The following is a 56,824-nucleotide window of genomic DNA, read 5'->3' as shown; positions in this document are numbered from 1 at the left end:
GGGGCAGTATTTTGACGACGAGACGGGGCTGCACTACAACACGTTTCGGTATTACGATCCGGAGGTGGGGCGGTTTGTTACGCAGGATCCGATTGGACTGAATGGAGGGGACAACCTCTATCAATATGGTAGTAATCCGTTAGGTTGGATAGATCCATTAGGATTAGCATGTACATCACTCCACGAGCGGGTAGTTCATGATGCAAACAAGGTTGCCTCTACGGGAGGTGAAATAACAGCCAAACAGGCGCAGATATTGAAAGGGAATTTACCTGTCGTTCAACGACGCACAGTGTTTCAGAATCAGATGGCGAGAAAAGAATTTGTAGGGAGCCAGAATTACTTGATGAAGCAATGGGAGGCAAATACCGGTAGAGTTTGGCCATCGGGTGCAACACCTCATCACATCATTCCTTTGGAAAGTGGTGGAGCGAACAAGTGGTGGAACCTGATGCCGACACACGGTGCGCTACCTAATCATTCCTTGCCAGGAATCCCGGGGCCGCACGCGGCTGGCGGCGTTCTTCGGAGTACAATTCAACAAGGAAGAAAGGCTCTGCCGCCCGGAACTCTAACTGATATGAGATTTTAATATGATTGATATTGATGAAGAACTCATAAAAATTGAAAGATGTGGTTTTTTCTCGAATATGGGAGCGGGCGGGTTAAAGGATGGTGCGTTAATATATATAGGAGATGTTCGAAAGGTTTTCGTGGAACCGTCAGTTTCTGAGTTCGAGGGCTACTATGATGATGTCGAATGGCTGCCTACGCATCCAGCCCAGCCGGATCCTTTTTATAATTTATCAAAGCCACCTTCCGATCTTGTCGCTATGCGAATGAAGGTAAATAAGGCGGTAATGACAGCGACAAAAAATATTGATAAAAGTAAATTCACGTGTGCCCCGCATGATTTTAGCCTTGCGGCAAGAAATGGTGCGTGTTTCGCCTTTAGGCAATATGTGTCTGAAGAGTATTATGGCTTAGGCGAAAGGTGGGCAAAGATAGTTGACGTGTATTATAAAGGCCATTGGCCGGTTGGCTTTTGTAAAAATAAGTTGGTCGTTATTTAAGTTTTGAGAGTATAGGCTTTGATATTTTTCAGCAGTAAATATTTTTTGGTTTTATAGCGGTGTCTAATGTGTTCTTTAATAGTATGAGCAATTAAAGCGCAACGCCCTCGGTCAGGTGCTGACGCACACCGACGCCAAAGGCCAGCGCATCCGCTACGAATACGACCAGACCATTCGCCTGACCGCGCTGGTCAACGAAAACAACGCGGCCTACCAGTTTGCCTACGACGCGTCCGATCGCCTGTTCGAAGAAAAACGCATCGACAACCTGACCCGCCAGTTCAGCTACAACCTGGGCGGGCACCTGACGCGGGTTGACGAAACCGGCTACGGCGAACGCGCCGAACGACCACAACGTCAGACCGAATTTGAACGCGATTCAATCGGCTGCCAGCCATGGTGCAGGACAGATCAAGACGGGGTCTGGAAATGTCTTTACCAATAGTAAAGCTGCCGCTAGAGCTCACGTAGATACTGCCGTGTGTGACCAGCATGGCCCCGCTCCTCAAATTCCGGCGCAGGGTAGCGACTCTGTTTATATCAATGGCCAGCCTGCTGCGCGCGTTGGAGATAAAACCGTCTGTGACGGCAAGATCAGTGCAGGCTCTGGGACGTTTTTATTGGCGGGGGGACTGAGACTACGGATGCAATTGATCCAGAAGTTCCTGAGTGGTTAGAACGAGCAGTTCTTATCGTCGGTTTGGCCAGTGCTTTTGTGTTGGCAAGCCCGGTAATCGTAATCGCAGGCCTTGCCGGTGGGATTGCGGGTGGGTTGGCGGGGAACTGGGCTGGTGGTGAACTTTTTGGTCAAGGTTCAGATGGCCAGAAGCTTATGGCGTTTGGCGGGGCGTTATTGGGGGGTGGGCTTGGGGCTAAGGGTGGCAAAGCGTTTGATGCGCGGTATGAGTTTAAAGTGCAGGGAGTTGGGTCGAATTTTGGGAATGTAAAGCTTGTTCCCAAGCAGCCTAAAGCTACCTTCGGGTAAGCAACAACAGATGATTACAAAGCTACCTTCTTCGAAGCCAATCCAAGTCAAAAAGGCAAAGTCGTCGTTCATCATGCAGTAGAACAACAGGCCATGAAGCGATATCCTAACTTGGTTAATAAAGAAGAAATGCATTCGTTGGAAAATTTACGCGGAATTCCTAAAGAAAAAACTCTGATCTGCACCTAAGTTATATTCGTAAAGAGTGGAATCGATTCTATCGGGAAACTCCTTTTCCTACTAAACAACAGTTACTGGACAAGGCCTCTCAAATTGATGGTATTATAGGCAGCCAATTCAATCCGCCGATTAGAGATTAATGGAGTTTTGATGTGTTATTATATTGAGCCGGAAGTTGCAGGCGGATTAGGTGATGATACGATAATTGATGCTTCAGTTCACCCGCCAATAGTAACTAAGCTGGAGTATCAGTTCGAGGGTTGGTTGGGGGATGAGGTGTTAGAAACATTTCCGTGCTTTATTGTCACAGATGCTGTGGCCAGAGAAATTACCAGCTTAGAGCTTACTGGGTTTTCATTAGACTCTGTAAAGGTGTCCAAGTCCTCGAGCTTCGAGGAAATGGAACCCTCAATGCTGTTGCCGAATTTCTTTTGGTTGAAGGTTGAAGGTGAAGCGGGCATGTCTGATTTTGGTATTGCAAACGATTATAGGTTGGTTGTTTCTGATAGGGCAAAAGGTGCTTTAGGTAAATATCAAATCCAAAATGCTGATTTTGAAGAGTATGTTGGATAATTTACATTTTAAATTAAAAGAATTAATGCCTCATCGGCAACCGCTATACCTGATCGCCGTCACCGATGCCCTGAACCAGACCACCACTCTGGAACGCAAACCCAACGGCGAGGTGCTGCGCATCCAGCACCCGGACGGCAGCGCCGAATCCTTTACCTACAACACCCTCGGCCAAGTGCTGACGCACACCGACGGCAAAGGCCAGACCACGCGCCTGCTGCGCACCGCCCGCGGCCTGCCGAGCAGCCGCCAGGACGCCAAAGGCCAGCGCATTCGCTACGAATACGACCAGGCCATTCGCCTGACCGCGCTGGTCAACGAAAACAACGCGGCCTACCAGTTTGCCTACGACGCGTCCGATCGCCTGATCGAAGGAAAACGCATCGACAACCTGACCCGCCAGTTCAGCTACAACCTGGGCGGGCACCTGACGCTGGTTGACGAAACCGGCTACGGCGAACGCGCCGAACGACCACAACGTCAGACCGAATTTGAACGCGATTCAATCGGCTGCCAGCCATGGTGCAGGACAGATCAAGACGGGGTCTGGAAATGTCTTTACCAATAGTAAAGCTGCCGCTAGAGCTCACGTAGATACTGCCGTGTGTGACCAGCATGGCCCCGCTCCTCAAATTCTGGCGCAGGGTAGCGACTCTGTTTATATCAATGGCCAGCCTGCTGCGCGCGTTGGAGATAAAACCGTCTGTGACGGCAAGATCAGTGCAGGCTCTGGGACGTTTTTATTGGCGGGGGGACTGAGACTACGGATGCAATTGATCCAGAAGTTCCTGAGTGGTTAGAGCGAGCAGTTCTTATCGTCGGTTTGGCCAGTGCTTTTGTGTTGGCAAGCCCGGTAATCGGTTGGTGGTGAATTGTTTGGTGAGGGTGGAGATGGCCAAAAAATCTCAGCTTTCGTTGGTGGTTTTATCGGTGGCGGACTCGGTGCTAAACGAGGAATTGCTTTCGATAGAAAATATAAGATAACAAGTCAAGGTTTTGGGTCAAATCTCGGGAATATAAAAGTCACACCCAAAACCGCGAGCGACAAACCTTCGGCTTGGTCAAATACAAAATATAACCGAGGGAAGTTTCGGAAAAACGTCCGACGCACTGTTTGGGAAGATGCTCAAACCAAAAGCCATGATGGTGTGGTTAGGGATCCACTGGTGCAGAAGCCGATGAAATTCGATGAGCCATGGGATATGGGGCACAAGCCCGGATTTGAGCATTGGAAACATGTACGCAGTGCAGAGGCGAGAGGTATTAGTAGAAAACAATTTTTGGATGAGTATAATGACGTTAAGCACTACCGTCCGGAGTTGCCATCCTCTAATAGAGGCCACAAAGGCGAACTTGAAACTGATGATTATTTTGGATATTAAATGAAAATTCCACCTAGTCCACACCGCAAGGCGGTAGCAAATCACACTTTAAAAATGTTTCAAGGCGCGCCGGTTGTTCATGCTTATTATGATGAGGCAAAGGTTCGTTCGTTTTCAATACTGACAACGAATGACTCAGTTGAAGACGGCATTAAGTCAATTGGGACGATAGGCCTCTCGGAAGTGCCGTTAGCAGGTGATGATGGTCAAGAATTTATTACTCGTATTGAACTTTGTTCGGCGGCGCCTATAAGTGTTGATTTGTGGGATAACATTGTTGTGTCAGCGGCCTTTTATATTGAGCAAAGACGTAGGGCTGTAATTCCTGGCGATATTTTGGAAAACATTGTTGGTGATTATTATCCAGATACAAAAATGCCTAATTTATATTTTTCCATTCCATTTCTATGGAATGACGGGCACTTTGAAGAGCTCTTGGTTTCTAGTTTGAGAGTAAATTGGTTGCAATGTTTTGCTATTCACGAATCGGAAAAAGAATTCGTTAAAATGCATGGGTATGAAGCATTTGAAGACCTTATGTCTGACCAGGAAATCGACATTTTTGATAGCGAGCGAGCGGCGGCTATATTCAACTAGAATAATTTTTTATTTATTTATAATGGTGGTGGGCCTAAGGCCGGTATGACAAGTCCTGCGCACCCAGGGCCAGCTCACCAGTTGTTTCGGCTACGACGCCATGGGCCGCAAGGCCTGGCAATTCGCCTCGACCCTGCCGGCGGAAAAACTCTCGCAACTCCACAACCCTGGCATCCAGCCCGAGTTGCTGGTGGAACACGCGTACAACCCGATCCACCGCCGCCACCAGTACGACCCGGCCGGCGAACTGACCCGCACCCTCGACAAGTTGCGCGGCGAGATCAAGTACGACTACGACTACGAAGCCAACGGCCAACTGCACAGCCTTGACACCGGCAAGTTGGTGGACAGTGAGGAGTTCAGGTACGACGCGGCGGCGAACCGGCTGAACTTCAACACCAGTCAGTTTGATCACGTTAAGGACAACCGGCTCAAACAGTGGCGGGATCAGGAATATGCCTACGATGCGTGGGGCAACCTGATTGAAAAGCGCAGCGGGATGAGCAGGCTGCAGACGTTCAGTTATGACGGTGAGAATCGCCTGGTTAAGGCTGAGACGTTGGTGAATGGCAAGCTGGAAAGTAGCGGCGCTTATCGTTACGACAGCCTGGGACGTCGTGTGGCCAAGGTGTCAGCGGTCAACGGTGTCAACGAACAGAAGAACTTTCTGTGGCAAGGCTTGCGTATGTTGCGCGAGGAAACACCGGGGCAGAGCAGCCTCTACATCTACGAGCCGGGTAGTTATGCGCCGTTGGCGCGGGTGGATCAGGCGGAAGGAGGGGAGCAGAAGCTCTACTATTTCCACACTGATCAGATTGGTACGCCGCTGGAGATGACTGACCGGGAAGGGCAGATCGTCTGGCAGGCGACACACAAGGCTAACCATCTGGGTATTCACGTTGAGCTCCTGAGTCCCGCACTCAAGGAGTGGGAAGCGGACCACCGAATTTTCTCGATCGATCACGATGGCTGCAGTTCTTTTCCAGTTTACGCGTTCCCATCGCAAGGCGGCGCCAGCCCGATTCCCGGCCTTAGAGATGTATTATCTGTTCTCTGTCCCATGAAAGATGGTTGGGGAGTTTCATTCTGGTTTATCTCTCCCAATGGATGGCTTGGAGGCAAGCGCCCACAAGACCTCCTTTCCACCGAGCCAAGCCGCGGGTTTCGGCTGCACACGAAGAAGCTAGCGGTGTCATGCATGGCTAGGTCCGCGAGGGCCTCGCCATAGGAAGTCACGTAGCCCAGCGGTATCCAGTCGCCGGAAGCCCAAGAACTAAATTTCTATGACGGTAAACTCTTCGCAGTGCTATCTGGATCGCACGGTGAAAACGTGGGAACTGAAATTCAGAAACGGTAACGTCGATCCCAGTTTTGAATTTTACATGCTGAAAATTTCGAGAATTAGTTCGGTGCACTGCTGCGGATTGGCTCAGGACCGAAGCGAAGTAATTTTCCGAAATGGGGAATAAATTCCCCGTTTCGCATAATCAGTTCCTCGGATTTCGGAGCATTACTTCTGAGTACTGTCAACTAGAGTACCCTGAAGTAAAAGTTCGAAAGACTGTGTGCTACTCGTCGGGCAAGGTAATGTTGATAATGTGATTTCTATAGATGCTCGGCAGCTTTTCGAGTACGAGTTCTTTTCCAAGCATATCAGCGTCTCGAATTGCGTCCGCGAGCAGTTCGATCGTGACTAATTGCAGAGCAGGCATGGATAGTGGGGCATAGCTGAGATGCCACGGTTCTGGATACATTCCTCCCTTGAAATATTTGTATGGCCGGAAAAAACCAAATGCCGCAATGTTTGCATCGAGCCAGTGATGCAAATCAGAGAATATACCTCCCGGAGCAGTCTCCTCGGGCAAGAGCTTTGGCACGTAGTCGGGAGGCATTGCCAAGCCGTCAACCACATCGATTTCAGTGCCCCATTGATGCCGGCTTCCTCCAGGCAACGCGGACCAATTTAGGATGCAGCTGATGATCTCGGAGGGTGAAAGCGAGCTGTAGTCGCGCGCGTGACCTTCCAAATCGTAAAGCGGTTTCCCTCCACTAAACTTTCCATTCCAAATCCGCAGCTGCGTTCTGAAATCACGAAAGCTGCTGTAAGGCAGGAGATCAATACCTGAGCGCCGGGCATCTGCTCGCATGTCCAAGAATGCCGTAGCTGCTTCTTGTTGAGCTGCGAATCTGGGTTCGGAAAGCTGGACGATGTGCGTCCGTGCACGCCCCGTCAGTTCCAATTCATTGAGCATGATCTTCAACGCCTTCAATGGAAGCCCTGATCCTCGGTTGAGGCTTGGGAACTATGGAGTCTATATCACCGGATCAAAGTGAGCCTATGTGCAGCAGGGATTAAGGCATCACCGTCGAAAATCCGATTGAGATCAGGCCCACTTGCCCACGTGCCAGGTTGTTGTCTCGATTAGCAGCTCCAAGCTCTCGAAGCACTAAAGGGTAATGCTGACGTAAAACGTGAAATCGAATTCGAATCGAAACTGCGTGACTTGCTTTCCAAGTACGGTTTCAGCTTGAAAGACGTGGTCAACTTGCTTGACCCACAAGCTGGTCGTCGCGCACTGTCAGTTCCTGGCTGACCAAGTGAGTTTGGTTTGAGTACAAAAGGGCCCTTCGAGGGCCCTTTTTGTTCGCGAAGACTGGCGGACATAGTCATCAATCTAGGCTTCAGTCAAAGCCTCTGATGCCTAAGGGGATGGAATCAACGATTCACATCAACCACAACGCGTCCACGTACCTCGCCGGCGAGCAGGTGATTTGCCGTCTGTACAACCTCGCCCAAACCAATTTCTCGCGTTATCTCTTTCAAGATGGAGAGATCCAGATCTCGTGCAAGACGATCCCAGGCAGCGATTCGATCTCTACGAGGACGCATCACGCTGTCAATTCCGATCAGCGTCACACCACGCAGAATGAAGGGCGCGACGCTAGAAGGAAAGTCCATCCCTTGTGCAAGTCCGCAGGCGGCAACGGTGCCTCCATAACGGGTACTGGCACAGACGTTGGCCAGGGTATGGCTACCCACTGAGTCGATGGCGCCTGCCCAATGCTCTTTAGCAAGTGGGCGACCTGGCCCGCTCAACACTGAGCGGTCAATGATCTCTGAGGCGCCGAGCCTCTTCAGGTAGTCCGCTTCCTCGAGGCGACCGGTTGAAGCCACCACGGTGTAGCCCAAGCCGGCGAGGAGGGCGATCGCGAAACTGCCAACGCCGCCATTGGCCCCTGTCACCAAGACTTCGCCCTTGTCCGGCGTTACGCCATTGCGCTCCAGAGCGAGTACCGAAAGCATTGCTGTATAGCCTGCGGTACCAATCGCCATGGCTTGCTGGGCGGTGAATCCTTTGGGCAGTGGAATCAGCCAATCGCCGTTTAGCCGCGCCTTTTGAGCTAGACCACCCCAATGTGCTTCACCCACTCCCCAACCATTGAGTAGCACACTGTCACCAACTTTGAAGTCGGGGTTGCTGCTTTCCTCAACCGTACCCACCAGATCGACCCCGGGCACCATTGGAAACTTGCGAACAACTGGGCCTTTCCCAGTGATGGCCAGTGCATCTTTGTAATTGAGCGTGCTGTAGGCAATACGTACGGTAACGTCGCCGGCTGGCAGTTGCGATTCGTCTAAGTCGGTGATTTTAGCGAGATGAATGCCGTCGGTGTTATCAATCAAAATTCCGCTGAACATGAGATTTCCTCTATTAGACCGAACGTCTTTAAATTGGCCAAAAAATTTTAGCGGGGTAGCCCTGCCATAAATCCGTTGATGAAAGTGCTTAAGGGGGCTGCACTTTTTACCAGGCGTGCTCTGAGGACTGCGCCTTCCCAGCCGATCCAGAAATACGCCGCGAGTTCTGTGCAGTCAGCATCTTTGGCGAGTTCCCCGGAGTCCTGGGCTAACGCCAAACAATCGGCTAATCGTTGCTGCCAACTGAGAAGGGTTGAGTCCAAATGTTCGCGAAAGCCGTCTGGAAGAATGGTGACTTCTTGGCCCAGGTTGCCCACAAGGCAACCGCGTTTGAAATGGTATTTTTCCATGCCTGCTTTCGCGTCTTCAACGAAGGCAAGCACGCGTTGCAAAGGTGTCAGCGATTCATCCAGAAACCAGCGCTTAAGCTTTTTATCAAAGTAGGCTGCATAGTTATCCATCACCGCCCGGCCAAAATCCTCTTTGCTAGCGAAGTAGTGGTAGAAGGAGCCTTTGGGAACGCCGACCTTCTTCAACACACCGTCGATGCCGGTGGCCATGAAGCCCTGTTCGGTAAGAATTTCTGTGCCACAACGGATGAGCGCGTCTCGGGTATCCAGATTATCTCTAGGAACCTTCGGCGGGCGGCCACGGCGAGGAATTAGCTTCAAGTCGGTCATAGCGGCCGATATTAGACTGATCGTCTATAAAGTCAATCCAGATAACGCGACTGTAGACTGCTCCAAGGCATCTTTGCCGTCATGGTCGACCTCTCTGCTGATTCTGCTTATCGCTGCGGCGATGGTAGCGAGGGCTGGAAATAGGCTCATGCATCTCACTAGGGCTCTGCTAGGGCGCCGTCATCCGCTCTATGCGAAGTGAACACCGGCCCATCAAAACGAAGGAGACCTGGATCCCTAATTACGTGGATGCCTTAAGCTTTACCAAGGTCAACGGATTCGACATCACTACCCCGGCTAGCGAGGACGAGTAACAAGCCTGCTGCCGCCAGAACGGCACCCGCAACGGGCACTGCGGCATAACCAAGACCACCGGAAATTACCGCTCCTCCAGCTGCTGCACCTACGGCGTTGCCTAGGTTGAAGGCGCCCACATTGACCGAAGCTGCCAAGCCAGGCGCATCGTGTGCGGCCTGCATGACACGAATCTGCACAGGGGGAACGATAGCGAAGGTGACAATACCCCAGACCAACAGGCCGATGGCGGCAGCGATGTGGTTAGTCAGCATCAATGGCAAAACCAACATGACAGCCGCGAGCAGAGCCAGGAACAGTTTGATACTGCCTTCCAAAGACCAGTCGGCCAGACGTCCGCCTATCGCATTGCCAATGGTGAATCCCAAGCCAATCAACACCAATCCCAAAGTAATGAATGTGGAAGATGCGCCGGTGAGGTTCACGAGGACAGGTGCGACGTAGGTGTAAAGTGTGAACATAGCTCCTGCCCCCATGACCGTTGCTGCCATAGCCATCAACACTGCGGGGCGAGTAAGGACTTTCAGTTCTGCGCGTACATTCGGCATTGGATTGGCCTGACCTTTGGGCAAGGTAATCGCCAATGCTCCGATTGCGACAACGCCTAGTCCTGCGGTAATCGCGAACGCCATACGCCATCCAAGTTGCTGGCCAATCCATGTAGCAGCAGGTACGCCCCCAATGTTTGCGATGGTGAGCCCTAGAAACATGGAGGCTACAGCACTGGCCTGCTTTTCTTTCGGAACCAAGCTTGCTGCGAGTACCGATCCGAGTCCAAAGAAAGCTCCGTGATTGAGGCTGGTGATCAGTCGCGAAATCAAAAGCGTCCAATACCCTGGCGCTAAAACAGACAGAAGGTTGCCGAGCACGAAAATGCTCATTAACAAAATCAGTGCTTTCTTGGTAGGGAATCGTCCCAAAGCGAGTGTCATGATCGGTGCGCCGATCATGACGCCCAAGGCGTAAGCCGTAATTAACATTCCTGCAGTAGGGATAGAAACATTAATGCCGTTCGCAATTACGGGTAGCAGCCCCATAGGGGTGAACTCCGTAGTGCCAATAGCGAATGCTCCGACCGCCAGCGCAACGAGTGCCCAGGTTGATTTCATGGATGCGATCCTGCCTTGAGAAATTTAAGCGATAGTAGTGCCGAGTCGCGTTGACTTAAACGCAGCTTAAGTACATACATAATTGTCTTTTAGGCAAGAATCCCTAAAGAGTTAACACTCGAGATGAGTGATAACTCGTTAGGTCCCAGATTCCGTTACAAGCCGGCAGCTGCTTTCTCGATAACTTTCGCAACGCGTATTGGTTGGCTTAGAAATACGCCGTGACTGGCTTTGACTTCTGTAATTTTGTCGTTACCGCGCGCGTACATATAGCGCTGCAGCTTCGGATCTATGAGTTGATCTTCGGTTGCCAGCACAGCGTATGACGGTTTGTCATGCCATGCGGCCACTGTCGTTTTTGCGCTAGCCGCAGCTACAGCTAGTGGCATCTGCCCAGCAGCGAGAAAGTCTGCTTGGGCCTTAGGTATGTCAGCGGCGAAATCAGCATGAAAGACTTTAGGATCCAGTGAGAGAAAACCATGAGCATCAGGTACTAGGTGCGTTGAGATCGGTGGAATCTTGTTCGATAAATCGACCAAGCTTTCGCCAACATCGGGCTGCATTGCGGCCACGTAAACCAGAGACTTCACATTCGGATGATCGCCTGCTTGAGTAATGATTGATCCGCCATAACTCGCCCCGACTAGAACCGCAGGGCCGTCCTGCTGATCAAGCACCCGCTTGGTGGCTGCAACATCTTCTGCAAGCGATGTTTGTGTATGAGCAACAATGCTGACCTTAAAACCGTCTTTTGTCAGTTGATCATAAACACCTTTCCAGCTAGACCCATCGACCAATGCGCTGTGCACCAACACGATGTTATGAACTTTAGTCTTCGGAAGCGAAGAGGCCGCCACTGGAAGAGCTGCGGCCACTATGAGTGCGCCTACTATTTTTTTGGGTAGCTTGAACATGTGGGACTCCGGGACGAAGGAAATAAAAAGCAACCAACGCGCACCTACCCTAGAGGATGAGATGAACCGTCGAGTCCCATGACTGAAAAAGGCTCGTGGGTACGATCTGGTTGCCAGTCTCAATCCCCACATTTGTCTTAGTAGGAGGCTGAATGGATAGCGTCAAAACCTGTGTGCAGGTGCGATGGTGATATCCTATGGATTGCAGATATGGCAATAAACAACGAAAAAAGAACATCACCTGTGAGTTTTTATCATCAATGAATCATGAGCATCTGCGCGTTCTGGTTGAGATAGCGCGACTTGGCAGCTTTTCCCAAGTGGCTAAGCAACGTGACCTTGACCCCTCAGCCGTATCACGCATTGTCCAGTCAGTAGAGCGTGATCTGGGCGTTAGGCTTTTCCAGCGCTCGACACGACAGGTGTCATTGACGGAAGCAGGGGGTACCTATTTAGCCAGGATTGCACATCTGCTGGAGGAGCTCGATGCGGCAAGCGACGAAGTAAAGTCCGCGGAGCAACGGCCCAGCGGGATACTCAAGGTCACGGCCTCAGTCGCTTTTGGCCAAGCTTGCCTGGTGCCGCTGGTGCCTGAATTCATCGAGATGTACCCCGACATACAGTTAGAGTTACTGCTGACAGATACCAATGTGGATTTGATTGCTGAACGTGTGGATTTGGCGTTACGGGTGAGCCCGCACGTGGCTCAGGACATGGTTCGCTTGAAGTGGTTTGATGCTGCCTACACCGTTTGTGCGGCGCCCAGTTATATTCGTAACCACCCAACTGTCTCGGTGGTCGAGGACTTGGCAAATCACCGGCATGTGCTTTTTGGCTATCCACAGACGCAGTCGCTCTGGATAGTTACTGATGAGGGTGGCGTTGAGCACCGAATATCAGCCCAAGCAGCCGTTGTTTCCTCCAGCGGTCTAGCCCAGCGGGAATTGGCAATTTCAGGGGTAGGCCCCGCGCTCATGCCAATTTGGCTAGCAGCTCCCGCGTTAAAATCAGGTGCCTTGGTCGAACTGTTGCCACATTGCTCAATCACGCCGAGCAATTTTTCAGGTGCAGCCTGGTTGCTGTATCCAAATCGAAAATTTCTACCCTCTAAAACACGCGCCATGCTGGATTTTCTTTTGAAGCACACGATGCAACATTGGTAGGCAATCCCCCCGCAATTCAGCATCAGAGTCCTGTTCACTATCATCCCCGTATTGGCAGTTTCCAATTGGGTCGAATGAAGTGACAGGTATATCCATTGGGAAATTGTTCGAGGTAGTCCTGGTGTTCTGGTTCTGCTTCCCAGAAGGGGCCTGCAGGCGTGATTTCTGTGACGACCTTGTCAGGCCACAGGCCGGATGCGTTCGCGTCGGCCACAGTGTCTTCGGCCACGTACTTCTGCTCATTGTCGAGATAGAAGATCGCCGAGCGGTAGCTCATGCCAATATCGTTACCTTGGCGATTGGTCGTTGTTGGGTCGTGTATCTGGAAGAAAAACTCAAGGATCTGGCGATAGCTGATCTGCTTCGGGTCGAATACGATCTCGATTGCTTCTGCGTGTGTGCCGTGATTGCGGTAGGTAGCGTTCGGCACATCACCGCCCGTGTAGCCAACCCGTGTAGCAATCACACCAGGGTAACGCCTTAACAAATCCTGCATGCCCCAGAAGCAACCACCAGCCAGGAGGGCGGTTTCAGTTTGCGTTGTCATATCAAGCTCTCCCGTCGAAAAAAAACCCTTTGAGTTCACACTCGCAGGGTATTTGGTAGTTCAGGAATCACGTGGGCTGTGCCTTTTCGGCGCGGGGCAAGGCTCCGCGCCGAAAAGCTTACGGCTTAGTTAATCGCGTCGCCCAATACTTCAACGATCCGCTGAGCAATGTGCTCGACGTGCGTCTCAAGTGCAAAGTGACCGGTGTCCAAAAGCTCGACGACCGCGTTCGGGTTATCACGCTTGAAAGCCTCGGCGCCTGGCGGAATGAAGAACGGATCGCCCTTGCCCCAGATGGCCAGGGTTGGCACCTTGGTGTCACGGAAAAACTTCTGGAACGCTGGGTACAGCGTCAGGTTGTTCTGATAGTCGTAGAACAGATCAAGCTGAATATCCTTGTTGCCCGGACGATCCAACAACAGTGCATCCAGGTAGTAAGCTTCTGGTGCGATATCTTCAGGGTTGCTCACGCCTTCCACATACTGCCAGCGAGTACCTTCCAAGTGCAGGATGGCATCGTTGATCACCTGGCGATTCTCGGCGGTCTTTTCTGCCCAGTAATTGCGAATCGGTGCCCAAGCATCACCCAGACCTTCCAGGTAAGCATTGCCATTCTGGGAAATAATGGCGCTGACGCGCTCAGGGTGTGCCAACGCGAGGCGCAGACCGGTTGGAGCGCCATAGTCAAAGAAGTACATGGCATAACGCTTAAGACCCAGCACATCGACAAAATCACCGATCGTCTTGCCGATGGCATCGAAGGTATAGACGTAGTTGCGCTCAGCTGGAACGTCAGTGAAACCGAAACCTGGAAGATCCGGTGCGATGATGCGGTATTTGTCCGCAAGCAAAGGGATCAAGTCGCGGAACTGGTGCGAAGAGCTCGGGAACCCGTGCAATAGCAGCAATACCGGCGCATCGGCAGCGCCTGCTTCACGATAAAAAACACGGACGCCGTCTGCTTCGGCAAATTTGTAAGCTACGTTGGTGTGCTTGGACGAGGTCATGGCTCGATCTCCTGTAACTGGTAAAATAGTTATTGGCGGTTACTGGCTCCCATTGTGCACGATTTATGTAACTGGTCAAACTGTTTTTATGGGTTACAATGACCAATCGAATTTCGGGAGATCTCCATGACTGCCTCTAACCCGTCACTTACCCTTCCTGCTCCGCTTGTACTGGCCGATCATCCGGCTCTCGATTTGTTGAACACAAAAATGATGGTCGAGGGCCAAACACGCGATCTTCTGTCGGACGATGAAGACGCGGCTCGATGGCTTGAGCAAATCGGATTTGGTTCATCCACTGAGTTACCTGTCGCTGTAAACGGTCGGTTGGTGGGTGAGTTACGCGCGCTGCGTGACTGCGTTGAGAATTTGATCGCTGCCCGTTGCGAGAGCCGCTCGGCAGATCCGGCGGCACTGAATGCGTTTCTGCGACAGGCAGTTCCTCAACTTGTATGGGAGCAACCAGGGCAACCGCTTTTGGATCGATTTCGTGAGCCTGACGCGGCGAATCGAAGGATGAGTCAGCTCGCGTTTGCTGCCGCTGAATTACTGGCCGAGGGCGATTTCAATCTCGTGCGCAAATGCGAAAGCCCAGAGTGTTCGCTGATGTTTTATGACCGCACCAAGTCGCACAAACGACGGTGGTGCAGCATGGCACTGTGCGGGAACCGTCATAAGGTTGCCGAGTTCCGTAAGCGTCGTCAGGGCGTTGTGAACTGAAGCTTTCACTTGTATGAAGGAGCGCTGATTTACTAAGGATAGCCTGTATCAAGGGGAGGGCCGGACAAGCGTCAATAGCGTCGACTCGCGTCAGAACGTCTTATCGTGAATTTTTCGTTCGACAATTGCGCCAAGTTCTCGAATGGGATACTGGGCGTGTATGCGGAGAGCGTTGCAGCCTCGCTCCTGGCTAAATGATGCAGCGTCGGTGAAGTGTTGGACAAAGCCACAGCAACGGCAGCTAACCAGGACTCCATCGAGTCGCCAGTGTTTATTCCAAATTTGGAGCGGAAGGTAGGTCATTGGCACTGCATTGCCTGCCTATGGGTTAGGTGCGCACTCCATGTGCTGAGCAGTTGTAGACAATGAACATAGGTTCCGGTTTCCGCTACCCACGAGATAATTCAATTTCGGTAAGGCTCCGAAGGCAATTTGAATGACTTCCTCAGGGCGTGAAGCTGCCGGTGACGCCAGGCAGAAACTGGCCAATCGCCTTTAAGCTGAATGCTGCGTAAATCATAAGTTATTGATAATGCTGGCTTAATTCAGATACGGTGATATCGCATGAATCAGAGCCTTCGGCAGGCTGCTTTGAACATGCATTCAATTGTAAGAGCCATTTTCAGCGACTACACTCCAGCCCATGAAACGCTATCTACGGTTTTGCCTCCTCTTCTTTATCAGCTTGGCGCTTCCCCTCAGCGGGATGGCGGGTGTTCAGGCACCAACAGAGCCTTGCCCAATGAAGACGATGGGCATGGCGATGATGGACGACATGGGGATGGACTGCTGCAACGATATGAAAAGCCCTTCCGAGCACGGTAAGCCTTGCAAGCCGGGCCAGGAATGCAAGACGGGCGGGATGCTGCAAGTCTCGATCCTCAAGCCTCCCGTAACCTTGTTCAGCCCAGTAGCGATTTCCTTTTTCAGCGATTCCCTACCCATACAGACCCCATCCGGGGTATGGCGACCGCCCCGCGTTTGATTCCTGTCCCACATTGAGCCTCTTTCCGCATTAGCGGGATGGACTGGCTGCGCGCATGTCTTTTTGACGCGTGCAGTGGATGATCACAGGAATCGTAAACATGAACTCCAAGTGCTATTGCACAGGCTGGTCTCTCGTGGCCGGTCTGGCGGCAAGCGTACTGGCATTGCCGAGCTTCGCTGCCGCATTGACACTCGATGAAGCGTTGCGGCTGGCCGAAAACAATGCACCGTCGCTGACCGCACAAGACGCCAAAATTCAGGCTGCCAGCAGCGCGGCTATTCCAGTCGGTGAGCTACCTGACCCCAAATTGCTGCTGGGTGTACAGAACTACCCCATTGGCGGCCCGGATCGTTGGAGCATCGACCAGGACTTCATGACCATGCAGATGGTCGGGGTCAGGCAGGAGATGCCCAATAGCGATAAGCGAAAAGCGCGTATCGAAGTCGCCGATGCAGCTATTGATCGTGCCTCTGCGGAGCGTCGAGTCGAACGTCTGAAGGTGCGCCAGTCCACGGCGTTGGCTTGGATCAGTAGCTACGCGGTTGAGCGTAAAGATGCGCTGTTCCAGGACTTCTACAAAGAAAACCGATTATTGACCGATACCGTCCGGGCCCAGATTGCCGGGGGCCGCGCTCAACCCGCCGATGCGGTGACTCCCAAGCAAGAAGCGGCTCAATTGGCGGAACAGCAGGACGATCTGATTCGCGAGCGCGCACAGGCCCGAGCTGCCCTCAAACGCTGGATTGGCTCCGCCGCCAATGACAAGCCTGTGGGCAGCTTGCCTGTATGGCCCGTCGATACCTCAAGCTACGCCCATAAACTGCAACACCATCCCGAGTTGGCAGCGTTCGCGCCGATGGCCCGTGAAGCGCAAGCCAAGGTTCGTGAAGCCGAAGCGGAGAAGCAGTCGGACTGGAGTTGGGAGCTCGATTATCAGCATCGTGGCCGACAATTCGGCGACATGGTCAGCGTGCAACTTTCATGGGATCTACCGCTATTTCCTAGCTCGCGCCAAAACCCCAAAATCGCAGCCAAACAGGCTGAACTTAACCAGCTTGAGGCCGAGCGCGAAGCCCTGTCTCGTGAGCACACCCAGCAATTGGAAACTGAACTGGCTGACTATGAGCGCCTAAATCGTGCCGTGCGCCGAAACCAGGAAAGCCTATTGCCGCTGGCCAAGGAAAAGGTCGAACTCAGCATGGCCAGTTACCGTGCCGGCAAAGGCGATTTAAACGCCGTTGTTGCCGCCCGACGCGAGCTTATCGAGGCCCGTCTCAAGCAGATCGACGTGGAAGAGCAGCGAGCGCTGACCAGTGCGCGTCTGTATTTCGCTTATGGGGAGGCCAGCCAATGAACCTTAAATGGAACGGGGCATTGTTGGTAGGCATCTCGCTGGCGTTCGGTATTGCCGGTGGTTACTGGTTCGCGCATCAGCGCATGAGCGGAGTACCCGTTACCACCCCGGAGCAGAGCCTCAATTCCCCGGACGAACGCAAAGCCCTGTATTGGTACGACCCCATGTACCCGCAGCAAAAGTTCGACAAGCCGGGAAAATCTCCCTTCATGGACATGCAACTGGTTCCTCAGTACGCCGCTGGCGTAGGGGATCATGCGACCGTCAGTATCGATCCAAGTCTGACCCAGAATCTCGGTCTGCGTTTTGCAACTGTCACCCGTGGGATCTTAGATTCCAGTCTCGACGTCACAGGAGTCTTGGGATTCAACGAGCGCGATGTCGCGGTGATTCAGGCTCGCACCACGGGCTTTGTGGAGAGGGTCTATGCCCATGCTCCCGGCGATGTACTCAAAGCCAACGCGGCGTTGGCGGATATCCTGGTGCCCGAGTGGGAAGCCGCCCAGACAGAGTTCCTTGCCCTGAAGCGCAACGGTGATGCTGACTTGTTGGCTGCCGCCCGCCAACGACTGCGGCTCACAGGGATGCCGGCAACACTGATCACTCAGTTAGAGCGTGGCGGTAAGGTTCAGCCCTACCTGACGCTCACCAGCCCTATTGCCGGTGTGCTGCAAGAGTTGAATGTACGTGCGGGTATGACCGTGGCGACTGGCGACACTCTGGCGCGCGTCAATGGCTTGAGCAGTGTCTGGCTAGCCGTGGCCGTTCCAGAATCGGATTCCGGAGCTATCACCGTGGGGCAGGCGGTCGAAGCGCGTCTGCCAGCCTTCCCAGGAACAACACTCAGTGGCAAGGTCAGCGCAATTTTGCCCGAGACCAATCCGGACAGCCGCACACTTCGGGTACGTGTCGAGTTACCCAATCCGGACGGGCGCCTCAGGCCGGGTTTGACGGCGCAGGTACGCCTGAATCGTTCGACCGAGCAAAGTGTATTGTGGGTGCCGAGTGAGGCGGTGATTCGCACTGGCCGACGAGCCCTGGTGATGCTCGCCGAAGACGCTGGCCGCTACCGTCCCGTGGAGGTGCACCTCGGGCAGGAAAGCGATGGCAAAACGGCGATAGTGAAAGGTCTGGAAGCAGGCCAGAAGGTGGTTACGTCTGGCCAGTTCCTGCTCGACTCGGAGGCCAGTCTTAAGGGCATTGTTGCTCGCACGGAGGAAGAGTCGCCACCCAGTGAAACAGCCTCCAGTTTTCATGAGGCGGATGGGCAGATCGTTGAGATCAACGACAAAGAAGTCACGCTCGCCCACGGCCCTTTCAAGACGCTAGGCATGCCTGGCATGACGATGACTTTCCCACTCGCTAGTCCGGCGCTGATGCAGGGGCTCAAAGCGGGTGACAAGGTTCGAATCGCGTTGAGCCAGACCGACGATGGCTTGCGTGTTGAGCGCCTGGATAAATTGGGGAGCCAGCCATGATTGCTGCCCTGATTCGTTGGTCAGTGGCCAACCGATTCCTGGTGCTACTGGCGACACTGTTTGTCACCGCTTGGGGCATCTGGTCGGTGCAAAGCACGCCCATTGATGCGTTGCCAGACCTCTCCGATGTACAGGTGATTATCCGCACCCCTTATGCAGGACAAGCGCCGCAGATCGTCGAGAACCAGGTCACCTATCCGTTGGCCACCACCATGCTCTCGGTGCCGGGGGCCAAGACCGTGCGTGGTTACTCCTTCTTTGGCGATAGCTTTGTCTACGTGCTGTTCGAAGACGGCACTGACTTGTATTGGGCTCGCTCGCGGGTGTTGGAGTACCTGAGTCAGATACAAAGCCGCTTGCCGGCCAGCGCCAAGCCGGCGTTGGGGCCGGATGCGACGGGGGTGGGTTGGATCTATCAGTACGCACTGGTGGATCGCAGTGGCGGGCACGATTTGGCACAGCTCCGCGCTCTTCAGGACTGGTTCCTCAAGTTTGAACTCAAGACCTTGCCGAACGTTGCGGAAGTGGCCACCGTGGGTGGCATGGTCAAGCAGTACCAAGTGCAGCTCGATCCGCTGAAATTGGCCAGCCTCGGCATCACTCAGGCTGAGGTGACCGACGCCATCGGTAAGGCCAATCAGGAAACCGGTGGTGCCGTGCTGGAGATGGCGGAGACCGAGTTCATCGTGCGCGCTTCGGGCTATCTGAAGACGCTCAATGACTTCCGGGCGATCCCGCTTAAGTTGGGTGCGGGTGGTGTACCAGTGACCCTTGGCGATGTCGCCACGATCCAGTTGGGGCCGGAAATGCGGCGGGGCATTACCGAACTTGACGGCGAAGGCGAGACCGTCGGTGGCGTGGTGATTTTGCGCAGTGGCAAGAATGCTCGCGAGACCATTGCGGCGGTCAAGACTAAACTCGACGAACTGAAAAGCAGTCTGCCGTCCGGGGTGGAAATCGTTACCACCTACGACCGCAGCAAGCTGATCGACCGCGCTGTTGAAAACCTCAGCCACAAGCTGATCGAAGAGTTCATTGTCGTCGCGTTGGTCTGTGGAATCTTCCTCTGGCACCTGCGCTCATCCCTGGTGGCGATCATCTCCCTGCCTGTTGGTGTGTTGATTGCCTTCATCGTCATGCGCTACCAAGGCATCAACGCCAACATCATGTCCTTGGGCGGGATTGCCATCGCCATTGGCGCCATGGTCGATGCCGCCGTGGTGATGATCGAGAACGCCCACAAGAAGATTGAGGCATGGCACGCGGCCAATCCGGGGGAAGAACTGAAGGGTGAACGTCATTGGCATGTAATGACCGAAGCGGCGGCAGAGGTAGGCCCCGCGCTGTTCTTCTGTTTGTTGATCATCACCCTGTCGTTCATTCCGGTGTTCACGCTGGAAGCTCAGGAAGGACGGTTGTTCGGCCCTTTGGCTTTCACCAAGACCTACGCCATGGCGGCAGCGGCGGGATTGTCAGTGACCTTGGTGCCAGTGCTTATGGGCTACTGGATTCGAGGGCGAATTCCCAGTGAACATCAGAACCCGTTGAACCGGTGGTTGATTCGGATCTATCAGCCAGCCCTGGACGCAGTCTTGCGTCGACCAAAGATCACGCTGCTGGTGGCGCTATTGGTTTTTGTCAGTGCGCTATGGCCAATGTCTCGCTTGGGTGGCGAGTTTCTCCCCCCGTTGGACGAGGGTGACCTGCTCTATATGCCTTCAGCTCTACCGGGATTGTCGGCGCAGAAAGCGGCACAACTGCTGCAACAGACTGACCGTCTGATCAAGACCGTGCCTGAAGTCGAACACGTCTTCGGTAAAGCGGGGCGCGCTGAAACCGCCACCGACCCGGCACCGCTGGAGATGTTCGAAACCACCATTCAATTCAAGCCGCACGAGCAATGGCGGCCAGGCATGACCCAGGAAAAGTTGGTGGAAGAACTGGATCGAACGGTACGAGTCCCTGGGCTTACGAATATCTGGATACCACCGATTCGCAACCGTATCGACATGCTGGCCACGGGGATCAAGAGTCCCATCGGAGTGAAAGTTGCCGGCACCAACCTGACGGAGATCGATGCCGCGACTCAGGCGGTCGAGCGGGTGGCCAAGGATGTGCCCGGTGTCAGTTCGGCTCTGGCTGAGCGACTGACCGGTGGCCGCTATATCGACGTGGATATCGACCGCAAGGCCGCCGCCCGCTACGGACTGAATATCGCCGATGTGCAGTCCATCGTGGCCGGAGCTATCGGCGGTGAAAACGTCGGGGAGACCATTGAAGGGCTTGCACGCTTCCCGATCAACGTCCGTTACCCCCGTGAGTGGCGTGACTCGCTCGGCGCCCTGGAGCAGTTGCCAATCTACACCCCGCTAGGCAGCCAAATCACCCTTGGCACGGTGGCGAAGATCAAGGTCAGCGACGGGCCGCCGATGCTTAAGAGCGAAAACGCAAGGCCTTCAGGCTGGGTCTATATCGACGTGCGGGGGCGGGATATTGCCTCGGTTGTCGCCGACCTGCGTCGGGTCGTCAATGAACAGGTCAAGCTGCAGCCAGGCATGAGCCTGAGCTACTCAGGACAGTTCGAGTTTCTCGAAAGGGCCAACGCACGCCTCAAACTGGTAGTACCTGCCACGCTGTTGATCATCTTCGTGCTGCTCTACCTGACTTTCGCCCGCTTCGATGAGGCGCTATTGATCATGGCCACTCTGCCATTCGCACTGACCGGTGGAGCATGGTTCCTCTATCTATTGGGATTCAACCTGTCGGTCGCCACCGGAGTCGGCTTTATCGCCTTGGCCGGGGTTTCTGCCGAGTTCGGCGTGATCATGCTGCTCTACCTGAAGAACGCTTGGGCCGAACGTGAAGACCTCGGCGGCAGCACTGAGCGCGGACTGGTTGCGGCGATTCGTGAAGGGGCTGTGCAGCGAGTTCGACCTAAGGCCATGACCGTGGCCGTCATTATTGCGGGCTTGTTACCCATCTTGTTGGGCAGCGGTACGGGTAGCGAAGTGATGAGCCGCATTGCCGCGCCCATGGTTGGCGGCATGGTCACAGCACCCTTGCTTTCCCTTTTTGTCATTCCGGCAGCCTATCGCCTAATGCGTCGCCGGCACCTCTCAGTTGAACCCGTCAAACCTGAAGGAAAAGTCGTATGAAACTGACCCTGATTGCAGTTGCAAGCACCGTATTCGCGCTATCACTTTCTGCCCACGCGGAGGACATGCCGGGCATGAAAATGGACGGTATGGAGGGCATGCAGATGGAACAGAAAACAAAACAGGCTCCAGTCGCTAACGCCGAGGGAACGATCAAGGCTATCGATGTTACGAAGCATACGGTGACCATCTCCCACGGAGCTGTTCCAGCCGTGCAATGGCCGCCGATGACCATGGCCTTTTCCGTGACGGAAGATCAGCTGAAAGGGCTGACGACTGGAGACCGTGTATCGTTTTCCTTCCGGCTAGAAGGTAGCAGAGCCACGATTGTGTCTATTAAAAAATAAATACCTGTGGTGGAAGTGTCCGGCACGCTTTGTCGTGCCAGACATAACTCATCAAATACGCCTGTTCAGGAAAATCGGTGCGTCCAGTGAGCGCGCTGCAATGACTGCTTTTGGCCCAGAGTGTGTAAAAACGCTTCGCCAAAATTGAGGTGCGCGCGTCTACGTTAAATCTGAAATTTATCGGCACGTCAGCAGATGTGGATTTTGCGTAGAAGCGAGATTTCCAGTCCGGTTTTGAGTTCCTGTCGCGCTGAAAAACGTTTTTACACAGCCTCGGCCGAAAGCTGCCAGTCACCCAACCATTCAAAAGGTAGCCGAAGCGACTTATCAGTTCCTGCTGAACTGCATCCGCCATCCGGGTCAGGGATGGCAGATGCACGCTCCCCTCAACTTTGCGGCGCGCCATGCTCAACCATCGCTCGCCATTCCTGCACGCTCGGTCTTTCTTGCATCCTGGCGTGCCATGCCCGCAACGCTTCACATTCATCAGGCACGTGGAGTTTGACCAGCGAGGCGAAAATCATGCCTCCCAGAACCGCAATATCGGCCATCGAAAACGTGTCACCGACAATGAAAGGCTGATGTTTGAGAAGGCTATCGAAATAGTGCATGCCCCTGACCGCCTTGTCGCGCATGCGACCGCCCCATTCGGCGTTTTGATAAAGCTCGACCTGCGGCCCAAGGCCCGGGGTAGCATGATGGAAGTACACACTGACCGCATCGAGAAACTCGATTTCAGCACGCTTGGTCATCATGTGGATGAGGCCTTTCTCTACAGGCGTTTGCCCGGTAAGGATGGGGCTACCATCCAGCACGTCCAGGTACTGAGTAATGGCCGAGCATTCGGCAATGAGCGTACCGTCGTTCAACTCCAGCACGGGAAGCGTTCCGGAGTAATTGATGGCCAGAAACTCAGGTTTCTTGTGTTCGCCTGTCCATAGGTTGACCGATACAAATTCGATTCGGGAAAGCATGCCTTTTTCTGCCAATGCGATGCGCACGCGAGCGGGGTAGGGGCCATCAAACCAGTCGTGGATTTTCATCATAGGGAGCGTGGATGCGTGTAACTGCGGTTTTGAAGAGTTCATGGTATTTACCTGTCTACCTGTCAGTTGGTAGGTAAAGACTGGGCGCTTGGTTTTGTGCTGTCAACCCCTACCTTCCAGTTGGCAGGTAGTCGAGACTGCGAGTAGAATCCACCTCATCGGATGACCTGAGGACACAAACGTGAGCGAAAACGCGCGGGAAGCCATCTTGGCGGCTGCGAAAACGGCGGCGCAGAGGCATGGATACAACGGCATAAATTTTCGAAGTATCGGTGCAGCGGTGGGGATCAAAAACGCGAGCATCTATTACCACTTCTCGAGCAAGGCCGACCTTGGCGTCGCAGTTGCTGCACGCTACTGGCAAGACACCGCCAGCGTTTTGCAAGCGATTCGCGAGTCGAACCCCGATCCGATTCGTTGCCTGGAAATCTACCCGTCGATCTTTCGAACATCGCTGGAAGACGGCAACAGGCTTTGTCTGTCCAGCTTCATGGCAGCGGAATACGAAGACTTGCCCGAGGAGGTCAGGCGCGAGGTCAAGGCGTTTGCAGACATCAATGTGATGTGGTTGACACATGTGCTGGCTGACGCAGGAATGGGCAGCGCAGAAAGTTGTGAACGACGTGCCCGCGCCATTTACACCTCCGTTGCAGGCGCTCAATTGATTGCCCGGACTCGGCTCGATATTGGCCTATTCGACGATCTGATCCTCAGCTACCGGGAAGCGGGGCTGATTCCGACACCGCAGGCCTGACGCATCGTGGCCGCTTTTCAACCCAAAGCGGTTATTCGCTAATACCGTCATGCGCCGAACAAAGCCGTTCGATTGCTGACACTAAGATCATGAAAACAGCCGATCACAGGCTATGAGCTCAGACTGACGCTTCGGTCGGTTCTGACATAGTCACCCAGTTCTGAACGCTAGGACGCTCCTGCATCCTTACGTACCAGGCTTGAAGAGCCTCGCACTCCACAGGCACCGGCAGTTCCACGAGCCCCGCAAAGATTAATCCGCCTATGACTGTGATGTCGGCCATCGAGAAAACCTCGCCGGCGACAAATGGCTGTGTTTTTAGGACGGCATCGAAGTAATGCATTCCTTTGATGGCTTTATCGCGCTGACGAAATCCCCACTCGGCGTTCTGATAAATCTCTACGTCAGGGCCAAGACCTGGCGTGGCGTGGTGGAAGTAAGCGCTAACCGCATCGAGCAGCTCTAACTCGGCGCGCTTATTCATCATATGGATCAAACCCTTTTCTCGAGGCGTCGTTCCAGTGAGTGTGGGTGCGCCATCAAGTGCATCGAGGTATTCAGTGATGGCCGTGCACTCAGAAATGAACGTTCCGTCTTCGAGCTCAAGCACCGGCAGCGTTCCGGAGTAGTTTTTGGCCAGGAATTCGGCTTGTTTATGTTCGTTCTTCCAGAGATCGACCGACAGAAACTGCACTCGAGACTGCAAGTTCTTCTCGGCCAATGCAATGCGGACACGAGCAGGATAGGGGCCAGTGTGCCAGTCATGAATTGTCATCGTGGCCAGCTTCGATTCGTCAGTGTTGATGGTTTCAGAATTCATTGTCTTGTCTACCTATAGAAATTGCATAAAGTGCGGGGAGGGCCGATCCAATCACCGCTTGAGCTTCATCGTCATGACGCGCCAGTAATTGACGGGCATCAATCGTTCTAACCATGAGGCGATCAACGCGTCTCTACCCACAAGCACACGAGCCCGACGTTTTTCGATTCCTCGGACGATGATTTCGCTTGCCTGTTCAGGCTGTAGGCGTAGGAGCTTTTGCATGGCGCGCCGTCCTTTTTCTGCCTGCTCTTCGGTCAGTCCTGCAGATACTTTTGCATTGCTCGAAATCGATGTTGCTACGCCACCTGGATGTACCACGGTGACGCCAACCCTGGAGTTAGCCAGCTCATGACGCAGAGCATTGGAGAAACCGCGCACAGCAAACTTACTCGCTGAATAGGCGGCTTGACCTGGTGGAGAAATCAGGCCGAACAAGCTGGAGACATTTACAACCCGAGCTTCAGGCTCGTTATGCAGCAATGGTAAGAACGCGCGTGTCATGCACACAACACTTTCGAAATTCACGCGCATGACCCAGTCAAATTCATCTTCACTGACTTGCTGAAAAGTCCCGCCCATGGCGACGCCAGCATTGTTTATCAGGAGGCTGATTTTTCCTTGTGCAGTTATCACCTGATAGGGGAGTGCAGCCACGGCCACACGATCCGACACATCAAGTACGTGCTGGCTGACGCGGATTTCGTATGGCTCGACGAGCTTCGCTGTTGCGGCTAAACCTTCAGCGTTGATATCGGCAAGAGCTAGATGGCAACCACGCTTGGCTAACGAGATGGCCGTCGCTCGACCTATACCGCTTCCAGCACCAGTCAGCACCGCAACCGCATTTTTCAGATTCATGTTTTTCTCTTGGTGATTGCGCCGTTTGGCTCTATTCACGGTGTCGGAGGGCGGCATTGAGTTTCGGAAGGTGTCAGCTGAAACGGGCAACCCAGCGCAGTGGCAGAACCTGCATCAAGATCCCAACCAGTCTCCACGGCCAACCAGGGACACAAGCACTATTTGGTTCGCGCTCAATTGCACGCACGAGCGCGTGGCAACCAATGTCTTCGTCGACCTCAAACGGCAGCTTCTTTGCCCCGGCATTGAGCTCAGTGCGAATGTATCCCGGGTAGATGGTGCTGACCTTGATGGGCGTGTTTAGCAACTCCGCACGTATGCCCTCGCATAGGAAGGCTAAGCCTGCTTTGCTTGCCGCATACGTTGTGAGGTGCTTCGGTAATCCTCGCTTGGCGCTCATTGACGACATTGCCACGAGGTGACCTGAGTTTTGTTTCCGGAAGATTTCTACGGCAGCTTCACACTGAGCCAGTGCGGCGATGAAATTGGTTTCTGCCGTCTGCCGATTAACAGCGAAGTGGCCGGTACCTATCCGTCGACCATTGCCGACGCCAGCGTTGACGATGATTCGCTCCAGGCTACCGAAGGTACTTAGGAAGTCCTGAAAGACTTCGAAGACCTGCTCGTGATTGTTTACATCAAGCGTGCGCACTTCGATACGAACGTCATAATGCGCACCCAGCCTGGTTTGAAGTTCTGTTAGCCGTTCAGTGCGCCTGGCACATAAGGCAAGGTTGTAACCACGGGCTGCAAACTCATGGGCAAGACCAGCACCTAAGCCCGAACTCGCTCCCGTAATCAGTACGGTTTTACGTTTTTGCAACATGTCAGTCTCCTGTTGTCTGAGCTCGCAGCTCCAGACAACATGTGGTTATACCTTTGTACTCTGTCGAATCAGGCGCAGGCAGCGTCTGTGCAACGCATGTCCCATCAGCCAAAAATGTTTGAACGCTGGATTGCGGGTTTGCTTGTGGTGGTAGCGGTAGTAGATCTGCTGAATGATGACCGCCAATCGAAACAAGCCGAAAATCTCATAGAACAACCAGTGTTCAGCAGTCGTGCCGGTTTTCTGTTGGTAGTAATGAATCACTTCCTGGCGGGTTAGCATTCCAGGCAATTGAGTTGGCTGTCGTCGCGAAGCACGGAATAGGAAGTTGTCGTCCGGCTGCACCCAGTAGGCAAGCATGCTGCCCAGATCCATCAGCGGGTCACCGAGCGTGGCCATTTCCCAATCCAGAACACCAATCACACGGGTTGGATGCTGTGCGGACAGCACTACGTTGTCGAACCGCCAGTCGTTGTGAATGATGCAAGTCTTGCTGTCGAGTGGAGTATTGGCTTTGAGCCATGCACGCACCTTGCGGTACGACGGAACATTCCACGTCAGACTCTTCTCATATCGAGCGTCCCAGCCTCCGACTTGCCGCTTGCAGTAGCCTTCACCTTTGCCCAGATTTTCAAGTCCTGCCTGGTGGTAATCAACCTGATGCAACGCAACGAGCTGATCCAGCATGTTTAGGCATAGCTCTCTGACACGGGGTGCTGTGAACTGAAGGTCGCGGGGGAGGTTGGCGCGCGGGATGATTCCAGCTATTCGATGCATGACATAGAAATCACACCCGATCACTGATTGATCCTGGCACAGCGCAACCATACTCGGCACGACGGGATATACCGACTTGAGCTGCTGCTGTATGTGGTACTCCCGCGCCATGTCATGTGCGCCGGCAGCTTTAGTGCCTGTCGGAGGGCGACGCAAAATCAAGTCCCGATCAGGGTACTCCAGCCGGTATGTCCAGTTGGACGCACCGCCTGAATACTGAGTAACCTTGGGTTGGCCAATCAAACCGTCGAGTTGGGTCTTGAGCCAGCGATCAACTGCTGGCACGTCAAGTTCTTCTCCAGGGCGAACAGCTCCACCCTGATCGATGACCGTCCTGCTAGCACTTGCGCCTTCGCTAGGGGCGGTGGCAGTGTCAAGACTGGACTCACGCTTGCTCACTTGCTCGCACCTTTGGCGCCTGCACTCGACTTTGAAAAGCCGCGCTTCGCGATCTCTACCTTCGCAATGACACCTTTGTGTACCTCATCCGGGCCATCCGCCAGGCGAAGACTACGAGCCTGAGCGAAGAAAGCCGTCAGGGGTACATCGTGACTCAAGCCTTCACCGCCATGTAACTGGATGGCCATGTCCACCACTTGCTGCAGCACGTTTGGAGCAACCACCTTGATTGCGGAAATCTCGGTCATTGCGGCGAAGGTGCCCAATTTGTCCATCTTCCAAGCAGCATAAAGCGTTAAAAGGCGTGCTTGATCGATCGCAATACGTGCGTCGGCCACTCGCTCGCGATTACCGCCCAAATTTAGAAGTGGTCTGCCGAACGCAGAGCGTTGCATGCCACGATCAATGGTCAGTTCAAGAGCTTTTTCTGCAGCACCGATGCACCTCATGCAATGGTGAATACGACCCGGGCCTAGACGGCCTTGAGCGATTTCGAACCCCATTCCTGGGCCGCCGATGAAGCTATCAATTGGGACATGCACATTCGTAAAGCTCACTTCGCCATGGCCATGCGGTGCATCGTATTCGCCGAACACCGGCAGCATGCGTTCAATGCTCACACCCGGTGTATCGAGTGGAACCAGCACCATTGAGTGCTGATGATGGCGATCTTTGCTGGCGTCCGGTGTATGGGCCATAAGGATCACAACCTTGGCATGCGGGTCACCGATACCACTGGCCCACCATTTGCGGCCATTCACAACAATCTGACCATCCTCGACGATGGCGGTGGCCTGCATGTTGGTGGCGTCAGAAGAGGCGACATTGGGTTCAGTCATGCAGAAAACAGACCGAATCTCACCGGCCAGCAGAGGCAAAAGCCAGCGTTGTTTTTGCTCTTCATTGCCGTAACGCCACAGCACCTCCATGTTTCCAGTATCGGGGGCATTGCAGTTGAAAACGGTTGGGGCTATCAGACTACGACCTGTTTGCTCCGCAATCAGCGCGTAATCCTGGATGGGAAGTCCGGCACCGAGTGTTTCGTCAGGTAAAAACATGTTCCAAAGCCCCTGACTGCGGGCCTTAGCCTTCAGCTCTTCGAGAATCTGCGGAACCTTCCATTGGCGCCAGTCGCCACCGGGACAATTTGCAGCAACCTCGGCCCAGTAAGATGCTTCAACTGGTTCAATTTCCTCTTGGATGAAAGCCTTTACGCGGGCGAGGTAATCACGTCCTTTGGAGCTGGTCTCGAAGTACATGGCAATGCGCTCTGGTTGAATACAATCATCCTACGAACCTGTGTATGATGAGCGAAGTGATAATTGCTCATCTAAGGTTATGAACGAAACTAATAACTCCGTAAGCCTCGCAAAACTCGACCTGAATCTGTTCCGGGTCTTTGCAGTGATCTACCAAGAACGCAATTTGACGCGTGCCGCCGAACGTCTTTGCGTTAGCCAATCAGCAGTCAGTCATTCATTAGCTCGAATGCGCGATCAGCTAGATGACCCTCTGTTTGTGCGCGAGTCGCAGGGTGTAATGCCAACCCCGTTTGCGAAGCGTATCTGGCCCGACGTGGAGGAAGGGCTGCGGTATTTTCAACGTGCCTCCAGGCGCAGTGAAAGCTTTGATCCGGCACGTGATATTGAACAGATCACGTTGGCCATGAATGACGAAGTGGAGCCAACATTGCTTCCGATTTTGGTGAGTGCTCTTCATCAGGAAGCGTCAAATATTCGCATTGCCAGCGTAAGGGTCGATCGATCGTCACTTAAATCCGACTTAGCGACTGGCAAGCTCGATTGCGTGATTGATGTTGCACAGGCTGCGGATGAGCAACTCATGCACACGTCGTTGACTAAGGACGATTTTGTCGTCGTGAGTCGCAATCCCGGTGTTATAGATCATGCGTCTTATCTGGCAGCTGAACATGTCACCGTGTCGTCTCGCAGGGCAGGGCGCAGTCTCGAAGATTGGGAACTTGCGAGGCTAGGTATTCATCGACGAATCACAGTACGCGCTCAGCATTATCAGTCGGCGTATCGCTTGGTCGCTGAAAGCAATCTACTGCTCACCATCCCGCGAAGCCTTGCCCTTGAGCTGAACGTGGTTTTCAACAATCACATCCATGAACTGCCTGTGCCTATTCCTCCTGTCGAGTTGCATATGTTTTGGCACAAAGAGCGGGATAAAAACCCTGCCAACGTTTGGTTGCGCAATACAGTGCTGAAGGCCCTCGGCGCGGGTCTTATACATCTGGATCCGTGACCAGGAGCAAGGCGTCCAGATTGGGCACCTTGCTTTTGGCCAGCTTATTTACCTAACGTACCTGTGTGGTAATCCAAGCGGACTTCGATGTCGGCATTCTCCTGCAGGGGGGTCGTTCTATACGAATCCGCTTGCCTGCTTTCATATTCATTGGACTCCATATTGCTTAATGATTTCGCATTAGCAATGAGGGCACTCTGGACACTTAAATGTGTTCGTTTCGTAGAAAAAAACATAGGTCGCACAGAGGCATCGGGCTGATTCAAAACGCCCAGTTCAGATCATTTTTCGGTTGTCGATTTCTGCTCAAAACTAAGGGTGGTAGAGATATCTCTCTACCACCCCAGTTGTCAGTCACCACTCATCATTCATGACGAGTGTCGATACGGCGCAGGGCTATCAGACGATAGCTTTGCCGACCACTTTGATGATTCGATCCGCGATGTAATCCACATGTGTTTCCAGCGCGAAATGCCCGGTGTCCAGAAGCTCAATCACCGCGTTCGGATTATCGGTTGCGAATGCTTCTGCACCTGGTGGGATGAAGAACGGATCGTGCTTGCCCCAGATGACCAGCGCTGGCAATTTGGTGTCGCGGAAGAATTGCTGGAAGGCTGGATACAGTTTCAGGTTGTTGGCGTAATCGAGGAACAGGTCGAGCTGGATCTCCTTGTTGCCTGGACGCTGCATCAAGAGGTCATCCAACAGATACGACTCAGGAGCGACCGCATCAGGGTTGGAAACACCATGCAGGTACTGCCAACGCGTGCCGTCCAGATTGAGCACGTTGTCGTGAATCACCTTGCGGTTTTCAGCGGTAGGATCCGCCCAGTAAGCTCTGATAGGCGCCCAAGCATCACCCAGACCTTCAAGGTAAGCATTACCGTTCTGAGATACCAAAGCTGTTACACGTTCTGGATGAGCGAGCGCCAAACGAAGGCTCGTTGGTGCGCCATAGTCGAAGAAATACAGGGCGTATCGTTTCAGATTCAACGCATCGACAAAATCGCCCAGCGTTTTAGCCAAACTATCAAATGTATAAACGTACTCACGTGACGACGGTACTTCTGTGAATCCAAAGCCGGGCAGATCGGGAGCGATGACTCGGTAGTGTTTCGCCAGCAGGGGGATCAGCTGACGGTATTGGTGGGACGACGAAGGAAAGCCGTGCACCAGCAAAATGACTGGAGCATTGATGTCGCCTGCTTCGCGGTAAAACACTTTCACCCCGTCTGCTTCGACGTACTGAGTGACAACACTGTTGGTTAGAGCTGAAGTAGTCATGTCAAAAACCTCTTTAATCAATATAAATGGATTTAAATCAAAAACGTACAAGCAGCTCCGAGCCCCGCAGTCCATCGTCAAACCCTGTTCAGAATTACTCTGAGGCCTTTCGAAAACCTGGATGTGGGGCCTTTGGCAGCCTCAAACTTTTACTCGTCAATCAGAAGTGCGAGATACCGCCGTCAACGATGACTTCTGAACCAGTCATGAAGGACGAATCATCGCTGGCCAAGAAGACAACAGCGCTGGCGATTTCATTGGCTTCACCAAAACGACCCAGTGGTACTTGGGCTTCGATACTGGCGGCAACGGCGCTCAAATCAGCGTCCGACAGACCCAGCTTGCCGTGGAATGGTGTGCTGATTGGGCCAGGGCTGATGGCGTTGACTCGAATTCCACGTGGGGCCAACTCTGCACCCAAAGTCAGTGCCAGGGAGCGAACTGCAGCTTTGCTGGCGGACAAAATTGACAACCCTGGAGCGCCAACGCGATTAAGGAACGAGGTGGTCAGGATCACGCTGCTACCTTTGACCAACAAAGGCGAAGCTTTTTGAACGGTAAAGAAAATGCCCTTGAAGTTCAGCGCGAACTGGTCGTCGATCTGCTCATCGGTGACAGCTTCCAGGGGCGCGGCAGTGCCAGCACCGGCGTTTGCGAACAGCACGTCGATATGGTCATAGCGGGCGCTGATGGTTTTGAAAACACGATCCACTTCAGCAACTTTACGCAAATCGGCGGAGATGACCATTGCTTCCGGGCCGAGTTCTTTCTTGGCTTCTTCCAGGCGAGCCGGGTTGATACCAGTAACGATGACGTGGGCACCTTCATCACGGAAGCGCTTGGCAGTTTCAAGGCCGATACCTGAGGTGCCGCCAGTGATCAAAGCTACTTTATTGGTCAGTTTCATGATGTTGCTCCATTAGTATGGGCTGGTTGAGTGCAGGCGGTTTTGACTGCATGAACCTACTATCGGCGCGATCCTGACTACTGCCAAATCAGAAGATCTGTGCGGCATGCAAAGAAAAACTTGGGTGGTCGTGAGAGGTGCAGTTTGTCGCGTTCGGCGACTGGTTAGCCTGCTGTCAGAGGACAAAAAAAGCCCGCCGGGTTTACCGACGGGCTTCTTTTTAATGCCAAGACTTCAAGCAGATACTCATCCAGCATTTTGGGTCGTATGCATACATGCCGCGTGCAGTGCCCCCCCCCCAAGGCTACAAGACTTAACTATCAGCGAGGCAGCGGCTGCGTTCAGATCACCTTATTGCCTGGTGAGCTTTCAAAAGTGCCAGAAGGGATAGCACGTGGCCCTAGCAACGGAGTCAGTGCGAGCATCAGTAACGAGACCACAAACAAAAGCACATACGGGATGGTGAACGCGCCTGACAAATCTCGAAGTGCGCCGAAGCCGTAGGGCCCGATGGCGGCGATCAGGTAGCCGATGAGACTACTGAAAACTGTCCATGCGTTTGCTTCTTCTGCCGAGCTCGTGTGATCCAGAGGAAGTGTAAGTCCTAAGGTGAGTGCGGCGCCTAAACCCACGGCTATTAGCAAGATAAAAATAGCGGGCGAGATCGTGCTGACGAAGGCCAGGCCTGCGATACCCACAATCGTAATGACCGTGCTAATTGCGATCCACACCCTCCGATCTGGAGAGCTACCCGCTATCAGTCCCATCACGAAATTTGCCACCGTGAACGCTAGCGTAAATCCGCTCAACAAGAACTCGGGTTTGATGGTGGACGTCTGCATTTCAAGCATTGACGGGGCAAGCCAGGCGAACACCGCGTAGCTCAGAAATTGGCTACAACCGAAGTAAAGCGCGACCAGCCAGGCTTTGGGATTTCCCCAAGGGAGTTTCACCGACGTTCCACCGCCCTCTGCTTTAGTTGGTGACGGGTGTGCCCTGGCCATGAGTAACCATGCCAGCGTGCCAGATATGCTGAGGACTGCCCATATACCAGCCCCCATTCGCCAGGAGCCGGACACAGTGGAGATGGCCAGAGTGCTTGAGGTTGCGATGAGTGCGCCGGCACTGAGCCCTGTCGAAAAGATGCCCATGAACAATGCTGCGCGACTGTCATAGTTTTGCTTGATCCAACCCGCCACGAGCGTGTTTGCGATAGCAATCCCCGCGCCGATGATTGCAGTGCTGAACAAAAGGGCTGATGTGGTACCCACAGTCGCACGCAGTGCCGTGGCAAGCCCTAACAGCACGAGCGAAGCAATGATGGTTGAGTTCGTACCGAAACGTTTGGCGAGAAATGGGGCGAGCAGTGCTAGAAATCCCATGCACAAATTCGGAATTGAAGTGAGCATGGACGCTTGGGTATAGCTGAGCCCAAACGACTGCTGAATGCTTGAAAGGATAGGGCCAACGGACATAATTGCCGGACGTAGGGCCAGGGCAAGGATGATTAAACCAATCCCTGCCAGAAGCGGCGAGGGCGGCTTGGTAAAGGCATTTGACTTTGGCATCTGACACGCTCCGATGTTTGCTGATCCATCAGACGAATTTCTTCCAAAAGTTGGCAGCTTCGCTGGGTCTTAGGTGGCCCAGGTTTGATCGTCCGTGGGTCTCGAACAACGTTCAGCGATCAGCGTCGGCTGACTCAATGAGCCAGCCGAGCTGTTCATATTTAACGATCGAATCTTTGACTGTTAACGTTACTTGTTGAGCCAATCACGAATGGCGGCAGCGAAGATCTCGGTTGCTTCAAGCGGTGTGAAGTGACCCACACCTGGCAAGCGCTTAAGCGTGTAGTTGACGAAGAAGTCGTCCAAACGATCAGACCAGGCAATCGGGAAAATCGGATCAGTTTCCTGCCACAAAATCGTGGTCGGCGTTTTCAGTCGATCGGCAGCTGCTGGAGCGACTTCAGTGGCGTAAGCGGTCACTGGGTTGCCGGAAGAGCGGTACCAAGCGATCGATGCGTTAAACGCGCCAGGTGGGGAGTACACGTCTGCCAGGTGATCGATACGCTTCTCATCAACGACGTAGCTAGGGCCCGACCAGTGAGACCAGAAGTGATGAAGGTAGGCGCGAGCTGCGTCACGCTTGCCATCGACAAGTGTTCCAAAGAGCTCGAGATTATGGAAACTGGTGTACCAGAATTCCATTGCTTCCTTAAGCTCAAGAACACGGTCGCCGGCGCCAGGCAGAGGAGGGGACACCACCAGCGCTTTTACCAAGTCTGGACGCATCGAAGCGATGGTCTGAGAGATGAAGCTGCCCACATCGTAGCCACAAACAATTGCATTCTTGATGCCCAACTCGTCCATCAAGGCAATGATGGCACGCGCTTGGCCTTGGCCGGAATAGATCTGTTCTGGATCAGCATCGTGTTTGTCCGACTGACCAAAGCCGCGCAGGTCAGGTACCAGAACATCGGCATGGTCGGTCAGCAGTGGAACCAGGTGGTCGTAGTCGGTGTGATCGCCTGGCCAACCATGCAGCAGTACAACCGGATCACCTGAGCCGGAACGTTCATAAGCGATCTTAAAACCTTCAGTGACGGATGAAAATTTCATGGTGTTCAGCTTCCTGTATGGGCGGGAATTCATGAGTGCCTTTCGGTGACTCACTATCGCCATACCGGAATTGCGGGACAAATCAGAAGATCTGTCCTAGTCAGATAGAAAAACTTTCCTGCCTACTAAGCGCGTTGTTTTTAGGGCCCTGCAGAGCTTCGACTCTAATTGTCAGTGGCAAAAATGGGTGCATGTCTGATCAGCGGTGCGAGGAGGTGTTGCTCTGTCTCGATCAAAAAATCAATCAGAATTCGTACTCGCATTGGCACATGCCTCGCGTGTGCTGTAGCTGACCGATTCCTCTTTCACCAGCGGGACTGTCGCGGTGGTTTATGGTGGTTCAACAGCCGGTACCTGGTAACTCGAATCAGTTTTCTCTGTGAAAACCGATGATGTCTCCCATTCACATTCGTGCGAGATGGGAAGGCGTCATCGCCGAACAGAGGAATTGATAGAAGCTCGCCTGAGCCCCTGCTACGTAGCAGGGATTAGGTCTCGACTGAGAACTTTCCATTGATCGAATTGATCGAAACCCCCAAGGTTAATCCGAGGGGGTTTCTTTTTTTGCCTGTCCTATAAGCCATTGCTTGAAGGCTTCTGCCGCGATGCTGATCGGGATGCCTTCTCTGGCCACGATGTAGAACGAAAAAATACTCGGTTGAGCATCTCCAAATGGTCTGATCAAGCGCCCTGCTGCAAGATCAGCCGCGACGAGTGAACGTCTACTAAGCGCCACCCCGCACCCACAGATAGCCGATTGAATGACGGTTGCAGAGTTGTTGATCTGCAAACCGCGCTCCACACCGTCATGAACGTGCCCTATGTGTTGTAGCCACGTTTTCCATGTCAGAAACTCTGGCGAATCACGCATCGATACATCATGAAGCAGGGGATGAAACGCAAGCGCTTCTATGGACGTCAGTGGGTGCTCGTCGAGTAATAGCGAAGGGCTGCATACGGGAAAAAACTCGTCGCTCATCAGATGGGTGGATACGAGGCCTGGCCATTGACCGCTACCAAAGCGAATTCCCAAATCGACGCGTTCCGTGGCGAAATTTACGAGTCGTATATTACTGTCTAAGCGGAGCTCATATTGAGGGAAGAGCGTCTGAAAGTTCTCCACCCTCTGCAGCAACCATTTATCTGCGAAAGCTGGAGAAGACGTCACGTTGATACATATCAGGGCGCTCCCCGTTTTCAACGTTTCCACCGCCGCGCCTAGTAAGTCAAACCCGCCTTGTAACTCCTGCAGAATGGACAACGCGACTTCTGTAAGAACAAGGCGAGCAGGGCCGCTGCGTGAGCGATGGAACAAGATGACGTTGTACGCTTCCTCCAAGCCCCTGATCAACTGCCCCACAGCAGCGGGGGATACGTTCAGTTCTTCTGCCGCACGAATGTAGCTGCAATGGCGCGCTGCAGATTCGAAGGCTCTTAAGGCGTTGAGATGGCCTGGCGCGCGCATACGAAGGGCTCTACGGTAGGGCCTCCTGCCCATTGCAAATATGAGGGGCGTACATCCAAACGAATGTAGTCCTATTTCCAGCTGAAAAGAACGATATTGCTCAGGGTTTTCTCGCTTAAATTGCTTCCGTTCAGCGTTACGACAGGAATGATTGATCGTGCAACTTGACGATTGTTGTGTTGGTCGTGCCCGTTTTGGTTGTTTATTTTCTGGCCATATAGTCCCTGGGAGACTCACCCATGATTTTTTTGAACAGTGCCGTGAAGGCGCTTGGGCTCGCATAACCCAAGGAGCTGGCGACATTCCCCAACGCCTCACCACGCTCGAGCCTATCAAGCGCTTCGGCCAGGTGGACTTGCTGAACCCATTGTCTGAATGTCAGTTTCGTTTCTTTGACAAAAAGTCTGATGAGTGTGCGGGAGCTGGCACCTACCTCATCTGCCCAATACTCGATCGTCCTAGGTTGGTCAGGATGAGCAAGGATGGCGCTGCAAACGACTAGAAGCCGGCGATCACTGGGCCACGGAATGGCAAGCGGCACCGTGGCAGCTTCTGCCATTTGCAGCAGAATAAGTTCGGCGAGAAGCATGCCCTTGCCAGCAAGGTCGTACTCGATTGGCTCCAGAATAAACGCCACGATGAGCTCGCGAAGCAGAGCAGATACCTCCAATAGCCTGCAGGTGCTGCCCATCACCTCTGATTTTTCTGGAGCAACATAAATCGTCCGCATTTTTACTGACGTCATCATGAGCTGGTCATGGACAATGCCTGGAGGAATCCAAAGCGCCTTGTTCGGAGGCACCAGCCACAGCCCATGTTCAGTTTTGACTTTCATCAAACCGGAGACAGCGTATAGAAGTTGCCCGCGTACATGGTGATGCGGTGCGTTATAGCTACCGGCGGATTGATCCCGAGGCATCCCGGTTACGTCACGGGCTACGTGTTGATAATCCTCTGGCTCGTTGCTCTTTGACTCGGTCATGAAGGACAACGGCCTCTTGTCATATTGGCGACGAATTATGTCTCAAAGCATCCGGCAGCCCTCGATAGGCTGATGATTATCCGGACGAGCTTTCAGTTGCGTCCAGAATCACCGGAGCATCTGTCATGACACTCAATAGCCAGTTGATCAAACGACCATCCCGCGTCATGGCTGCCATCGGCCTGCTGGTACTTTCGCTGGCCTTGCGTCCGGCCATCATCTCGATTGGGCCGATTCTTCTGGATATCCGGCAAGCGTTCAATCTCAGCTTCACGCAAGCTTCGTTGCTTACGTCGATACCGGATCTGTGTATGGGAGCTTTGGCCTTGGCTTCGCCTTTGTTGGCAAAACGTTTCGGCGTTAATGGCACCATTATCGCTTCTCTTGTGTTGTTGGCCATAGGAATTGTCCTTCGCTCGCAGATGGAGTCAGTATCTGGATTGCTGCTCACGACCTTCATCATCGGGGTAGGAATTGCGGTGGCTGGCTCACTGATCGGTGGCTGGATAAAAGAGTTTTACAGCGACCATGCGCCGATGTTCATGGGTATCTACTCCACTGGGCTGAGCCTGGGTGCGACCGCTGCTGCGGCAGGTACAGACGCACTGACAACTGCAACAGGTTCCTGGCGGATGGGAGCAGGTGTTTGGGTGATCCTGTGCATCACCGGGATTGTGAGCTGGCTTTGGTTGTCCAAATCACACAAGTCATCCACTGACCGAAGCCAGCCTCAAAACAGAGCGAAGCTTCCGTGGAGGAACCCAAAAGCCTGGCTGATTGCGCTGTACTTTGGTTGCGGCCAGTTCTTGTGTTACGCGATTCTCGCTTGGCTTGCGCCTTCCATGCTGCAAATGCACACCTCGACGATTTCCCCTGGCTATCTGTTGAGCGCGTTCACTTTGATTTTTACAGTCGCTAATTTCCTGACCGGCGCTGTCGCTGGCAAGTCCATAGATCGTCGCCTTTTGATTGGCATATCTTCCGCATTAACAGTGGTCGGGGTGGGAGGCTTGGCGTGTATCGAATCGATTTCTCCACTCGTTTTCATCGCTTTCACCGCAGTAGGTTTGGGATCAGCGTTCACTTTGGGCATGACACTGCCGCTTGACCAAACTCAAACGCCTCAACAAGCGAACGCCTGGACTGTCTTCACCTTATTCATTGGTTATTTGATTGCTGCTGCGGGGCCCTTTGGATTCGGTGCGCTGCGTGATTTGACCGGCACATTTGCTTCGCCTTACGTGCTTTTAACCTCTGTGGCCGTCGTGATGCTTGTGCTTACGCCACTGTTGCGGCCAACGACCGAGCCTCAAATTGCCGAATCTAGCCCAGCACTGATTCCTGTTGCGAGCTAAGCCCGATGCTGACTTGAGCCGATTTTGTTCCTCTACCCGGACAAGATAGTTTTTCTATCTCTGTTGGACAGAGATTCTGGTTTGCATGATGACCGTTCTGTTCACGATAGTGACCATATTGTCGAAGCGCCTATCTCGCTTCAATGCAGCAAGGATTCGAATGAAAACAAGCACCAGGTTGGACATTGATCATCTACCACGTATTTCTCTACTGGATGGCCCCACACCGATACAGCATCTCTGGCGTCTGGAGACCCGCCTAGGAAAGGCTCTGGCAGGTGTACGGATCTATATCAAACGTGATGACCATATTCTGTTTGCTGGTGGTGGGAACAAGGTACGCAAGCTTGAATTTTTGATGGGTGCGGCGCTGGCGGATGGTTGTGACACAGTCATAGCAACAGGAGGCCTGCAATCTAATCATGCGCGTCTGACTGCTGCGGCCGCAGCTCGTGTAGGTATTGATTGCGAGCTGGTTCTGGGCCGCGTAGTGCCTCGGGAGGACGTCGAATATGAACAGAATGGAAACATCCTGCTCGACAAAATTTTCGGTGCGAAACTCCACATCTTGGCTCGGGGCCAAAACGCATCAGATTTCGTCTATGAGAGGGCGGGTAAACTGGCTCAAGCAGGTAAGAAAGTAGCGGTCATCCCAATGGGTGGATCTTCTGCGGTAGGTGCGCTGGGGTATGCACGTTGCGCAGAGGAGATCCTCGCTGCCGAAATCGAATTAGATATTCAGTTTGAAAAAATATTGATCCCAAATGGCAGCTCAGGGACGCATGCGGGTTTGGCAGCAGGGTTGTCGGCACTTGGGCGTTCGGCTGACATGGTGCGCTCTTATTCTGTTCTGGGAGAGGAGGAGGCCACAACAACTACGACCTTACTTCTTGCCAATGGCGCGCTGGATTTATTGGGTTGCGACCGCATCCGCTCATGTGCAATTGATATTTGTGGTGAACACAGAGGCGCTGGCTATGGCATTCCAACAGATGAAGCAATGGACGTAATTGGATTGCTCGCTAAGGCCGAAGGTATCCTGCTAGACCCGGTTTATTCAGCAAAAGCATTTGCCGGCATGCTCCACGACATTCGCCAAGGAGCTTTCAAGCCAGGTTCGAATGTTCTGTTCGTTCACACCGGAGGAACACCGGGGCTATACGCCTATCGCTCTGAGTTTTAATTCAGATCGGTACAGGACGTAATAGTGAGTAAAAATGTGAGCGAAGCCAGCCTAAAAATCAGAGAACTACCTTCAGCATTTCGGTAGTCATCCATCTCTGCTATCTCATTGAAAGCAGGCAGCACCGCCAGTTGGTATGCCTGTGCCGCGTCCAAAATGGCCACCATAGATTTTCTTTGTGGGTAGGACAGATCTTATGGTTTGGCTCACTTTTCATTTGAGTTGATAGTTCATTCAGGCGGGAAAACGTCCTTGAGCGTCACCTGACAGATCCGGCCGGATGGCGACTCACCGAATACCGCGACATCGACTTTTAAAGCCACACGGAACGATCAGCTCACTGCGATTGGTGAATTCGTTCGACTCCGCTGTGAGCCCATCCAATCAATTTATTAGGGCACTGAGTGCCGCCGGAGAATTGTCATGACTACGCCGATTCAAGAGCCTGCAATCACTATCAATGTATCGCGGCGCCAAACGTTGGCTGCAGTAGCGGTCGGCGCAGCAGCGCTTTTAGTCCCCCATTTGAGCATGGCGGCCACACCTGCAAAGGTAAAATCTACTGCTGGAGCAGTCGATGAAAACACCCTGAAAGACGTCAAATACAAAACTCAAAAGGTGGGTGACGTTGAGGTCTTTTATCGCGAAGCGGGGCCTGCGAATGCACCGGTCATCCTGCTGCTTCACGGGTTTCCAACTTCCAGCCATATGTTCCGCAATTTGATTCCGCTGCTGGCTGACAAATACCGTTTGATTGCTCCCGACCTGCCTGGCTTTGGTAACACCAAATCACCAGATCGATCCGCATTCGCCTACACCTTCGACAACCTCGCAAAAGTCATCGGAGGCTTCACTGAAGCGTTAGGTTTGAAGCATTACGTGATTTACGCGTTTGATTACGGCGCTCCAACCGGCTTCCGACTGGCGATGGCCCATCCTGAACGAGTCACTGCAATCATCAGCCAAAACGGTAACGCATATGTTGAAGGTCTCAGCGATCAATGGGGGGCCTGGCAGGACTACTGGCGCAATCCATCAGCGGAAACGCGCGAGGCCTGTAGAGCGTCGCTGAGCGCAGACACGATCATTAATTTCCAGTACCTGCACGGTGCTGATCCAGCGCTGGTTGCTCCTGACGGCTACACCCTGGACATCGCTTACATGGCGCGTCCCGATGCCGAAGAAAAACAACTGGATTTGATTCTGGATTATCGAACCAACGTCGCACTGTATCCGGAGTTCCAAAAGTATTTCCGGACACATCAACCGCCGCTGTTGGCTGTATGGGGCAAGAACGATCCCGCGTTTATTCCACCAGGAGCAGTCGCTTACAGTCGCGATATACCCAAGGCAGAAGTGCACTTCCTGGACACCGGTCATTTCGCGCTGGAAACGCATTCTCCCGAAGTCGCGAGCCTGATGCGCGAATTCCTCGAGCGAAAAATTTCCAAGGCATAAACGCCTAACCGTTTTTGAAAACGCGGTAGGAGCCACGGCCCGCCGCTTTCGATCATGAGCACGAAGCTTTTTGAGGAACGTCTAATGGAACAACGATCAGAAACACGTCCGCCATTGCCGCCATTTTCTCGTGAGACCGCGATTCAAAAAGTGCGCGCAGCTGAGGACGGCTGGAACAGCCGTGATCCAGAAAAGGTTTCGTTGGCGTACACGACTAACACGTACTGGCGCAATCGGGCCGAGTTCGCGTATTCGCGTGTGGAAGCAAAGGTCTTTCTAGAGCGTAAGTGGGCAAAAGAGCATGACTACCGATTGATTAAAGAGATGTGGGCATTCTCGGATAATCGCATTGCTGTCCGTTTCGCTTATGAATGGCATGACGACTCTGGCAATTGGTTCCGATCCTTCGGAAACGAGAATTGGGAATTTGATGACAACGGACTAATGCGAGAGCGATATGCCTGCATCAATGACCTTCCAATCAAGGCCTCGGAACGCAGATATCATTGGCCGCTCGGACGACGCCCCGACGACCATCCTGGTTTGTCGGAGCTTGGATTCTAAGTCCTGAGAAGGCATTTGCATCTGGCTGAGCCAGGCGCTTGAAGAACTTGAGTAGAGAGATGATTCAGCAGAATCGGCTGCTGGTTCAGACTCAGCTATTTCGCTTTTCTGACGTCTTGCTGTGCGGGTGAACCATTGGTAAAGGCTGGCCAATTCATTACGTCAGGTATCAACTGAAGTATCGGTAGTTGTATTTATCAGTGATTACTACACCAATATAGTGAGTCGACTGCCGTGATGTCTGCGTTTCTGAGGCACACCGGATCTCCTCTCTCAGGAAATTCAAAATGAAACTGATCTTTGTCGCCGACCCAATGTGTTCCTGGTGCTACGGCTTCGGTAAAGAGCTATCTGCGCTGACAAAGGCACATGCCGATCTGCCTCTGGAGATTCGCGTTGGAGGAGTTGATGCCGGTGACACTTCGATCATGACTGAAGAAATGAAGCAATTTCGCCTTGGCCAATGGACTCGGGTAGAAGCCGCCAGTGGACTGGATTTCAATCGACAGGCCTTTATGGCTCTGGACAATTTCGTATACGACACCGAGCCGGTATGTCGAGCCATTGTCACCGCACGTGAAATGGCCCCTCGCATTGATTTATTGAGTGTATTCCGTCGCGTTCAAGAAGCTTTCTACGTCCATGGATTGAACACCACCGACGGCGAAGTCCTGGCAAAGGTGACAGCCAAAGCAATGGCCGGAGCCGGAGTGAATATTTCTGCCAACCAATTCCTTGAGCACTGGCACAGCACCAGCGCTAAGCGGCGAACACAAGAGGATTTCCTTGAGGTTCGTAGTTGGGGCGTCAACAAATTTCCAGCGCTAATTCTTGAATACAATGGCCAGCTCTCTAGCGTCTCGCCGAGCTATGCCTCCGCTGTGGAGCTGCAGAAAAACCTTGAAGTTTTACTCCACCGAATTGGCTATAAAACGGCCCTGTCCGCTTGAAACCTATGAAAATCAAACTACGGCAACTTGCTAAGTTTGCCATGTAATTGGACGTTCGCCAGGCCCTTACTGATGGCCTTCTTGTCGTATCAGCAAAGGAGCCATGATGAGCAGTTCAATCCGTGTGGATTTCCGTTGACCCTGAAGTCACCAAGCTGAGACGATGATTTTATTCTTCCCCTCTATGTCTCAGTGAGTCCTATGCGAGCGCCCAACCATCTGAATGGCCTTCGGGCTTTCGAATCTGCAGCTAGGCACATGAGCTATGTACGTGCTGCCGAGGAACTCAACGTCAGTCCCGCAGCGATCGGACAACTTGTACGCGGGCTTGAGGAATCTTATGGAGTGGTGCTGTTCCATCGCTCTCGTGGTGGCCCTGCGCGGTTGGTTTTAACCGATCAGGCGCTTGCGGCATTATCCGATCTTCAAACCGGTTTTGATTACCTGTCAGCAGCTGTTGAGCGTTTGAAATCGGGGGGTGGAGCAACCGTCACAGTGACGGTACCGCCTGCGTTCGCGGACAAATGGCTACTATCGCGCGTTGAAAATTTTCGAGCTCTTCACCCAAGCTTTGAACTGCGCCTCGATACCAACGGCAAGCTCGTAGATTTCAATGCCGAAAGGGTAGATTTGGGGATTCGCTTCGGCACGGGGCATTGGCCAGGACTCACTGCAACCCAAATGATGGACGAGGAGTTTTTCCCTGTATGCAGCCCGACTCTTCCAACCGCTGCCCAGCCTCTTAAAGGGGCTGACGATTTGAAGCACTTCCCCTTGATCCACGATGTGTCGATGAGGTATGCGACCGCATTTCCTACCTGGCGTACCTGGCTGCAGAGGGCGGGGGATGATTTCAGTGATGCTGAGAGTGGGCTTCAGATCAATGACTCTGCTGCCGTGATCCAGGCTGCAATTTCCGGAGCTGGTGTGGCATTGGGCCGAAGCAGTTTGGTCAGTAAAGACCTTGTAGCGGGGCGCCTGATTCGGCCTTTTGGTGAGGCTCAAAGCTGCGACTTTGCCTATTACATCGTGCAGAAAGAAGGGGCAGAGGTTGAGCCAGCAGTCGACGCTTTCAAGCAATGGCTGCTAGACCAAGTACGCCAAGACTAGAATTGCTTAATGCTATCAAGCGCCATTGGAAGCATTCAACGAGCTCAAGCGGAAGAGTATTGGCGCAACAATGCTCAAAGCTTCTTTGTCTTGCCCATTAGCTGCCAGAACCACTCGTCATCCCTTTCAGCTGCAGAATGAGATCTACGACTTCGCGCGGCATTTCTTGAGGTAAGTTATGGCCGGCGCCGTCAATTTTACGGTACAGGTAGCTACCACTAAAATGACTGGTATGTGCGCTGGTACCTGCACGGGTCAACCCGTCATCGCCGCCATCTACTCCAATGGTCGGCACTCCGATCGAGGGAAGCTTGGCTAATGCTAATTCGGTTTGTGAATATGCAGGATCTCCTGCAACGAGACCAAATCGATGACGGTATGAATGGATAACCACATCAACGAAATCAGGACTTTCGAATGATGCCGCACTTTGTTCGAAAGTATCTTCCGAGAACTGCCAACTGGGTGACCATTGCCCCCAAAGCAGGTGACACAACGCCCGTCTATCTTCGATGAGAGCGTTACGCCCTCTTTCGCTGTGAAAGTAGTACTGATACCAGTAAGGGAACTCGTCCTCAGGTTTCGCGGGCTTCATTGCTGACGCTATATCCTGAATTGCGTAAGAGCCTATGCTGACCAGGCCTTGCACACGCCCAGGCCACAAGGCCGCGACGATACAGGCTGCTCGTCCTCCCCAGTCGTAGCCAACCAGATGTGCAGACTCAATGTTGAGGGCGTCCATTAATGCGAGTAGATCGTGCGCAATAGCCGCTTGCTGGCCTGAGCGAGGTGTTAGTTCGTCCAGGAAGCGAGTCGGGGCGAAACCTCTCAAATACGGTGTGATGACTCTCGCGCCCTTGGCGCTGAGCATCGGGATAATTTCTGAATAGGCGTGGATGTCGTATGGAAAACCATGAAGGAGTATGACCGGCCAGCCATCCGTAGGCCCGGCTTCATCAAAGCTTATGTGAAGCACGCCTGCATCGATACTTTTAAGCATTTGCCTATCTCCAAAGCTTCGTATTTTCAGGTGTGATGGGGTGAGCGATCACGATGCAAGATAGTGTATTCCTTGCATCACCACGCACGTTGCCTCCAACCTCGCCTGATCCGCGCTGTTCGCCCCACAACGTCAGTTCCATGATGGCAGCCTCAAGCGCGAGTTGGTTCTGATTGATTTTGAATAGCAGGGATGGGAGCAGGTCTGAATTTGGCATCGTGATTCCTCCGTGGAAGAAGTCAGCGTAGCAGCAGTAGAATTTTCAGGAATGGATGATCTTCAAGCAAGTAGCATTGGAAAAAAGCACTGCGAGTCATCGCGCGGACTCTTCAGCGGAACACCAAAGATTTCGTCCTCGTTGTTTCGCTGAATAGAGTTGCGCATCAGCCGACTTTAACAAGGTAGCCGGCGTCACTTCTTCGATGCTCGGCTGACTTGTAGTAATACCGGCACTGGCCGTGACCTTCCCTAAGGGATGCTCGGAGTGCTCGATGTTCAGTGATCGAATTGCTTCCAAGATATCTTGGGCGACTTGCTTTGCGCCCGCGCTATCGGTGTTAGGAAGTAGGACTGTGAATTCTTCTCCACCGTACCTGACGGCCAGATCCCCAGGTCTTTTAACCGCTTGTTGGATTGCTCCCCCGACTGCGCTCAGGCAGTCATCACCGCCGGTGTGCCCGTACTTGTCGTTGTAGCGCTTGAAGTAATCGACATCAAGCATGATCAATGAGAGCGATGAGCCTCGGCGCTTCGCTAAGCGAATCTCATCTAGTAGCGCACTATCCAAACGTCGACGATTGCCCAGCCCAGTCAGACTGTCAGTCAGCGCCATGCTTCGCATGGCTTGGTGTGCAAGACGTAACTCTCTTTCCATCACCATTCGTTGACGGAGCTGACTCAAAACGATGAGTCCAAAAACCGCGAGCACGGCGATCAAAAAGACCAGCACGAATCCTGTTTTTAATAGATCACGGCGCCAAGGTGCAGTAATGGATTCACGAGAAAGCCCGGCTTCAACGACCAGAGGGTAGGTGGTCAATGCTCTATAACCGTACAGGCGCTCGGTGTCGTCTATGACAGCTTTAACTTCAGCGACGCCTTCGTTAGAGGTCGGCAGGTAGCGCTTAAAAATTTCGCTTTTCGCCAAGCTTTTACCGACGACGGATGCGATGAAGGGACGCCGCACTAGGATTGTTCCGCTGCGCATTGCCAGAACCAAAGCGCCCTTGTCATCGATTTTGAAGTCGCCGTAGTAGCCCACGAAGTAACTAACCTTGATCGTCCCCAGCAGTACGCCCGCGAAGGAGCCATCTGGGTTGTTTATTCGGCGAGAGATGGGAATGATGAGATCGTCGGTGGATCTGCTTCTGATTACTTCGCCGATACGCACGTTTCGATCGTTGTGTGTGCGGTGATACTGGAAATAATCGCGGTCGGCGTTGTTCGCTGGCTCTGGAGTGACTTCCTTGTCCGTCACGATCCACTGCCCGTCAGCGCCGTAAATAAACAGTCCGTGCAGTTGGGGCATTATTTTGGATTGCTGAACCAATAGCTTATGGATGCGAGGGACGTTGATGCGCTGTAAGCCGTCGCCTTCCACCCGTTCACCAAGCGCAGCGGTCAGCACATCTACTTGGCGAATGGCATCTTCCGCATGCTGAGCCGTCGCACGAGCCAGATTCGTCACGGAATCGCGGGCAGATGCAAAAGCAGAACAATAGTCGCGCCACGTCCGCCAGCCCTCAACGGCCACGAATGCGACAATTACCACAAGCATGAAGCTCACTGTGAGTCGGAATGTAGCTCCAGCATGCACAGCTTTCGCAGAAGAAATTTCAACGGAGCTATCTGTCTTGGGCTCTGGCTGTTTGCGTCCGAGCATTTACACTTCCTTTTACGACTGATCTGGGCGCGCCCATATGGATGCATGTGGTTAGTGCCTGATGGAAAGGTACTATTTCGCATAAGTTGTATTGGCGACCTGATACCTATTGACGTCAGGGCTGCCATCGCTCCACCAAACAGGCCCTCGCTCTTCGAGCGCTACCTTGCCCACCTGAACCTTTGCCCTTGCCGCCGACAATTGATCACCAGAGGCTTTCGCTGTCTTTACTTCTCGTCGCGCGGCCATGAGTTCGTCGACAAGACCCTGCCGCACAGCCTCAACCAGCGATGGGTTACTGCAACGCCAGAGCTGCACTTTGACTACAAAGTAGCGACCGTCTGGAGTTGTTGGATTCATCCCAGCAGCTGCACCCAGGCTCGTGATATCTCGCGGCTGTCTCTTGGTGCAGGACTCTCAGGGGGTATCAGTTTGGCGATCGGCTAAGCGCCAATGCTCGAGGCATTGGTCGCATCTGTGTAGTGATAGCGGTGACGGTTCTCTCCTGAGCATATAGTGGCGCCGACGTGCAATTCGCAGCACTCCCCAAAGCATAGAGATGGCTATCGCCATCCAGGCGGCGATCATGCGAAAGATGGTCAATGCAAGGCTCATAAATACCACTTCTGCTTTGGCTCCCCGGCCGTTAATCGGTACAAGACGCCTGTGATTGGGCGTGCTGCTTGTAAGGTCGTCAAACCTCCAAGTGACAGCTTTTGGCCGAGGTTTTCGCCTAGTGAAACGTTTCACCATGCCAAAAATTGCATACGCAAGCGCTTGCGTAAACAAATTTATCTGACTAGAGTCCTTTTCGATCAGTTCGCCCGAGGCTCCATTATCGGCAGTGACCCAGGTAGAAAAATAAAAAAGCTCAGGGATAAAAATGGACATCTTGTCTGGCCAGATAATCCACCTTCTTTTTCGTTTCATCGTTCAAAAAAACACTTCGACAGCTGATGCGAGGGCTCATCCATGAGCCTCGACCCGGCGCCAATTCCTCTTCTGGAAATGCAAGGGATCTCCAAGACCTTCAATGGGCTGCGCGTACTGAAAAGTGTCGGCCTGAAAGTCTATGCGGGTGAAATCCACGCCTTGATGGGTGAGAACGGCGCCGGCAAGTCGACCTTGATGAAGATTCTGTCCGGTGCCTATCAGGCCGATGACGGGGGCGAAATCCGCATCGAGGGACAGCGAGTCGCTACCTACAACCCAGGCACCGCCAAAGCGCATGGCATCGCTGTCATCTATCAAGAATTGAGTCTGTGCCCGAATTTGAGCGTGGCCGAAAACATCTACCTCGGCCGTGAACTGCGGCGTGGCTGGACCATCGACCGCAAGTCGATGGAGGCCGGCTGCCTTGAGGTGTTGACGCGGCTGGGTGCCGAGTTCAAGCCCACCACCCGGGTGAGTACGCTTTCAATCGCCGAGCGCCAGCTGGTGGAAATTGCCCGCGCCTTGCATGCCCACGCGAAAATCCTGGTGATGGACGAGCCTACGACGCCATTGTCATCGCGTGAGACGGATCGCTTATTTGCATTGATCAAACAGTTGCGCGCCCAAGGCTTGGCGATTATCTACATCAGCCATCGAATGGCCGAGATATACGAGCTGTCGGATCGCGTGTCAGTGCTGCGTGATGGCGAGTACGTCGGCATGCTCGAGCGCGAAGCCTTGTCGGCCGAGGTGCTGGTCAAAATGATGGTGGGGCGTGACCTCGGCGGCTTCTACAAAAAAGAACACGCCGCCTACGATCCCGGAGCCGTGGTGATGCGAGTGCGCGACATGGCGGACGGCAAGCGCGTGCGCAACTGCAGTTTCGATCTGCATGCCGGTGAAGTGCTGGGCATCGCCGGATTGGTAGGTGCTGGCCGCACCGAACTGGCACGGCTGATTTTTGCTGCCGACCCGCGCAGCTCCGGCACGCTGGAAGTGGCCGGCAAGGCAGTGACGCCACTGCGCAATCCGACCGATGCGATTCGTGCCGGTGTGGTGTACCTCACCGAAGACCGCAAGGCTCAGGGCCTATTTCTGGACATGAGCGTGAGTGACAACATCAACGTCTGTGCCTGCGTCCCCGATGCCCATGTCGGCGGCGTGCTCGACCGTGATCGTGGCGCGCAACGGGCGGGCGCCGCCATCAAGTCGCTGTCGATCCGGGTCGCCTCGGGCAAGGTCAGTGTCGGGGCCTTGTCCGGTGGTAATCAGCAGAAGGTGCTGCTGGCGCGACTGCTGGAAGTCAAACCCCATGTACTGATCCTCGATGAGCCCACCCGTGGCGTGGACATCGGTTCCAAATCGGAAATCTATCGAATCATCAACGAACTGGCCAAGGCCGGAGTGGGCATCGTGGTGATCTCCAGTGAGTTGCCGGAAATCATCGGCACCTGCGACCGCGTACTGATCATGCGCGCTGGCCAGCTGGTGGCTGAAGTGGGCGGGGCGTCCGGCAACGAAATATCCCAGGAAGCCATTATCGATCTGGCCACCGGTGGTGAGCAGGTGGCTGCACATGGCTGATTCCCGGGGGCACATTCATCAGGCAAAGAAAGTGGAGGCGAACGTTATGGGGCTGACCCTGGACAATCCAGCGACCGCGATGGCGACCGGCAAGCGCGAACGGATACGAGAGCTGATGCGCACGGTGGGCATGTTGCCGGTGTTGGTGCTGTTGCTGGTGGGCTTCGCCTTGATGAGCGAAAACTTCCTGACCCTGCAGAACCTGTCGATCATTACCCAGCAGGCCTCGGTCAATGTGGTGCTGGCCGCGGGCATGACCTTCGTGATCCTGACCGCCGGCATCGACCTTTCCGTGGGGGCGATTCTCGCGGCGTCGGCAGTGGTGGCGCTGCAGGCGTCGATGTCGCCGCAATACGGCATGCTGGGCATCGTTGCCGGTGTCGGCTTCGGCTTGTTGCTGGGTCTGGTCAACGGTGGGCTGATCGCGTTCATGCGCCTGCCGCCGTTTATCGTGACCCTCGGAGCGTTGACCGCCATGCGCGGGTTGGCGCGTCTGCTGGCCGACGACAAAACCGTATTCAATCCCGAACTGCCCTTTGCCTTCATCGGCAACGATTCGATCCTCGGCATCCCGTGGCTGGTGGTGATCGCGGTGTGTGTCATTGGCCTCTCCTGGTTCATCCTGCGGCGAACGGTGATCGGCGTGCAGATCTATTCAGTGGGTGGCAACCCGGAAGCGGCGCGCCTGTCCGGAATCAAGGTGTGGAAGGTCTTGCTGTTCGTCTATGCACTGTCCGGTGCCCTGGCGGGTCTGGGCGCCGTGATGAGCGCTTCGCGACTGTTCGCGGCCAATGGTCTGCAGCTCGGGCAATCCTACGAACTCGATGCCATCGCCGCGGTGATCCTCGGCGGAACCAGCTTTACCGGCGGCGTCGGTACCATCGGCGGAACCCTGATCGGCGCGCTGATCATCGCGGTGTTGACCAATGGCCTGGTGCTGTTGGGGGTGTCCGACATCTGGCAATACATCATCAAGGGCCTCGTCATCATTGGTGCGGTGGCGCTCGATCGTTATCGCCAGTCCGGTGCACGAACCTGATTCACCGCTGTTCTCGAACACTGATTCAAAAAAGAGCCACCCATAATCACAAGAGAGAAATCATGAACTTCAAACGCACGTTTCCCGCTGTCGTCTCCCTGTGCCTGGTCACGCTGTTGTCTCAGGGTGTCGAGGCCCGTGAACTGAAATCGATGGGCATCAGCCTCGGCTCGTTGGGCAATCCGTATTTCGTGACCCTGGCCGACGGTGCCAAGGCCAGGGCGCTTGAGCTGAACCCGAATGCCAAGGTCATGTCGGTGTCGGCCGATTACGACCTGAGCAAGCAATTCACCCAGATCGACAACTTCATTTCCGCTGGCGTCGACCTGATCCTGCTGAACGCAGTCGATCCGGCGGCCATCGAGTCCGCTGTCAAGAAAGCCCGCAAGGCCGGGATCGTGGTAGTGGCCGTGGACGTGAATGCCAAGGGCGTGGACGCTACCGTGCAGACCGACAACGTCGAGGCCGGCAAATTGGCCTGTCAGTTCATCGTCGACAAGCTGTCCGGCAAGGGCAACGTGATCATCCAGAACGGCCCGCAAGTAACTGCGGTAACCGACCGCGTCACGGGCTGTAAAACAGCGTTTGCCGCTGCGCCCGGCATCAAGGTTCTGTCCGATGATCAGGACGCCAAAGGCTCCCGTGAAGGTGGGCTGAACGCAATGCAGGGCTACCTGACGCGCTTCCCGAAAATCGACGGATTGTTCGCCATCAACGACCCGCAGGCCATCGGTAGCGATCTTGCCGCCAGCCAGCTGAAGCGCAGTGGCATTGTCATTACTTCCGTGGATGGCGCGCCGGACATCGAGAACGCACTGAAAACCGAGTCGTCGGTCCAGGCGTCCGCCAGCCAGGACCCATGGGCCATGGCGCAGAGTGCGGTGGTGATCGGCAATGACCTTCTCAACGACAGGAAGCCTGCCGACGTGCTCACCTTGCTGATGCCCAAGCTGATTACCCGCGATAATGTTGGCTCATATAGCGGCTGGTCCAGCAAACATTGAGCCGATGACGGGGTGGAGAGAGTGCTGTGGTAACGATGGATGATGTGGCAAAGATTGCGCAGGTATCGACGTCGACGGTTTCGCACGTTTTGAACGGCACGCGCAAGGTCAGTCCGGCCACGGTGCGTGCGGTTGAAATGGCGGTCCAGGAACTCGGCTACATCCCGAATACGCTGGCACGTTCGTTGGCGCGTTCGACCACCAACACCATTGGCGTGGCGATCTCGGCGCTCTCCAACCAGTATTTCAGCGAGACGGTGCACGCGATTGAAACCGAGTGCGCCAAGCACGGCATCATGATGTTTTTCGTCGATACCCACGACGATCCCGAACAGGAGTTGCGCGTCGTCAAAGCCCTGCACCATCGACGTGTCGACGGCATCTTGCTGGCGCCGTCGATGGGGCAGCAGCCTCTGGCCCTGGACTATCTGCAGGCCAATGATATTCCGACAGTGCTGGTCGACCGCCTCGTCGCCAAAGGCTTTGATCAGGTCGGTGTTGAAAATATAAAGTCGTCGCAGGCCCTGGTGGCGCATCTGATTGGGCATGGGCACCGACGCATTGCGTTGATTGCCGGTCGCCCGGGATTCAGCACCACCGACGAGCGGATCGAAGGTTATCAAGCCGCTTTGATGGCGGCGGGGCTGCCCTTTGATCCGGCGTTGCTGGTCAATGGTGAATCGAACAGTGAACCGGCACGGGTGGCTACTCGGCAGTTGCTGGCACTGCAATCGCCACCGACAGCGATCATGGCGGCCAACAACCTTATGACCCTTGGCGCCATGCATGCCTTGCGCGATGCGAACATCGCGGTGCCTGGGCAAATGGCGCTGGTCGGTTTCGATGATTTTGACTGGGCTGATTTTTTTGTCCCTCGCCTGACCTTGATCGCACAGCCGGTCAAGGCGTTGGGGGCTCGCGCAGTCACCTTGCTGCTTGAACGAATTGAATCCCCTGAGCATAAAAAACAGACCGTGCGCATGGCACCAACGCTGCGGATTCGGAACTCATGTGGCTGTCTCTGACCAGTCCAGTTGATGGAAGTGAATGTTTATGAGCAGTCCCCTCTCACTCGGGATCGATCTCGGCACCTCGGAACTCAAGGCCATATTGCTCGATGAGAGCGGAACAGTGCTGGCCCATGCCGGTGCCCGGTTGACGGTTTCACGGCTGCAAAGCGGTTGGTCCGAACAAGATCCTGAAGACTGGTGGCAGGCCTGCCTGAGTGCGCTGGATCAATTGCGGCTCAGTCAGCCGGACGCTTATGCGCGTATTCGCTGCATCGGGTTGTCGGGGCAGATGCATGGTGCGGTGCTGCTGGGCGATGACGACCGTGTGTTGTACCCGGCGATATTGTGGGATGACTCCCGCGCCATTACCCAGGCCGACGCGCTGGGTTGCCAATACCCCGGTTTTGCCGAGGTGACGGGCAGCTTACCGATGGCGGGACTGACGGCGCCCAAGCTGATGTGGCTGCACCAGCATGAGCCGCAGGTATTCAACGCCATTGCCTGCGTTTTGTCGCCCAAGGACTACCTGCGGCTAAGACTGAGCGGCGAACGCATCAGTGATATGTCGGACGCCGCTGGCACGTTATGGCTGGATGTGGCCAGGCGTGACTGGTTCGAACCCATGGTGCGCGCCACCGGGCTTGAGCCCGGTCAGATGCCCGCGCTGGTCGAGGGGGGCGCCGCCTGTGCAAGCTTGAGTGCCACGGCGACCAGGCGATTGGACTTGCCCGCAGGGTTGGTTATCGCCGGTGGAGGCGGTGACAATCCTGTCTCGGCGGTCGGCATCGGTGCCATCAATGCCGGCGATGCGTTTATTACGTTGGGCACCAGCGCCGCGATGGTCGCGATCACTGATCACCCTGCGGGTAATCCGGCCAGTGCCGTGCACAGTTTTTGCCACGCGCTCCCGCACCGTTGGTACACCATGGGCGCCATGCTGGCGGGCGCCAGTTGCTTGCGTTGGGTGACCCGCCTGTTGGGTTTTGCGGATGAACAAACGCTGCTGCAGCACGTGCAGACGTCGCTACCGATTGATCGATCCGTGGCGCTTTCAAATCCGCTTTTTCTACCCTATCTGGCCGGTGAGCGCACTCCGCACAATGATCCTTTGCTGCGCGGCGGCTTCATGAACCTGGGGCATGACTGCACGCCGGCGATGCTCGGATACGCGGTGATGGAAGGGGTCGGCTTCGGTCTGCTGGACGCAATGAATGCGCTGCAGTCAGCCGGGGCCGCCGTAGAGGATTGTGCACTGGTGGGCGGTGGCGCACGCAGCGATTATTGGGCGCAGTTGCTCGCCAATATTCTGCAGCGGGAAATCTATACCTTGCACGGCAGCGAACTCAGCGCCTGCATCGGTGCCGCCAAGCTGGGTTTCCTGGCCTACGGGCGCGGTTGCGATCTGTTGCAGGCGGGTATGCCGATCAAAACGCGGTACTTTCCTGCGATCGAACAAAAATCCGCGCTACAAGCCCGTTACCAGAAATTCCGTGGTTTGCTGTCAGCAGCGAAAACGCTGCACGGTTGAATTCTGCTAGTCATAACAGTGGATCTCAACAGCGAAGCTTCGCGCCGCACCACGACCAACCCCATGATGACGGCGGCCGCCAGCATTCCAGCGGTCATGAAAATGTAGGCCGCCCCCCTGATTGCCGGTCAGTCCAATCAGGTGACCGACGATCCACGAACCGAGAAACGCCCCCAGCGCGCCTATCAACGGCTGCTGCCGCATCTGGATTCGGCCTTACTGACCCTGGACGATGAGCAGGCACTGTTCGAGGAGACTGACGTCGAGTCGATACTCAATCGCTACCGGCAAATGGGTGTGCATGAGGTGGTGATCAAGCGCGGCGCGCAGAACTGCCTGGTCCAGTACGAAAGTGCATTATATGAAATTCCTGCGACAGCGGCCGCCAAGGTGGTTGATACCACGGCCGCTGGCGATTCGTTCAGCGCAGGGTACCTGCCCACCCGTCTGCATGGAGGCACTCCACAACAAGCAGCTGCCGAAGATCATAGGCCGGCCGGGCGAGTGATTTAGTATCCGGGGGCGTTGATTGCAAGGGAGGTGATGCCGGACTGACAACATGTAGCCGTTTGACTCCGGCGCTGAGGAAAAGAGGCCAAGCCAATCCCTCGAAGTGCGCGCGATACCTTTGTGTCGCGGTGTTAAAGCAGCGGAATGCTGTAGCTGACGAACAGCCGATTCTGATCCTGGTTGCGCGACGCTTCACTGTGGGACTCCCCATTACGCCAGCCGAATCCGACACCCTTGAGTGGCCCGGACTGCAGCACGTAATCCAGGCTGATATCGCGCTCCCATTCCTTCTGGTTGTCGCCAGATGTGGTCTTGATATTGTCCCCGCTAAGGTACATGACCGATGCTTTCAGGCCAGGCACGCCCAGGGCGGCGAAGTCATAGGCATATTGGCCGAAGGATGTACGCTCACCCGCGCGGGTGAAGGTTTGAATCAGGCGATCGGTGTACAGGTAAAGACTGGCGCCGCCGGCACCCTTGTTTGGCAGATTGCCTTGGCTGAGTTGAGTGAAGTTACTGCCGCTCGAAACGCTTTGGTAACCCGCCGTGAGTGCATGGGCGCCCAAGGTGTATACCAGCGCGGCACTCCAGGTCCGGTTGTCGATTTCGCCGTCACCGTTTTTGGTGAAGCCACTGATTCTGTAGCCTGTGGTCCCCGAGCTGTTTTCACCGGACGAGTTTGTGTTGAAGTAGCGCAGGTCGGTTTTCAGGGATTGATTGTCCGAGATTGCCAAAGTGTGGATCAGGCCGAAAAACTGCTGGGTGTAGTAGTTGTCCAGGTTGGCGTAGTAGTACTGGGCGGTCAGGTCTTTGGTGACCTTCCAGTCGCCCCCGGCGAAGTCGAATTCGTTGCTTTCACGAGTGCCGCCCGTAGCGGCCAGTCCGGTCTGATCGCTTGAACCCCGGCCTGTCGCATGTTCGATTCGTCCCCCTGTCAGGGTCAGGTCTTTGAATTCGCCCGAGGTGATTTGCCCGCCCTCGAAAGTCTGTGGCAGCAGGCGCCCGTCGTTGGACACCAGGATCGGCAGCTTCGGCATCAGCGTGCCCAGGCGAAGTTCGGTCGTCGAGACTTTGACCTTGCCGGTCAGCCCCAGCCGGCTCCACTCGTCGACAGCACTGTTATCGCTGTCCGAAGGAATCATGCTGCTACCGACGTGCCGTCCCTTGCCGCTGTCCAGGGTAATCCCCATCAACCCCAGTGCGTCGACGCCAAAACCAACCGTACCGTCGGTGTAACCCGACTTGAAGTCCAGCATGAAACCCTGTGCCCACTCTTCGGTTTTCGAAGGCGTGGCGGTGCCATCGCGGTTGTCATTATTGAAGTAGAAATTCCTCATCCCCAAAGTGGCTTTGCTATCACTCAGGAAGTCCGCCTGTGCCTGTGCCTGGGTGCTGAGTGCAAGGGCACCCAGTGCAAAAGTTACTGCTGTCTTCTTACCGCTCATGTGTATCGCCCCTTTTATTTTTGTAATTCGAAGCTGGGAGCGGACTGGTCCGCGAATGCTCTGTGTGGGTGGCTCCCGCAAGCGCGGGCCTCGGCAAAGTTCGATGCCTGCGGGAGCGATGTTCATGGGTTAGAGGGTCTTGAGTTAAATCCCCAAAACATTGGCGCCGATGCACGGATCAATCCCGCGTTCCAGACGACGCTGATGGACGATCACAGTGATTTCCATCGAACCGGTGGTGACTTCAAAGTCGAGGATGTGGCCGCCGTACGCTTGAAAAGTGGCGTCACCGGCGACACCGTGCATGTGGATCGAAGGCTGGTCGTTCTTCCAGGCCACGGAGCCGGTGATGCTGGCCATCTCGACGCTATTCAAGGTCTTGGCGTCGAAGTCCTTTTTATCCTTGTTCCAGAAACCGAACTTCACATTGCCAAAGCCGATACCGCTGATAGAGGCGCTGGGGATTTTTTCGGCGATGGCCAGTTTGGTCAGCTCTTTAAAGGCGTTGTCGCCCATGCGCAGCACCATGAGGTAACCGGTCGGGGTTTTGGTGTAACGCGGCGTCGCTTCAGTTGCACATTGCATGGGCGCTGCCGTCGCGGTCGGTGCGGTTTCTGCAACCGCCAGTTGGGAAAAAGTTGAATTGATCAGAACGGCAACGGTGACCGCCAACATAATCTTGGATAAACGCAGTGTCGGGTGACGTTGAACTTGCATGAGACTTCCTCTGTTTTTGTTGTTGTGTGGATGCAGCGTTTTTTGAGACGAGAGTGCCCGGCGCCTGTTTTTCAACAGGCGCGGGAGTTGTTGTTAGCCGTGGGCGTTAGTTGCAGCGCAACATTGGTGGATTACAGCGCCTCGCGACCGCTGACACCGTCAACCAATCGGGCAATGCCCAGCGGGTTGGCGTTCTGCAGGGCTTCAGGCAACAAGCTGTCGGGGCAATTCTGGAAGCACACCGGCCGCAGAAAACGATCGATCGCCAACGTCCC

54 protein-coding genes and 6 pseudogenes (2 of these 60 only partly in view) are annotated in these 56,824 nt (G+C 54.2%); 32 read left to right on the top strand and 28 right to left on the bottom strand.

The genetic code is table 11. The features are described from left to right. From ACA052_RS14845 to ACA052_RS14800, 10 genes and pseudogenes are all read left to right on the top strand, one after another. Positions 1 to 592 (top strand): annotated as a pseudogene (locus tag ACA052_RS14845) (RHS repeat-associated core domain-containing protein); it begins 1,017 nt to the left of the window's first position. 1 nt (position 593) lies between these two features. Then, positions 594 to 1,073, top strand: a complete 480-nt coding sequence (locus ACA052_RS14840) for a hypothetical protein (RefSeq protein ID WP_497645548.1) — start codon at positions 594 to 596, stop codon at positions 1,071 to 1,073. Between the two features lie 88 nt (positions 1,074 to 1,161). Continuing rightward, a pseudogene (locus ACA052_RS14835) lies at positions 1,162 to 1,461 on the top strand (RHS repeat domain-containing protein); the annotation flags it as partial. Beyond that, entirely contained in the window at positions 1,388 to 1,750 is a 363-nt protein-coding gene (locus tag ACA052_RS14830; protein ID WP_497645547.1) for a PAAR domain-containing protein, read from the top strand. The pseudogene ACA052_RS14835 and the gene ACA052_RS14830, both read left to right, overlap by 74 nt. 638 nt (positions 1,751 to 2,388) lie before the next feature. Continuing rightward, a complete protein-coding gene (locus ACA052_RS14825) occupies positions 2,389 to 2,811 on the top strand; it encodes a hypothetical protein (RefSeq protein ID WP_497645546.1) in 423 nt (140 codons plus the stop codon). 46 nt (positions 2,812 to 2,857) lie between these two features. Then, positions 2,858 to 3,322, top strand: a pseudogene (locus ACA052_RS14820) (type IV secretion protein Rhs); the annotation flags it as partial. Next, positions 3,249 to 3,611: a PAAR domain-containing protein gene (locus tag ACA052_RS14815; RefSeq protein ID WP_497645545.1), complete on the top strand. Its 363-nt coding sequence runs from the start codon at positions 3,249 to 3,251 to the stop codon at positions 3,609 to 3,611. The pseudogene ACA052_RS14820 and the gene ACA052_RS14815, both read left to right, overlap by 74 nt. Positions 3,612 to 3,683: 72 nt before the next feature. Further along, entirely contained in the window at positions 3,684 to 4,193 is a 510-nt protein-coding gene (locus ACA052_RS14810; RefSeq protein ID WP_497645544.1) for an HNH/ENDO VII family nuclease, read from the top strand. Continuing rightward, on the top strand, positions 4,194 to 4,790 hold the full coding sequence (locus tag ACA052_RS14805) for a suppressor of fused domain protein (RefSeq protein ID WP_497645543.1): 597 nt from the start codon (positions 4,194 to 4,196) through the stop codon (positions 4,788 to 4,790). A 49-nt stretch (positions 4,791 to 4,839) separates the two neighbouring features. Next, positions 4,840 to 6,018, top strand: a pseudogene (locus tag ACA052_RS14800) (RHS repeat domain-containing protein); the annotation flags it as partial. A gap of 340 nt (positions 6,019 to 6,358) precedes the next feature. On the opposite strand, the gene ACA052_RS14795 reads toward ACA052_RS14800, so the two are convergent. Beyond that, positions 6,359 to 7,042 (bottom strand): M15 family metallopeptidase, encoded by a 684-nt coding sequence (locus ACA052_RS14795; RefSeq protein WP_497645542.1) that lies wholly within the window; start codon positions 7,040 to 7,042, stop codon positions 6,359 to 6,361. A 174-nt stretch (positions 7,043 to 7,216) separates the two neighbouring features. Here ACA052_RS14795 and ACA052_RS14790 point away from each other — a divergent pair. After that, a pseudogene (locus ACA052_RS14790) lies at positions 7,217 to 7,366 on the top strand (transcriptional regulator); the annotation flags it as partial. A 140-nt stretch (positions 7,367 to 7,506) separates the two neighbouring features. Here ACA052_RS14790 and acuI read toward each other — a convergent pair. From acuI to ACA052_RS14770, 4 genes are all read right to left on the bottom strand, one after another. Then, the gene (gene acuI / locus ACA052_RS14785) at positions 7,507 to 8,490 is read right to left on the bottom strand and encodes an acrylyl-CoA reductase (NADPH) (protein WP_497645541.1); all 984 of its coding nucleotides are present in this window, start codon (positions 8,488 to 8,490) and stop codon (positions 7,507 to 7,509) included. Between the two features lie 47 nt (positions 8,491 to 8,537). After that, on the bottom strand, positions 8,538 to 9,170 hold the full coding sequence (gene acuR, locus ACA052_RS14780) for an acrylate utilization transcriptional regulator AcuR (protein ID WP_497645540.1): 633 nt from the start codon (positions 9,168 to 9,170) through the stop codon (positions 8,538 to 8,540). Positions 9,171 to 9,424: 254 nt separating this feature from the next. After that, positions 9,425 to 10,594, bottom strand: a complete 1,170-nt coding sequence (locus ACA052_RS14775; RefSeq protein WP_497645539.1) for an MFS transporter — start codon at positions 10,592 to 10,594, stop codon at positions 9,425 to 9,427. A gap of 155 nt (positions 10,595 to 10,749) precedes the next feature. Beyond that, positions 10,750 to 11,508, bottom strand: coding sequence for an alpha/beta fold hydrolase (locus tag ACA052_RS14770; protein WP_497645538.1), 759 nt, complete (start codon positions 11,506 to 11,508; stop codon positions 10,750 to 10,752). 197 nt (positions 11,509 to 11,705) lie between these two features. Here ACA052_RS14770 and ACA052_RS14765 point away from each other — a divergent pair, with 197 nt between their 5' ends. Beyond that, a complete protein-coding gene (locus ACA052_RS14765; RefSeq protein WP_497645537.1) occupies positions 11,706 to 12,671 on the top strand; it encodes a LysR family transcriptional regulator in 966 nt (321 codons plus the stop codon). Positions 12,672 to 12,711: 40 nt separating this feature from the next. Here the strand turns inward: ACA052_RS14765 and msrA are convergent, their stop codons facing one another. Beyond that, a complete protein-coding gene (gene msrA, locus ACA052_RS14760) occupies positions 12,712 to 13,218 on the bottom strand; it encodes a peptide-methionine (S)-S-oxide reductase MsrA (protein ID WP_497645536.1) in 507 nt (168 codons plus the stop codon). A 125-nt stretch (positions 13,219 to 13,343) separates the two neighbouring features. Further along, positions 13,344 to 14,225 carry an alpha/beta fold hydrolase gene (locus ACA052_RS14755; RefSeq protein ID WP_201181189.1) on the bottom strand — a complete coding sequence of 294 codons (882 nt, stop codon included), beginning with the start codon at positions 14,223 to 14,225 and terminating at the stop codon, positions 13,344 to 13,346. 126 nt (positions 14,226 to 14,351) lie between these two features. On the opposite strand from ACA052_RS14755, the gene ACA052_RS14750 reads away from it, so the two are divergent. The 6 genes from ACA052_RS14750 to ACA052_RS14725 all read left to right on the top strand — a co-directional run bounded on the left by ACA052_RS14750 (position 14,352) and on the right by ACA052_RS14725 (position 22,267). After that, a complete protein-coding gene (locus ACA052_RS14750; RefSeq protein WP_497645535.1) occupies positions 14,352 to 14,945 on the top strand; it encodes a CGNR zinc finger domain-containing protein in 594 nt (197 codons plus the stop codon). 643 nt (positions 14,946 to 15,588) lie between these two features. Next, complete coding sequence (locus ACA052_RS14745; RefSeq protein ID WP_497645534.1) at positions 15,589 to 15,930, top strand: hypothetical protein; 342 nt, start codon at positions 15,589 to 15,591, stop codon at positions 15,928 to 15,930. 100 nt (positions 15,931 to 16,030) lie between these two features. Next, entirely contained in the window at positions 16,031 to 17,287 is a 1,257-nt protein-coding gene (locus ACA052_RS14740; protein WP_497645533.1) for a TolC family protein, read from the top strand. After that, entirely contained in the window at positions 17,284 to 18,765 is a 1,482-nt protein-coding gene (locus tag ACA052_RS14735) for an efflux RND transporter periplasmic adaptor subunit (RefSeq protein ID WP_497645532.1), read from the top strand. Before ACA052_RS14740 ends, ACA052_RS14735 begins: the two co-directional genes overlap by 4 nt. Beyond that, the gene (locus ACA052_RS14730; protein ID WP_497645531.1) at positions 18,762 to 21,920 is read left to right on the top strand and encodes an efflux RND transporter permease subunit; all 3,159 of its coding nucleotides are present in this window, start codon (positions 18,762 to 18,764) and stop codon (positions 21,918 to 21,920) included. Before ACA052_RS14735 ends, ACA052_RS14730 begins: the two co-directional genes overlap by 4 nt. Then, a complete protein-coding gene (locus ACA052_RS14725; RefSeq protein ID WP_497645530.1) occupies positions 21,917 to 22,267 on the top strand; it encodes a copper-binding protein in 351 nt (116 codons plus the stop codon). The genes ACA052_RS14730 and ACA052_RS14725 overlap by 4 nt, the downstream gene beginning before the upstream one ends. On the opposite strand, the gene ACA052_RS14720 is transcribed toward ACA052_RS14725, so the two are convergent. Together ACA052_RS14720 and ACA052_RS14715 are read right to left on the bottom strand one after the other, a co-directional pair. Further along, complete coding sequence (locus ACA052_RS14720; protein ID WP_497645529.1) at positions 22,257 to 22,673, bottom strand: hypothetical protein; 417 nt, start codon at positions 22,671 to 22,673, stop codon at positions 22,257 to 22,259. The two genes, ACA052_RS14725 and ACA052_RS14720, sit on opposite strands and share 11 nt — an antisense overlap. Beyond that, complete coding sequence (locus tag ACA052_RS14715; protein WP_497650329.1) at positions 22,654 to 23,310, bottom strand: glutathione S-transferase; 657 nt, start codon at positions 23,308 to 23,310, stop codon at positions 22,654 to 22,656. Before ACA052_RS14715 ends, ACA052_RS14720 begins: the two co-directional genes overlap by 20 nt. A gap of 184 nt (positions 23,311 to 23,494) precedes the next feature. Between ACA052_RS14715 and ACA052_RS14710 the strand changes: the two genes are divergently transcribed. Beyond that, complete coding sequence (locus ACA052_RS14710; RefSeq protein ID WP_497645528.1) at positions 23,495 to 24,067, top strand: TetR/AcrR family transcriptional regulator; 573 nt, start codon at positions 23,495 to 23,497, stop codon at positions 24,065 to 24,067. A gap of 118 nt (positions 24,068 to 24,185) precedes the next feature. On the opposite strand, the gene ACA052_RS14705 is transcribed toward ACA052_RS14710, so the two are convergent. The 5 genes from ACA052_RS14705 to ACA052_RS14685 all read right to left on the bottom strand — a co-directional run bounded on the left by ACA052_RS14705 (position 24,186) and on the right by ACA052_RS14685 (position 29,009). Next, on the bottom strand, positions 24,186 to 24,887 hold the full coding sequence (locus tag ACA052_RS14705; protein WP_497645527.1) for a glutathione S-transferase: 702 nt from the start codon (positions 24,885 to 24,887) through the stop codon (positions 24,186 to 24,188). Between the two features lie 51 nt (positions 24,888 to 24,938). Next, positions 24,939 to 25,748: an SDR family NAD(P)-dependent oxidoreductase gene (locus ACA052_RS14700; RefSeq protein WP_497645526.1), complete on the bottom strand. Its 810-nt coding sequence runs from the start codon at positions 25,746 to 25,748 to the stop codon at positions 24,939 to 24,941. Positions 25,749 to 25,821: 73 nt separating this feature from the next. Continuing rightward, complete coding sequence (locus tag ACA052_RS14695) at positions 25,822 to 26,574, bottom strand: SDR family oxidoreductase (RefSeq protein ID WP_497645525.1); 753 nt, start codon at positions 26,572 to 26,574, stop codon at positions 25,822 to 25,824. Between the two features lie 45 nt (positions 26,575 to 26,619). After that, positions 26,620 to 27,678, bottom strand: coding sequence for a phosphotransferase family protein (locus ACA052_RS14690; protein WP_497650328.1), 1,059 nt, complete (start codon positions 27,676 to 27,678; stop codon positions 26,620 to 26,622). A gap of 68 nt (positions 27,679 to 27,746) precedes the next feature. Next, complete coding sequence (locus ACA052_RS14685) at positions 27,747 to 29,009, bottom strand: acyl-CoA dehydrogenase family protein (protein ID WP_497645524.1); 1,263 nt, start codon at positions 29,007 to 29,009, stop codon at positions 27,747 to 27,749. Positions 29,010 to 29,088: 79 nt separating this feature from the next. On the opposite strand from ACA052_RS14685, the gene ACA052_RS14680 reads away from it, so the two are divergent. Continuing rightward, the gene (locus ACA052_RS14680) at positions 29,089 to 30,018 is read left to right on the top strand and encodes a LysR family transcriptional regulator (protein WP_497645523.1); all 930 of its coding nucleotides are present in this window, start codon (positions 29,089 to 29,091) and stop codon (positions 30,016 to 30,018) included. 399 nt (positions 30,019 to 30,417) lie between these two features. Here the strand turns inward: ACA052_RS14680 and ACA052_RS14675 are convergent, their stop codons facing one another. The 6 genes from ACA052_RS14675 to ACA052_RS14650 all read right to left on the bottom strand — a co-directional run bounded on the left by ACA052_RS14675 (position 30,418) and on the right by ACA052_RS14650 (position 37,277). Beyond that, positions 30,418 to 31,302, bottom strand: a complete 885-nt coding sequence (locus tag ACA052_RS14675; RefSeq protein ID WP_497645522.1) for an alpha/beta fold hydrolase — start codon at positions 31,300 to 31,302, stop codon at positions 30,418 to 30,420. A gap of 160 nt (positions 31,303 to 31,462) precedes the next feature. Then, the gene (locus ACA052_RS14670) at positions 31,463 to 32,209 is read right to left on the bottom strand and encodes an SDR family oxidoreductase (RefSeq protein ID WP_201181132.1); all 747 of its coding nucleotides are present in this window, start codon (positions 32,207 to 32,209) and stop codon (positions 31,463 to 31,465) included. A 341-nt stretch (positions 32,210 to 32,550) separates the two neighbouring features. Then, positions 32,551 to 33,777: an MFS transporter gene (locus ACA052_RS14665; protein WP_497645521.1), complete on the bottom strand. Its 1,227-nt coding sequence runs from the start codon at positions 33,775 to 33,777 to the stop codon at positions 32,551 to 32,553. Between the two features lie 189 nt (positions 33,778 to 33,966). After that, positions 33,967 to 34,830 (bottom strand): alpha/beta fold hydrolase, encoded by an 864-nt coding sequence (locus ACA052_RS14660; protein WP_497645520.1) that lies wholly within the window; start codon positions 34,828 to 34,830, stop codon positions 33,967 to 33,969. 541 nt (positions 34,831 to 35,371) lie between these two features. After that, positions 35,372 to 36,295, bottom strand: a complete 924-nt coding sequence (locus ACA052_RS14655) for a LysR substrate-binding domain-containing protein (protein ID WP_497645519.1) — start codon at positions 36,293 to 36,295, stop codon at positions 35,372 to 35,374. Between the two features lie 202 nt (positions 36,296 to 36,497). Continuing rightward, positions 36,498 to 37,277, bottom strand: a complete 780-nt coding sequence (locus ACA052_RS14650) for an AraC family transcriptional regulator (RefSeq protein WP_497645518.1) — start codon at positions 37,275 to 37,277, stop codon at positions 36,498 to 36,500. A 125-nt stretch (positions 37,278 to 37,402) separates the two neighbouring features. Between ACA052_RS14650 and ACA052_RS14645 the strand changes: the two genes are divergently transcribed. From ACA052_RS14645 to ACA052_RS14620, 6 genes are all read left to right on the top strand, one after another. Next, complete coding sequence (locus tag ACA052_RS14645; RefSeq protein WP_497645517.1) at positions 37,403 to 38,632, top strand: MFS transporter; 1,230 nt, start codon at positions 37,403 to 37,405, stop codon at positions 38,630 to 38,632. 160 nt (positions 38,633 to 38,792) lie between these two features. Continuing rightward, positions 38,793 to 39,815 carry a D-cysteine desulfhydrase family protein gene (locus tag ACA052_RS14640; protein WP_497645516.1) on the top strand — a complete coding sequence of 341 codons (1,023 nt, stop codon included), beginning with the start codon at positions 38,793 to 38,795 and terminating at the stop codon, positions 39,813 to 39,815. Between the two features lie 423 nt (positions 39,816 to 40,238). After that, a complete protein-coding gene (locus ACA052_RS14635) occupies positions 40,239 to 41,273 on the top strand; it encodes an alpha/beta fold hydrolase (protein ID WP_497645515.1) in 1,035 nt (344 codons plus the stop codon). An 84-nt stretch (positions 41,274 to 41,357) separates the two neighbouring features. Continuing rightward, a complete protein-coding gene (locus ACA052_RS14630) occupies positions 41,358 to 41,837 on the top strand; it encodes a nuclear transport factor 2 family protein (protein WP_201181123.1) in 480 nt (159 codons plus the stop codon). Between the two features lie 287 nt (positions 41,838 to 42,124). Next, entirely contained in the window at positions 42,125 to 42,787 is a 663-nt protein-coding gene (locus tag ACA052_RS14625; RefSeq protein ID WP_497645514.1) for a DsbA family protein, read from the top strand. Between the two features lie 201 nt (positions 42,788 to 42,988). Beyond that, complete coding sequence (locus ACA052_RS14620; RefSeq protein ID WP_497645513.1) at positions 42,989 to 43,897, top strand: LysR substrate-binding domain-containing protein; 909 nt, start codon at positions 42,989 to 42,991, stop codon at positions 43,895 to 43,897. Between the two features lie 97 nt (positions 43,898 to 43,994). Here ACA052_RS14620 and ACA052_RS14615 read toward each other — a convergent pair whose 3' ends face one another. The 4 genes from ACA052_RS14615 to ACA052_RS14600 all read right to left on the bottom strand — a co-directional run bounded on the left by ACA052_RS14615 (position 43,995) and on the right by ACA052_RS14600 (position 47,670). After that, on the bottom strand, positions 43,995 to 44,897 hold the full coding sequence (locus ACA052_RS14615) for an alpha/beta fold hydrolase (protein WP_497645512.1): 903 nt from the start codon (positions 44,895 to 44,897) through the stop codon (positions 43,995 to 43,997). 313 nt (positions 44,898 to 45,210) lie between these two features. Then, positions 45,211 to 46,779: a sensor domain-containing diguanylate cyclase gene (locus tag ACA052_RS14610; RefSeq protein WP_201181111.1), complete on the bottom strand. Its 1,569-nt coding sequence runs from the start codon at positions 46,777 to 46,779 to the stop codon at positions 45,211 to 45,213. A gap of 72 nt (positions 46,780 to 46,851) precedes the next feature. Further along, complete coding sequence (locus ACA052_RS14605; RefSeq protein WP_242485049.1) at positions 46,852 to 47,139, bottom strand: hypothetical protein; 288 nt, start codon at positions 47,137 to 47,139, stop codon at positions 46,852 to 46,854. A gap of 57 nt (positions 47,140 to 47,196) precedes the next feature. After that, entirely contained in the window at positions 47,197 to 47,670 is a 474-nt protein-coding gene (locus ACA052_RS14600; RefSeq protein ID WP_497645511.1) for a hypothetical protein, read from the bottom strand. A gap of 81 nt (positions 47,671 to 47,751) precedes the next feature. On the opposite strand from ACA052_RS14600, the gene ACA052_RS14595 reads away from it, so the two are divergent. From ACA052_RS14595 to xylB, 5 genes are all read left to right on the top strand, one after another. Continuing rightward, positions 47,752 to 49,296: a sugar ABC transporter ATP-binding protein gene (locus ACA052_RS14595; protein ID WP_497645510.1), complete on the top strand. Its 1,545-nt coding sequence runs from the start codon at positions 47,752 to 47,754 to the stop codon at positions 49,294 to 49,296. Positions 49,297 to 49,342: 46 nt separating this feature from the next. Further along, a complete protein-coding gene (locus ACA052_RS14590; protein ID WP_497650327.1) occupies positions 49,343 to 50,335 on the top strand; it encodes an ABC transporter permease subunit in 993 nt (330 codons plus the stop codon). Between the two features lie 62 nt (positions 50,336 to 50,397). Then, the gene (locus ACA052_RS14585; protein ID WP_497645509.1) at positions 50,398 to 51,339 is read left to right on the top strand and encodes an ABC transporter substrate-binding protein; all 942 of its coding nucleotides are present in this window, start codon (positions 50,398 to 50,400) and stop codon (positions 51,337 to 51,339) included. Between the two features lie 26 nt (positions 51,340 to 51,365). Beyond that, the gene (locus ACA052_RS14580; RefSeq protein ID WP_497645508.1) at positions 51,366 to 52,364 is read left to right on the top strand and encodes a LacI family DNA-binding transcriptional regulator; all 999 of its coding nucleotides are present in this window, start codon (positions 51,366 to 51,368) and stop codon (positions 52,362 to 52,364) included. 28 nt (positions 52,365 to 52,392) lie between these two features. Further along, complete coding sequence (gene xylB, locus ACA052_RS14575) at positions 52,393 to 53,877, top strand: xylulokinase (protein ID WP_497645507.1); 1,485 nt, start codon at positions 52,393 to 52,395, stop codon at positions 53,875 to 53,877. 41 nt (positions 53,878 to 53,918) lie between these two features. Here xylB and ACA052_RS14570 read toward each other — a convergent pair. Next, positions 53,919 to 54,060, bottom strand: a pseudogene (locus ACA052_RS14570) (MFS transporter); the annotation flags it as partial. Here ACA052_RS14570 and ACA052_RS14565 point away from each other — a divergent pair. Then, positions 54,019 to 54,390, top strand: coding sequence for a PfkB family carbohydrate kinase (locus tag ACA052_RS14565; protein WP_497645506.1), 372 nt, complete (start codon positions 54,019 to 54,021; stop codon positions 54,388 to 54,390). The pseudogene ACA052_RS14570 and the gene ACA052_RS14565 overlap by 42 nt on opposite strands. Positions 54,391 to 54,518: 128 nt before the next feature. On the opposite strand, the gene ACA052_RS14560 is transcribed toward ACA052_RS14565, so the two are convergent. The 3 genes from ACA052_RS14560 to ACA052_RS14550 form a co-directional block, all read right to left on the bottom strand. Next, complete coding sequence (locus ACA052_RS14560) at positions 54,519 to 55,832, bottom strand: OprD family porin (RefSeq protein ID WP_497645505.1); 1,314 nt, start codon at positions 55,830 to 55,832, stop codon at positions 54,519 to 54,521. A gap of 144 nt (positions 55,833 to 55,976) precedes the next feature. Continuing rightward, entirely contained in the window at positions 55,977 to 56,549 is a 573-nt protein-coding gene (locus tag ACA052_RS14555) for a PPC domain-containing DNA-binding protein (RefSeq protein WP_497645504.1), read from the bottom strand. A 131-nt stretch (positions 56,550 to 56,680) separates the two neighbouring features. After that, on the bottom strand, positions 56,681 to 56,824 hold the final stretch of the coding sequence (locus ACA052_RS14550) for an aldehyde dehydrogenase (NADP(+)) (protein WP_497645503.1). Its footprint extends 1,434 nt past the window's final position; only the last 144 of its 1,578 coding nucleotides appear in the window; the start codon falls outside the window, past its right edge — the gene reads right to left on this strand; the stop codon is at positions 56,681 to 56,683.

Source organism: Pseudomonas sp. LBUM1644 (assembly GCF_059716195.1).
The sequence above is the reverse complement of the archived record's forward strand: the minus strand, read 5'-3'. Positions and strand labels throughout refer to the sequence as shown.

Bases quoted from the DNA above. Each gene is read 5' to 3' on its own strand.
- ACA052_RS14645 (WP_497645517.1), top strand. From the start codon at position 37,403: ATGACACTCAATAGCCAGTTGATCAAACGACCATCCCGCGTCATGGCT.
- ACA052_RS14590 (WP_497650327.1), top strand. From the start codon at position 49,343: ATGGGGCTGACCCTGGACAATCCAGCGACCGCGATGGCGACCGGCAAG.
- acuI (WP_497645541.1), bottom strand. From the start codon at position 8,490: ATGTTCAGCGGAATTTTGATTGATAACACCGACGGCATTCATCTCGCT.
- ACA052_RS14650 (WP_497645518.1), bottom strand. From the start codon at position 37,277: ATGACCGAGTCAAAGAGCAACGAGCCAGAGGATTATCAACACGTAGCC.
- ACA052_RS14825 (WP_497645546.1), top strand. From the start codon at position 2,389: ATGTGTTATTATATTGAGCCGGAAGTTGCAGGCGGATTAGGTGATGAT.
- xylB (WP_497645507.1), top strand. From the start codon at position 52,393: ATGAGCAGTCCCCTCTCACTCGGGATCGATCTCGGCACCTCGGAACTC.
- ACA052_RS14775 (WP_497645539.1), bottom strand. From the start codon at position 10,594: ATGAAATCAACCTGGGCACTCGTTGCGCTGGCGGTCGGAGCATTCGCT.
- ACA052_RS14765 (WP_497645537.1), top strand. From the start codon at position 11,706: ATGGATTGCAGATATGGCAATAAACAACGAAAAAAGAACATCACCTGT.
- ACA052_RS14665 (WP_497645521.1), bottom strand. From the start codon at position 33,777: ATGCCAAAGTCAAATGCCTTTACCAAGCCGCCCTCGCCGCTTCTGGCA.
- ACA052_RS14625 (WP_497645514.1), top strand. From the start codon at position 42,125: ATGAAACTGATCTTTGTCGCCGACCCAATGTGTTCCTGGTGCTACGGC.
- ACA052_RS14615 (WP_497645512.1), bottom strand. From the start codon at position 44,897: ATGCTTAAAAGTATCGATGCAGGCGTGCTTCACATAAGCTTTGATGAA.
- ACA052_RS14730 (WP_497645531.1), top strand. From the start codon at position 18,762: ATGATTGCTGCCCTGATTCGTTGGTCAGTGGCCAACCGATTCCTGGTG.
- acuR (WP_497645540.1), bottom strand. From the start codon at position 9,170: ATGACCGACTTGAAGCTAATTCCTCGCCGTGGCCGCCCGCCGAAGGTT.
- ACA052_RS14750 (WP_497645535.1), top strand. From the start codon at position 14,352: ATGACTGCCTCTAACCCGTCACTTACCCTTCCTGCTCCGCTTGTACTG.
- ACA052_RS14670 (WP_201181132.1), bottom strand. From the start codon at position 32,209: ATGAAACTGACCAATAAAGTAGCTTTGATCACTGGCGGCACCTCAGGT.
- ACA052_RS14595 (WP_497645510.1), top strand. From the start codon at position 47,752: ATGAGCCTCGACCCGGCGCCAATTCCTCTTCTGGAAATGCAAGGGATC.
- ACA052_RS14795 (WP_497645542.1), bottom strand. From the start codon at position 7,042: ATGCTCAATGAATTGGAACTGACGGGGCGTGCACGGACGCACATCGTC.
- ACA052_RS14715 (WP_497650329.1), bottom strand. From the start codon at position 23,310: ATGAAAATCCACGACTGGTTTGATGGCCCCTACCCCGCTCGCGTGCGC.
- ACA052_RS14770 (WP_497645538.1), bottom strand. From the start codon at position 11,508: ATGTTCAAGCTACCCAAAAAAATAGTAGGCGCACTCATAGTGGCCGCA.
- ACA052_RS14805 (WP_497645543.1), top strand. From the start codon at position 4,194: ATGAAAATTCCACCTAGTCCACACCGCAAGGCGGTAGCAAATCACACT.
- ACA052_RS14675 (WP_497645522.1), bottom strand. From the start codon at position 31,302: ATGACTACTTCAGCTCTAACCAACAGTGTTGTCACTCAGTACGTCGAA.
- ACA052_RS14695 (WP_497645525.1), bottom strand. From the start codon at position 26,574: ATGTTGCAAAAACGTAAAACCGTACTGATTACGGGAGCGAGTTCGGGC.
- ACA052_RS14610 (WP_201181111.1), bottom strand. From the start codon at position 46,779: ATGCTCGGACGCAAACAGCCAGAGCCCAAGACAGATAGCTCCGTTGAA.
- msrA (WP_497645536.1), bottom strand. From the start codon at position 13,218: ATGACAACGCAAACTGAAACCGCCCTCCTGGCTGGTGGTTGCTTCTGG.
- ACA052_RS14630 (WP_201181123.1), top strand. From the start codon at position 41,358: ATGGAACAACGATCAGAAACACGTCCGCCATTGCCGCCATTTTCTCGT.
- ACA052_RS14725 (WP_497645530.1), top strand. From the start codon at position 21,917: ATGAAACTGACCCTGATTGCAGTTGCAAGCACCGTATTCGCGCTATCA.
- ACA052_RS14635 (WP_497645515.1), top strand. From the start codon at position 40,239: ATGACTACGCCGATTCAAGAGCCTGCAATCACTATCAATGTATCGCGG.
- ACA052_RS14735 (WP_497645532.1), top strand. From the start codon at position 17,284: ATGAACCTTAAATGGAACGGGGCATTGTTGGTAGGCATCTCGCTGGCG.
- ACA052_RS14660 (WP_497645520.1), bottom strand. From the start codon at position 34,830: ATGAAATTTTCATCCGTCACTGAAGGTTTTAAGATCGCTTATGAACGT.
- ACA052_RS14700 (WP_497645526.1), bottom strand. From the start codon at position 25,748: ATGAATCTGAAAAATGCGGTTGCGGTGCTGACTGGTGCTGGAAGCGGT.
- ACA052_RS14605 (WP_242485049.1), bottom strand. From the start codon at position 47,139: ATGAATCCAACAACTCCAGACGGTCGCTACTTTGTAGTCAAAGTGCAG.
- ACA052_RS14685 (WP_497645524.1), bottom strand. From the start codon at position 29,009: ATGTACTTCGAGACCAGCTCCAAAGGACGTGATTACCTCGCCCGCGTA.
- ACA052_RS14740 (WP_497645533.1), top strand. From the start codon at position 16,031: ATGAACTCCAAGTGCTATTGCACAGGCTGGTCTCTCGTGGCCGGTCTG.
- ACA052_RS14620 (WP_497645513.1), top strand. From the start codon at position 42,989: ATGCGAGCGCCCAACCATCTGAATGGCCTTCGGGCTTTCGAATCTGCA.
- ACA052_RS14680 (WP_497645523.1), top strand. From the start codon at position 29,089: ATGAACGAAACTAATAACTCCGTAAGCCTCGCAAAACTCGACCTGAAT.
- ACA052_RS14705 (WP_497645527.1), bottom strand. From the start codon at position 24,887: ATGAATTCTGAAACCATCAACACTGACGAATCGAAGCTGGCCACGATG.
- ACA052_RS14600 (WP_497645511.1), bottom strand. From the start codon at position 47,670: ATGTCCATTTTTATCCCTGAGCTTTTTTATTTTTCTACCTGGGTCACT.
- ACA052_RS14720 (WP_497645529.1), bottom strand. From the start codon at position 22,673: ATGGCGCGCCGCAAAGTTGAGGGGAGCGTGCATCTGCCATCCCTGACC.
- ACA052_RS14555 (WP_497645504.1), bottom strand. From the start codon at position 56,549: ATGCAAGTTCAACGTCACCCGACACTGCGTTTATCCAAGATTATGTTG.
- ACA052_RS14755 (WP_201181189.1), bottom strand. From the start codon at position 14,225: ATGACCTCGTCCAAGCACACCAACGTAGCTTACAAATTTGCCGAAGCA.
- ACA052_RS14640 (WP_497645516.1), top strand. From the start codon at position 38,793: ATGAAAACAAGCACCAGGTTGGACATTGATCATCTACCACGTATTTCT.
- ACA052_RS14585 (WP_497645509.1), top strand. From the start codon at position 50,398: ATGAACTTCAAACGCACGTTTCCCGCTGTCGTCTCCCTGTGCCTGGTC.
- ACA052_RS14655 (WP_497645519.1), bottom strand. From the start codon at position 36,295: ATGCGCGCGCCAGGCCATCTCAACGCCTTAAGAGCCTTCGAATCTGCA.
- ACA052_RS14745 (WP_497645534.1), top strand. From the start codon at position 15,589: ATGAAACGCTATCTACGGTTTTGCCTCCTCTTCTTTATCAGCTTGGCG.
- ACA052_RS14840 (WP_497645548.1), top strand. From the start codon at position 594: ATGATTGATATTGATGAAGAACTCATAAAAATTGAAAGATGTGGTTTT.
- ACA052_RS14560 (WP_497645505.1), bottom strand. From the start codon at position 55,832: ATGAGCGGTAAGAAGACAGCAGTAACTTTTGCACTGGGTGCCCTTGCA.